A 43,409-nucleotide genomic window follows, 5' to 3' on the forward strand; every position below is an offset into this window, starting at 1 on the left:
ATTTGTACTACCTCAAAAACTGGTCCATCTGGCTCGACCTCTGGATCATCCTCCGTACCGTCTGGATCGTACTCCGTAGAGATAATGCTTATTGAATCTCAAATAGTGTAAAGCCAAATACACCAATTTTACCGGCGTATTTGGCTCTTAGTGTTTCTCTGTAACGGCTATTTAGTCGACAATACTGCCCGGCCATTTAGATTTTGAGGCGATCTTGCATTATTGGTGTAAAACCCTTTAAGCTGTTCCAGCTGTGCTGCTGATATCGTAATAGCCTCTGATAAAAGGTACCACTGGACCCCCTCACTACATGGCGGGGTCGTCAAAGAACCAGCTAAAGTATAAAAATCTGGCCTGTTATGATGCATAGGAGGAAGTAATGATGCAGGGTTGATTTGTATGCCAGTATTTGGATTTTGTCCTTCTTGATGAGGAGTATTATCCAAAATGGTTTGGAATGTTGTATTCTCTTCCCCTATATTAACAGCAACGGCTAACACTATAATTCTGCCATCATTTCCAATATGAACGTAGTGCAATTCAGCTGGAAATCTTGTATTACCAACGACATGCTCACTTGGCTCATGAAAATGAAGTTGAATCAAGGGGAAAGATTCTTCCCCGATTTTTAGCTCTCCTGTATAACCCGATGAAGTATTTACTTGCACAGCATGACCGGTATTATTAAATATTGGCGCAATATCAACGTCATACCAGACTTCTAATTCATTTAATTTTTTTGAATTATCTATTTGTGCTGCAGCGAGATCAACCGGAGATTGATGCGTACCTATGCTACATTCTGCAAAGGGGTAATTTAGAGGTACTACTGTTTGAGATGGATCCTGAATCGCGCCCCACGTTGACTGCTCTTCATGAGTCCAATGCGGCGCAGCAAAGGTAATACTGTTAAACATGAAAGTAAGTGCAATACTTATAAAAATTATTTTAATCATTCTCATTGACACATATCTCCTTGTTATTAAGTAATTTTAGTTGGGCTTAGCAGGTATGTTTTCTGCAGTAATCAACCATTGACGGTTTCTTATCCGTATCAGAATCTTGAGTTGATTGAGAACTTTCTTTTTTTGCTGATGAATCAGATGTTGATGAACTAGATTGTGACGACTGTGTTTGCTGGTTTGAATCAGTTGAAGATTTTGATTTATCTGCCCCCGACTCAGCAAAACATGAAACACTTAAACTCAATATAACAGTCAAAAAAATTTTTTTAAGCATGATTTCCCTCATCTCTAAAGAATTTTAATTACATTTTTGCTACATGGGCTATGCACAATACCATGGAAAATGTTAAGAAAATGTCAAGAAGAACAACTACAATTAGTAATGTTATTGTTAGCAAACGAAGGGCTTCACCCCAAGAGGCAAGAAATTAAGTCCGCTAGAGACTAAACAATCTTCTCAAGATATTCAATCGTTAAACCGGCAATTTTTGGCTCACCGATACCTACATGCAATGGATAAGCCTCAATTCTGCCGGTGCGTAGATAACCCCGTCGTTCATAAAATGCGATTAATTCCTGGCGCTGAGAGACCACAAATATGACAAATTTGTGCATTCCCATGTTTTTTATCGCAAATTCCTCCGCCTTTCGGAGTACAAGTTTACCAACTCCTTTTCCTTGCAGACTAGGGTGAACTGAGAAAAAACCAATATACGCATGGTCTTCTTCTTGGGCAACGTAGATACACGAAGCCAGCATGTGTGGTTGATTAACAACAAGAAAACACCCATTGGGGTTTGACATCACGGCTTCTATTTCTTGTCGATTAGTTCTATTGCCTTGAATAATATGAATTTCTGTGGTCCAACCTATTTCTCCGCGATAAGTCAGATTAACCAGATCTGATATGGCTTGAGATTGTTCATAGCTTGCTTTCTCAAGGCATAAAGAAGCAAAATCCATTATATTTTAGGACGAAGAATTTTTCGCTCTTCGTTTCTTACCCGATACTCAATGCAGGACTCTTGGTCAAGGCAACTAACGCAATATAAATAAATACACACTGCGCTGATACCCAGGCAATGAGTTTTATCCTCCGGGTCTTACCGAATCTCATTGCCACCATGCCAAGACCGATGTAGAGCAGTAAACCGCCTACTTTAGCACTAAGCCAAGAGTGTTCCAGCGGATTTTGCTGAATAATTATCGCAAGTACAATGGCGCTACTCAGCAAAATGGTATCCACGACATGGGGCAGGATTTTTACCCAACGCTGGCGCAGATTTTTTGAATTCTGCATGAGCCAGATGCCACGCAGAAAAAATAATGAATAGCTGACGATAACGCTACCAACATGAATCATTTTTAGCACTGCATAACTCATGTTCATCCTCCAGGTATCAACCAGCCATGACTACCCGCTACGGCGCCAGCGATAGTAATTAAGCTTAATAGCAATAACGTCAGATGCTTACGTTGGATTCTGGCAAATGTTTCTGCAGAAATATTCTTTTGTATAGATGCACTGACTTGTTGACGCCGGCCTCGGGGCTCCATTACAAACAGCATGATGCTAAACAGCAACCAAATTAATATCATGGCATGCATCCACCAGTATTGCCATTGTGTAAAACGCTGCCAGGCATCCAGCAGGTACACCATGTAAAAGCCTGTGACGCCAACAAACAATGTGGAAAAACGCGCCTGTGCCGCAAATCGCCTACGGAATTGTGCAAAAAAATCCATCGCTTCAGCCGCTGGTTTCATGCGTGCCAAGATAGGTAATAGCACGGTGGTTACCATTGCGACACCACCAATCCACAGTATTACACCCAGTACATGTAATATCCTGGCAAATACAAATTCATCCATACGATTTCTATTTATTACTAAGTAGATTCAAAAATTCTTGAGTTAAGGTGCTGTTTTTTCGGAGACTGACCTGATACAGCGTACTCATAAATTATTTATAAGGCACAGCCGCTAATCAGCTATCGATCCTATCAGATGCAGAAGCCCATTCTTCGGCCTCTTCATAACTTTTGAAGACTGATACGTTTGCATTGACAAAAAGATTGAAAACCCAGGTTCCCCAGGCTTGCCACTCATCGTCCGTGACAACAGCGACTCGGTCAAATTCACTGCCATGCTGGCGCATGAATTTTATTTCTTCCCATGCAACATCAACTGTGTAGTCGAGCATGTCACGCCAATCAAATAAAAGATTCGCCTTGCCATCAAAGTGTGACTGATAAAGTACTTGCTGTTCAAATTCCTTATAGTCACTTAACGTAAATTCACCAATTACCGCAACAATGATTAAATTGTTTTTCTTTTGAATAGTAATCATGGCTCCACCTCAAATGATAACAAGCCTCATCATAGGCAATTAAATGAGATGGTGCAAATTTTGCTTCCGTGTGAACGGCTATGTAGTTATTTTTGCGCAACAGCAGGTGCCAGCTTGAAACTCAAAATACCGCTTACAGACCCTCCCGCAATAATCAAGCCCATACCCAACCATGCAACAGGTGATAAGGCTTCATTCCACAACAAAATACCCCAGAGGCTTGCAAACAGGACAGTACTATAACCTAACGAAGTCACAACCAGCGTAATTCCTCTATGATAAGCCCGCGTCATGGCCAACTGGGCCAATGTCGCTGTCATACCAATACTCAGCAATAGCATTAAACCATGCCAAGTAATCGGGCTGAATGTTGTAAATAGTAACCACACGCCGGTAATCAGCGTGCTGATCAAGGTAAAATAGAACACCACATGCCATTCTGACTCACCCAGATTACCCAATTGCTTGACGTTGATGTAGGCGATACCTGCAAAGAAACCAGAACCTATACCTAATAAACTAGCCACCCAGTGATCATCAGGTAAAGTGGGGCGCAACAGAAGAATAACGCCAACAAAACCAAGCACAATAGCCCAGATTAACGGCCAGTGAATGTGTTCTTTCAGAATCAGCGTTGAAAATAACGCCACAAACAACGGCCAGGTATAGTTCAATGAAATGGCTGTTGCCAAAGGCAACTGTGTAAGGCAGTAAAAAAACATCAATAGGCTAACCAGACCGGTAATTCCACGCCAGCAGTGAATTTTCCAGTGTGGCGTGCGCACTGAAAGACGATGATAGCGGATAATCAGATAGGTCATCCATACGCCAAATAATGAGCGATAAAACACCAACTCAGTGCTGGAAAAATAGACTGCACCCAGCTTGACCAGCACACCCATACTGGCAAACATAAATGCAGCCACTAACATCCACATCGAACGCATTAATCATTCATCCTAAAATATAGAATTATTAAATCAAGGATGATTAAACATAGGATCCAATTTCGCGTTGCAAAAACTGATGAAAATGCTCCATACCCGCTTCCATTGGCATTTGATAAGGCCCTGTCTCGCTCAAATTCTGTTCATATAATGCACGACGACCTGCAGTCATCAATTTACAAATTTCATTATCTTCCAATGCAGTTTCTTTATAAGCCGCTTGTTCTGCTTCTATAAAATTAGGTTCAAATAATGCAATTCCTTCCGGATAGTAAAATTCCACCACATTCGTACAACTTTCTACTCCAGTAGGTAATATCGTGCTGATCACTAGGGTGTGAGGGTACCATTCCAGCATAATATTAGGGTAATAGAGCAGCCATATTGCGCCATGAGGAGGCATTTCTCCTTCAGTTTGCTGCAAAACCTGTTCATGCCATTTGGCATACACCGGACTACCTGGTCGCTGTAAGCGCGCATTATCAATGGCAACAGTTTGCACACTGTACCAGTCGCCAAATTCCCAATTGAGTTTCTTTGTATCTACGAAATGACTCAAACCAGGGTGAAAAGTATCGACATGATAGTCTTCCAGATACACTTCAATGAACGTTTTCCAGTTACAGTGATATTCATCAATTTGGATACGATCCAGCATATAATCGGAAAAATCAAAATCCTTAAGTACACCTAGTTTAGCCATATCCTGAGCAACCTTGCGCTTGCCGCTGAACAATAATCCATTCCAATTTTGTAGGGGTGTTTTGCTTAAATGAAGACAAGGGTTTTGATCAAAATGGGGAGCGCCCAGCAATTTACCGTCAAGCGCATAAGTCCAGCGGTGTATAGGGCATACAATATTCTTAATGTTACTTCTCCCTTTCAATAACAGCGCCTGTCGATGCCGGCAAATGTTTGAAAGTAATTCAATACCATGTTCATTACGTACCAATACCTTGGCATTCTTCATCCATTCGGGTACATAGTAATCTCCAACATTGGGTACCATGATTTCATGCCCTACGTAGCCAGGCCCTTGATCAAACAGGATGCGTTTTTCAATCTCTAGGATCTTTGGATCCAGGTACCAATCAACAGGAAGTTGTACTGACTTCTCCGTCAGTTGTGAGATCTCAGCCATGTTAGACATATTGATATCTTATATTCTCCCAAATAAAAAAATGAGCGGCGAAAATACATGAAAAAACTAAAATTTAAAACCTATTTAAGCAAGTCAAGAACGAAAAATTCATTGCTTGGCTATAATACCAATGTTAATAGTAAAATATCAGTCTTCACTTTTACTCAGTTATCCGTACAAAATGTAAATTGTACAAGATTGAATTATTTAATTAATCAGAAAGAGAGCATCTTAATGAAATCTAGGCAACAGTTAAGAAAAAATTCATGGGCACAGTTAATACCTGCATGGGCACAGTTAATACCTGCAATATTTATCGTTGGTCTTGCTGCCTGCGACAGTGGTACTGAAAAAACTGCTGGGACAGCATCGACATCTGCAACAACATCAACGGCAACAAAAGCCCTGCTTACCGGCCCCGCAACCGGTGTTTTAATCGATTCCCCTGTATCCGGTATTTCTTATGCCGCATCGTCCGGCAAATCCGGTGTGACCAATGATCAAGGTATTTTTAATTTCAATCATGGTGACAAAATCGAATTCAAACTGGGTAGTTTGACCCTTGGGAATATACCAGGTTCACAAATTGTCACTCCAATTGAATTGGCCAACGGCAACGACAACAAATTACAAAATCTGTTAGTCCTGTTGCAATCCCTGGACTCTGACGGCGATGCTTCCAATGGCATATCCATTTCTAATGAAACATCCGCTGCAGTCAAATCATCCATCAATCTGGACAGCAATCCTGATACATTTGCGGATTCCGCCAACTTAAAAAGCATTATGGAAGCGGGTGGTCTTGAGAGCAATGTCAAAACAGCAGAAGAAGCTCGCAATCACTTCCTTTCCCAAGGTGTTGCCCTTCTCAGTGCCCAAATTTGGGTAAGTTACAACAACCAAACCGCGAGTGTTTTGCGGGTTGCCGGGGATAATAGCAGAGAGTACTTGCATGGTGATGCCAGACCGGATGATTCATGTGATGAAAATCGGGTTTGTGGTGGAAAAACCATCTTCCAATCTGGTGTTGAATATGGCGTTGCTGATGCTGTTGATTTTGATAACCGTGGATTCAAACTGGTCGGAAAACCATCGATTGATACCAATCTGAAAGGTGGGCTATCCAATCCTGGCCCAACCCGGCGCGTTCGCACTGATGGATTCGAGCTGATTAATTCCGATATTGTAACAGTCCAAAGAGCACGTGAAAAAAGCAGCGTATTTGGCGAACTCTTCCATATCGCCAAACCGATTCAGTTAAGCGATGAAAATGAGGTTGCAGAAAAAGAAGTCAAAGAAACCCGCTATTCAAAAATCGACAATGACGCTTCCGGTATCGTGGGTACCTGGGCCTATGACGCTGATGCCATCAAAACACAAACCCTGGTATTCTTTCCGAACGGAAAATTCATGATGATTGACCCCACAGGCGCTACACAACGAGCAGATCAAGAAAAATGCGGAAAACCCGGTGTTGAATTTGCTTCGTACACTTATGACAAAGGTTCCAGCAAATTGAATTTATCGAGCTTCACCTATAATACGAACGGATGCGCTGGCTTCTCGGATCTGGATAATAATACTGCGACGGGATTCAATATCAGTTCTGATGGAAATACTGCCAAACTTGACAAGCAAGGCGAAGAATCTGTAACTCTTTATCGGGTTTCTCGATAACCAGGACTGATAATCATCATTTAATAACCCTACATTCACCAGAAGCGATCCTGTTTCTGGTGAATATTCAATTACATAAATAATTATTCGAATTAAATTAGCCGCATTTAACTGTCTATGCCCATTATCCGTGTCGCACTGAATGTTCCTGTCGACACGTTATTTGACTATCAAGCTGAGAATGCTAGCGAAAATGATATCGGCTTACGCGCCTGCGTACCGTTCGGAAAAAAGCTGATGACAGGCATTATCATGGCTGTAGATTCTGAAACCAAAGTCTCTCCTGAGAAGCTTAAGTCAGTTCATGATATTTTCAGAGAAATAAAACCCTTATCAACTCCTTTGCTGGATTTATTCCACTTCTGCAGCCAGTATTATCATTATCCATTCGGCATGGTGATCGTAAACAGCTTGCCAGTTAAGCTGCGCAGCAACAAACCAGTTAAACTGAAAAAATCCCCGGACAGTCATCTATTCAGTCTGACTGCAGCAGGAAAACAAATTAATTTGTCTAGTATTCCAGTCCGTAGCCGTGTATCCCGCCGCTTACTCACCGAATTCCATCACGCCACCGCACTCACCTCCTCTCAGGTAAAACAAATTTCACCGCGCGCTGACAAATTGCTACAGGAATGGATGCAACTGGGATGGGTATTGGCAATTCCCAACCCTGCTACTGTGGTGACAAAGAACGTAAAAAAGCCCACGCTAACTCCGGAACAGGCAATTGCTGTTAATGCCATCACAACTGACATTAAGCCATTTAACACTTGGTTACTACACGGCGTTACCGGTAGTGGCAAGACTGAGGTTTATCTCAGAATTATTGAACCCGTGCTGGCTCAAGGCAGGCAAATCCTCGTACTGATACCAGAAATCAGCTTAACCCCTCAGCTGGAAGCAATCTTTCGTGCACGATTTCCGGCTGTCCCTCTGGTCAGTTTGCACAGCGGACTCAATGATACGGAACGGCTATCAGGTTGGCTGCAGGCACAGCAAGGCGAGGCTAAAATCATACTGGGTACACGTCTTGCTGTTTTTACTCCCTTATCCGATCTCGGCTTGATCATTGTCGATGAAGAACAAGATAGCTCTTTCAAGCAACAGGATGGATTACGCTACTCCGCCCGGGATCTGGCCATCTTTCGCGCCAGGCAGATGAATATTTCCGTAGTATTAGGTTCTGCCACCCCTTCCTTGGAAAGCTATTACAATGTGCTCAGTGGCCGCTACCGCAGTGTGCGTCTGCAATCCCGCGCCATCCGGAATGCCGCATTACCTGTAATTCAGTATATCGACACCCGTTTGCATAAAACCCAGGAGGGCCTATCTGAACCGCTGATCGAGGCACTGAGCAAGTGCCTGGCAAAAAAACATCAGAGTCTTGTTTTTATCAACCGGCGCGGCTATGCACCAGTACTTCTGTGTAAATCTTGTGCCTGGACAGCGCCTTGCCAGCGTTGCTCCAGCCGACTGGTCGTTCATTTACGCGATAAAAAATTGTGCTGTCACCATTGTGGTCATGAGGAACATTTCCCACGTGCTTGTCCACAATGCGGAAACCAGGATATTACACCCTTTGGACAAGGCACCCAACGTGTGGAAGAAGCTTTGATAGCACATTTTCCGACTGCGCGGATTTTGCGGATTGATCGTGATAGTATTCGTCGCAAACATGCATGGCAAAATATTTTGCAGAAAATACATGCGCAGGAAGTGGATATACTGGTGGGCACGCAATTACTTGCCAAGGGGCATGATTTCCCTTATTTATCACTGATAGGCATCTTAAACTCTGATACTTCGCTATACAGCACTGATTTTCGTGCCAGTGAGCGCCTGTTTGCACAGCTGATGCAAGTGGCTGGTCGTGCAGGACGCGCCAATATCGCAGGACATGTACTCATTCAAACTGAATTTCCTGATCACCCACTGTATGTTGCCTTACAGAAGCACGATTATGATGCACTGGCGCAAATCTTATTAGCCGAAAGAAAAATAGCCGGATTCCCGCCGTATGTCTATCAAGCATTGCTGCGTGCTGAAGCTCATCATATTAAAACTGTATTGGATTTTCTCAGGCAAGCCGCAAATCTTGCCGAGCCATCCAAGTCAATTGAAATATTTGATCCGGTACCTGCACAAATACTGCGTTTAAAAGGTTTGGAGCGCGCACACCTACTGGTACAGTCAAGATCACGCAAACACTTACAGGAATTTCTTAACAAATGGTATATACAAATTAACACCTTATCTACCCATAAAGTACGGTGGGTACTGGATGTGGACCCCTTTGAGTTTTGACCCAAATCAGCATTATTCTCTGCAATTAACTCTAAAAATTATGGCAATTATCAATATGGAGTCATGAAATAGCCATTTGCACACTTATTAGCTGAAGTACTGGTGAGTTATTTGGCGCTGGGCAGTTGCTATATTGATCTCCAGGGCGAAAAACCAATAAGCGCTAATGATCAGTGTCGATTTCACCTGTGTACTCATGTTTTGTCATGCGCAGCTTACAACGAATAAAATGATGTGGATTGAATACGATCAAGCTGACCCAGATTATCGGAACTTCATCCGGCATGCGCTGACATGCCTACCCATTCACTTTCCCAATTGCTGAATTGCTCTACCGGCATTGGCATGCTGACTAAATAACCTTGCGCCACATCGCATCTTAGTGTTGCCAGACTATCCCATACAGCCTGGTTATCCACTCCTTCTGCCACCACTTCCAAATCTAAATTATGCCCAAGCTCAATGGCCGAACGCACAATCACAGCGGAATCATTGCTTACCACCATAGGCATGACAAACGATTGATCAATCTTGATTGAATCGACCGGTAGCCTTTGCAAATAGCTTAGACTCGAATACCCCGTACCAAAGTCATCAATAAATAATCGGGTACCGATTTTTTTTAACTTAGTCAAGGTTTCCAATGCACCCATCGGATCTTCCATTAAGGTACTCTCAGTCAATTCAAACTGAATGAATTCCGGCCGAATACCCCACGTGGAAAATAAACCTTGGATGCGATCAACAAGCAAGGGGTGATACAAATCATGTGCAGATAAATTTACTGACAAGGGTCGCTCTAATCCCGCTTCATTCCAGACATAGCTTTGGCTAAAAGCCGCATCAAGCATCCAATTCGTCAAGGGAGTAATTAAGCCCGCATGCTCAGCGAGCTTGATGAATTCCATGGTCGGAAGCATACCATGTACAGGATGCTGCCAGCGCACTAAGGCTTCGGCCCCACACACGCGTCGAGATGCAATATCGACCTTCGGCTGACAATACAGCAATAACTCATTTTGCTCGATAGCCTGGCGCAAGTCCCCCATCAAAGACAAACGTCGGGTACATTCTTGTTCCTGTCCCCCCGTATAGAAAGCATAGCCGCCTCGGGCAGGACTGGCATAATGAGTGGCGACATTGGCGCGCCGCAGTAAGATATCAGCCTCCGTAGCATGGCCGGGATAGAGAGCAATACCGATGCTAGCACGTGAATCGACCATCAGACCTGCTACTTCCACAGGGTCATGCAAAGCTCTGACCATCTGTTGCGCAACTTGAATGGCATAGTCAGCTCCCCCGCGGGGCAATAGCAGGGCAAACTCGTTTTCCCCCACTCGCGCCAATATATCGCTTTCCTTGAGGATTTTCGTCAAGCGCTGAGCCAATTGTTGCAACAACTGATCGCCCGCACGATAGCCCAAGATCTGATTGATTTCACGAAAACGACCAATGTTCAGGTGTAAAAGGGCGAGAGCTCGATGCTGTTGCTTGGCGGTATGAATGGCTTCTTGCAAACGCTCGAGCAAGAAGGTGCGATTGGGTAATTCAGTTAAGGGATCATAGTAAGCCAGGCGTGCAATGGTGGCTTCGGCTTCCTGATGCTTGATACGCATACGCAGGTTGGCAATGCCATAAGCCAGATCATCGGCTAATTCGCTGAGCAACTTGACTTCTTCTTCATCGAAGGCATCGGACTCAATTGCGCCCATAACCAAGGCGCCAAGCACTTCTCCATCCACTCGGAGCGGAAAGGCGCTAACTGCAGCAAAGCCTGACTTAAGCGCATTTTCGCGTAAAGGGGCGTAGGCAGGAGTAGCATACACTGGATCGGTGAGGATGTGCCTGCCAACGCAGGGCTGGCCGGTACGGATCGCGGTCGCAGCCGCCGTGCGACCCATTTCTGTATCGGCCCAAGTATAATGAAGAGCTTCTATGAAATCTTTATCTGCACCGATACTTACCATCAAGTGGATGCTTTTGTCCTCATCGTGTTCCGCATATGCGACGGCAGCCGTGCGGTAGTCACCTTTTTCCACGATGACTTGGCACATGTCGTACAACAGTTCTTGCTCTTGCGATGCATGTAATAAAGTATGATTACCGGCACTCAAGGTTCTAAGAGCACGAGTAACACGCTCGAATTTCGTTAGTAATTCCTCATTTGTTGCCGCCGCATTCGAACGATCTTTATTTGACTCACTAGCGGGGTAGCCCATGCATCCTTACCTCAAGGTTGTAATGATGGTTGTAATGATCTTCTTATTACATGCAGTAGGTGATCTCATTTCCTGCACATAGAAAAATAAATATCCTTTTGCTAACTTAAGTTAAATATACGTAAAGCGAAATTCTTAGTCAAACTCACTGTTGAATGATTAAAAAATAATTTATTTTTTATTTTAAGTTACATTCGCTGTCTTTCAGGTGAAAATTCCAATAGAAATTTCAGCCTAGAAATGCAAAGAGAGCCAGTAAGCATGAGAAGAAATAGTTATTCAAATTTTCCATTTCATCTCATAAAAGCTTTACTTTATTATTCCGAAAAAAATTCACGAGCTTTATCCATCCATGATTTAGCCCGCGGGCTGTGACGAGGGCCGTCTTTCAGGCTAATCGCTTCGAGTTCCTCTAAAAGCTCTTTTTGACGTGCTGTCAGTTTAACCGGAGTTTCTACAATCACATGACAAAGCAAATCACCTTTGTCGTGACTACGCACTCCCTTGATTCCTTTACCTCGTAAACGAAATACTTTGCCTGTTTGCGTTTCTGCTGGTACTTTAATTTTGGCATGTCCCTCTAGCGTAGGTACTTCAATTTCTCCACCCAGGGCGGCAACAGTAAAACTGATGGGTATCTCACAATGCAAATGATCACCTTCACGGCGAAAAACCGGGTGCGCTGACAAATGAATTACTACATATAAGTCACCCGGCGGTCCACCATTTAAGCCAGCTTCACCTTCCCCGGAAATCCGAATACGATCACCATCATCCACGCCCACTGGAATTTTCACAGTCAGCGTTTTTTGTTGTTTTACACGCCCTACGCCATGGCAAGTTGGACACGGATGCGTGATGATTTTGCCGCTTCCTTGGCATTTTGGGCATGTCTGTTGAATAGAGAAAAATCCCTGTTGCATTCTTACCTGGCCGTGACCATTACAGGTAGAGCAAGTTTTAGGTGAAGTACCAGGCTTGGCACCATCACCATGACAAGTTTCGCATTGTTCCATAGTAGGAATGCGAATTTTCGTTTCTGCCCCATGGGCCGCCTGTTCTAAGGAGATTTCCAGGTTATAGCGTAAATCAGAGCCGCGATGCATACTTGAGCGCCCACTGCGGGTACCAAAAATATCTCCGAAAATATCACTAAATGCATCACTGAAACCCTGCGCTCCTCCCCCACCTGCAGCACTGGCATTAACACCGGCATGACCAAATTGATCGTAAGCAGCACGTTTGTTCGCATCCGTCAATACTTCATAAGCCTCTTTGGCCTCTTTAAACATTTCTTCTGACTTAACATCACCGGCATTACGATCAGGGTGATATTTCATTGCCAGCCTGCGATAGGCTTTCTTAATTGTATTCTCGTCGGCATCACGGCTGACACCGAGCACTTCATAATAATCGCGCTTACTCATCTTGATCTTCTGCTACCGGAATAAAATTTATGATGCCCTGAAACATCATCTATGACTTCTCAAATTAAACACTAAAACGCAGAGTGCGCAGAAAGGATTCAAAACCCTTCTTGCGCCTCTGCGCCTAGATCGACTTTAACAATAATTATTTCTTATTTTTGACTTCTTCAAATTCAGCATCAACAACTTCACCTTCCACCGGTTTTTCACTCTGACCTGACGAAGATCCAGCGCCAGATTGCGTTTGCTGGCCCGATTGATCTTTTTGTTGATACATTTTCTCAGCCAGTTTATGTGCGGCTTCGGTCAAGGCTTGCGTTTTTGCATCGATATCTTCTTTTTTGTCAGTTTTAAGCACTTCCTCTGCATCTTTCAATGCAGCTTCGATTTTGGATTTTTCCTCACTATCCAGTTGATCCCCATGTTCTTTCAGAGATTTCTTAACTGAGTGAATCATGGCATCACATTGATTACGGCTGGAAACCAATTCTACCGCCTTATGGTCTTCGTCGGCGTGCGCTTCCGCATCTTTTACCATGCGCTCAATTTCTGCATCCGATAAACCAGAGCTTGCCTGAATTTTGATTTTGTTTTCCTTGCCAGTAGCTTTGTCTTTCGCCGATACATGCAAAATACCATTGGCGTCGATATCGAATGTCACTTCAATTTGCGGCATGCCGCGCGGTGCTGGCGGAATATCGCTCAAATTAAACTGTCCCAGGCTTTTATTTCCCGATGCCATTTCACGTTCGCCCTGCAATACGTGAATCGTCACCGCCGTCTGGCTGTCTTCTGCGGTAGAAAATACCTGCTGCGCCTTGGTTGGAATCGTGGTGTTTTTCTGTATCAATTTGGTCATCACACCGCCCAATGTTTCGATGCCCAAGGACAAGGGGGTTACATCCAGCAGTAAAACATCCTTCACGTCACCTTGCAGTACACCACCCTGAATCGCAGCGCCCACTGCAACTGCTTCGTCCGGATTTACATCCTTGCGGGGTTCCTTGCCGAATATCTCTTTAACTTTTTCCTGTACTTTAGGCATCCGGGTCTGCCCACCGACCAGAATCACATCGTCAATGTCAGAGGCCGTTAAGCCGGCATCTTTCAGTGCAATACGGCAAGGCCCGACAGTACGCTCAATGAGCTCCTCAACCAAACTCTCCAGCTTGGCACGGGTTATCTTGACAGCCAGGTGTTTAGGACCAGATGCATCCGCAGTGATATACGGTAAATTAACTTCCGTCTGCTGACTGGATGACAATTCAATCTTGGTTTTCTCGGCTGCATCTTTAAGACGTTGCAGTGCAAGCATGTCTTTTTTCAGATCAATGCCTGTCTCTCTCTTGAATTCATCAACCAGATATTCAATCACACGTGAATCAAAATCCTCACCGCCAAGGAAAGTGTCACCATTGGTCGCTAATACTTCAAACTGGTGCTCACCCTCAATCTCGGCAATTTCAATAATGGAAATATCAAAAGTACCACCGCCCAAGTCGTACACGGCTATTTTCCGGTCACCTTCTTTTTTATCCAAGCCGAAAGCCAAAGCTGCAGCTGTTGGTTCATTGATAATGCGCTTGACTTCCAGACCGGCAATACGCCCCGCATCTTTAGTAGCCTGGCGTTGTGAATCATTAAAATAGGCGGGCACGGTGATGACAGCTTCAGTCACCGGTTCACCCAGATAATCTTCGGCTGTTTTCTTCATTTTCATCAGTACTTGCGCCGAAACTTCCGGCGGTGCAATTTTCTTACCCCGCACTTCCACCCAGGCGTCATTGTTGTCTGCTCTGATAATGCTATAGGGCACCATCTTGATGTCTCTTTGCACCATATCTTCATCAAAGCGGCGTCCAATTAAGCGCTTTACTGCAAACAAGGTATTTTTGGGATTGGTGATTGCCTGACGCTTCGCCGAAGCGCCCACTAAAATTTCACCCTCTTCAGTATAGGCCACGATGGAAGGAGTAGTTCGCGCACCCTCAGCATTTTCAATGACCTTGGGGTTGCCGCTTTCCATAACGGCTACGCACGAGTTCGTGGTACCCAGATCGATACCGATAATTTTTGCCATATGAGATCCTTTTAAAGATTAATTCTGTCTGTCAATTGATCTGAAAGTGGAGATGCTTAGATAAAAATTCAAGTATCTTGTACTTTTGAAACCGATACAAGCGCTGGGCGAATCACACGTTCATGAAGCTTGTAGCCTTTCTGCATTACTTGAACCACTGTATTGGGGGCAAGCTCGGAATCGACAGTACACATTGCCTGATGTTGATGTGGATCAAATTTTTCTCCTTGGGGATCAATCACTGTAATACCGAATTTGTCAAACGCACCTATTAATTGCTTTTGTGTTAATTCCATGCCGTTTTTAAAATTCTCCACATTGGCATTGTCAACCGCCAATGCCGCTTCCAAGCTGTCCATCACTGTTAGTAATTCAGCAGAGAAATTCTCAATAGCATATTTATGCGCATTAGCAATGTCAGTCTGAGCGCGCTTTCGAATATTCTCGGCCTCAGCCTTTGCCCGCATCCAGGCATCATAATGCTCGGCTGCTTTAAGCTCAGCTTCTTTCAATAATTGCTCAAGACTAGGTAACGAATCTTTTTTTTCTTCAGTTTGAACGGTGGCATCACCCGTTACCTCAGGTGTCTTGGCTTCATCGTCCAACGTTGTAGTTTCTGCCTGATTCGACTCTAGATTGTTTGGATTTTCTGAACTCTGCATCGTACCTCCTCATAACTATTGAAGTAATATTGAGGTTACCTATCTGAATTTCAAGCTCTCTATTAAAATTTATTTATTATCAGCTCAGATAGGATTAATTATTAAGTAAAATCAAAACATTATTTACGAATTATCGGATTTTATTCTCAATTCTTCGAGATAAAGCGCTTGCCTTGCCGATATAACTGCGAGGGGTCATCGCCAGCAGGCGATTTTTCTCTGCTTCGGGAATATTCAAACCAGCAATGAATTGATGAAGCGCCTCTCTGGTAATACCCTCTTTACCGCGCGTCAATGCCTTCAGTTGTTCATAAGGGTTAGCAACCCCATAGCGCCGCATAACCGTTTGAATAGGTTCAGCTAAAACTTCCCACGCATTATCCAGGTCATCGAGTAACTGAGCAGGATTAGCATCCAGTTTATTTAACCCTTTGATGCAAGAATCATAGGCGAGCAAAGTATGCCCTAATGCAACCCCCATACTACGCAATACGGTGGAATCGGTTAAATCACGTTGCCAGCGCGATACCGGCAGTTTCTCACTCAAATGACGCAATAATGCGTTAGCAATACCCAGATTGCCCTCCGAATTTTCAAAATCGATCGGGTTGACTTTGTGTGGCATCGTAGAAGAACCCACCTCATTTGCCTTGGTTTTTTGCTTGAAATAGCCCAGTGAAATGTACCCCCAGATATCACGATTCAGATCGAGCAAAATGGTATTGATCCTCGCATAGGCATCAAACAATTCCGCAATCGTATCATGCGGCTCTATCTGCGTCGTATAAGGATTAAATTGCAGGCCTAATTTTTCAACAAACTGCTGTGCAAATTTTTCCCAGTCCAAATCTGGATAAGCGGATAAGTGCGCGTTGTAATTACCCACAGCACCATTGATTTTGCCGAGTATAGCGACTGCTACCAGCTGCTTTCTGCCCCGCTGCAGGCGATAAACCACATTGGCAATTTCTTTACCTACTGTCGTAGGTGTGGCTGGCTGGCCATGCGTGCGTGCAAGCATTGGGACATCCGCCAAATGATGTGCCAATTCGATCAATCGTATAATAATCTTGTCGAGTGTGGGCAACATTACATGCTTCAAACTGGATTTGAGCATTAGGCCGTGCGACAAATTATTGATGTCTTCAGAAGTGCAGGCAAAATGGATGAATTCGGACGCTTTAGCAATTTCGTCATTATCCGCCAGCACTTGTTTTAACCAGTATTCAACGGCCTTTACATCATGATTAGTAGTAGATTCAATGGCTTTAACAGCTTCACCGTCTGTAACCGAGAAATTTGCCACTAAGTGATCTAGTTGTGTATGGGTTTCGGCAGAAAATGGTGCAATCTCAACAATACCTGGTTCATTACTCAGTGCCTTAAGCCACGCCACTTCGACTTGAACACGGTAACGAATTAGGGCAAATTCGCTGAAATAAAGCCGCAATGGTTCAACTTTAGCGTGATAGCGTCCATCCAGCGGAGATAATGCAGTTATAGCAGAAAAATTCATGATGTTCATAGTTACTTGGGGTTCGCATTTTAGCATGCTGACTAAAGACAGCATCGAGCTTTTGCTGAGGTGAATTTCGTTTTAATTTGATGTCGTGTTAATCTTACCGTGCATTACTCAATTATTCTGTTTGAACCTGTTACTTCGTGAATTCCGCGAATAGATTTGTTATGAACCACAATAAAAAGATAAAAGTATTATTTGTCTGCATGGGTAATATTTGCCGATCGCCAACAGCCGATGCAGTATTCAGGCATTTTGTCAAAGAAGCCGGATTTGATCATATGATTGAAGTTGATTCTGCTGGAACGCATGCGTATCACATTGGTAATCCGCCAGATCACCGCGCGCAGCATATTGCGCTGCAACGCGGCTATAAAATGCATGATTTACGTGCACGTGCCGTCAAATCTAGAGATTTTGAGGAATTTGACTACATTCTTGCAATGGACAAGGAAAATTTCACTTTATTGCAACAGCGTAGTCCTCAGCAGCATATCAGCAAGATTCAGTTATTCATGCAATATGGCAAGAATGCCGATCAAGATGTCGAGGTGCCTGATCCCTACTTTGGTGGACAGCAAGGCTTTGAACTGGTGCTGGATATGGTCGAGGAAGCTAGCCAAGGTCTGCTGGCGCATCTTCGTAATAACAAAGTAAAGGATAATCTTTAATGAAAACAAGAGCTGCTGTTGCCTGGAAAGCTGGTCAGCCGTTAACAATCGAGCAGGTAGATCTGGAAGGTCCGAAATCCGGAGAAGTATTGGTTGAAATCAAAGCCACTGGTATCTGCCATACCGATTATTACACGCTGTCAGGTGCCGATCCGGAGGGCTTGTTCCCGGCCATTCTCGGCCATGAAGGTGCCGGTGTAGTAGTAGATATAGGTCCTAATGTAAAGTCTTTACGTAAAGGTGACCATGTCATCCCACTCTACACGCCGGAGTGCCGGGAATGTAAGTTCTGCCTGTCAAAAAAAACTAACCTGTGCCAAGCCATCCGCAGTACGCAAGGACGGGGGATGATGCCTGATAATACGTCGCGCTTTTCGCTGGATGGGAAGTCCCTGTTCCATTACATGGGTACATCGACCTTTGCAAATTACACTGTTGTACCTGAAATCGCATTAGCCAAAATTCGTGAAGATGCCCCTTTTGATAAAATTTGCTACATCGGCTGCGGTGTGACGACAGGCATCGGCGCAGTGATCTATACCGCCAAGGTTGAGGCAGGTAGTAACGTCGCAGTTTTTGGTCTGGGTGGAATCGGTTTAAATGTAATACAAGGCGCCCGGATGGTCGGTGCCGATAAAATTATCGGTATCGATATCAATTCCCAACGTGAAGACATGGCGCGCAAATTTGGCATGACGCACTTCATCAATCCAAATGATGTGCCCAATATCGTTGATGCTGTGATACAACTGACGGACGGTGGCGCTGATTACAGTTTCGAGTGTATCGGCAATACCAAAGTCATGCGACAGGCACTCGAGTGCACACACAAAGGCTGGGGGCGCAGCATTATTATTGGCGTGGCTGAAGCCGGTGCTGAAATCAGCACCCGTCCTTTCCAATTGGTGACCGGCCGAAAATGGGAAGGCTCCGCTTTCGGTGGTGCGCGCGGCCGTACCGATGTGCCTAAAATTGTCGACTGGTATATGGAAGGGAAAATTGACATTGATTCTCTAATTACCCATACCTTAACGCTGGATAACATCAATGAAGGTTTTCACTTGATGAAAACCGGTGAGTCGATTCGTTCTGTCGTCGTTTACTGATCAAATGTTAGAAACTCGTAGCCAGCATATTTGCTTTGACGGAATTCAAGGCCTTTACCAGCATCAGTCCGCAATTATCGGCTTACCGATGAGATTTTCAGTCTATCAACCGCCACAGGCGCACAACAGGCCGGTGCCTGTTGTGTTTTTTCTGGCCGGACTCACCTGCACTGAAGAAACTTTCATGATTAAAGCTGGCGCGCAGCGCTATGCCGCTGAATACGGATTGATGCTGGTATCCATGGACACCAGCCCGCGTCAGACCGGCATTCCAGGAGAAACTGATCATTGGGATTTCGGCGCTGGTGCCGGATTTTATCTGAATGCCAGTGCTGAGCCTTGGTCGAAATACTACCGGATGGAAAGTTATATTACCCGGGAATTGCGCCAAATCATCACTAAATATTTCCCGGCAGACCAGGATCGGATAGGCATTTTCGGACATTCGATGGGAGGACACGGCGCACTGACGCTGGCGCTGCGTTATCCCAGATTCTACCGGTCCGTATCGGCTTTTGCGCCGATTTCCGCACCCATGCATTGTTCCTGGGGGCAAAAAGCATTTCGTCATTATCTTGGAGAAAACCAGGAAAACTGGCGGCAATATGATGCAACCGCGCTCATTGCGGCAGGCCACCGTGTTCCAGAGCTATTGATTGATCAGGGATTAAATGATCCGTTCCTGACTGAACAATTACATCCGGATCAATTGGAAAAAATATGCCAAGAAACGGGCCAGAAACTTACATTACGTTACCATCAGGGTTATGATCATAGCTATTATTTCATCAGTACATTTATTGATGATCATTTAAAACACCATCGTGATGCCCTGCTCTGATCATTCATCAGAATTTGCCGGACTGCAATATTGCAGATAATTGAGTCAGTGCCTTACCTCGATGGCTGATCAGATTCTTCTGTTCTGCAGAAAGCTCTGCCGCGGTTATACCCAACTCGGGCACAAAGAAATATGGATCATAGCCAAACCCCCCCGTCCCCTGAGGATGCTCGGTAATCTCACCATGCCATGAGCCATCGATAATGATCGGCTGCGGATCATCCACATGGCGCACTAAAACAATCACACAATAGTAGTAAGCGCGGCGGTCTGATTGATTTCTGAGCGCTTCAATCAATTTAAGGTTATTGCGCGCGTCAGATTTTGGTTCTCCGGCGTACCGCGCAGAAGAGATGCCGGGTGCGCCATTTAGCGCACTGACACAAATTCCGGAATCATCTGCAAGCGCCGGTAATTCTGAACAGCGGCTGGCATGACGCGCTTTGGTCAACGCATTTTCGACAAAAGTTCGATGCGGCTCGTCCACTTCACCCACGTCAAAATCAGACTGCGGTACGACTTCGATAGCTAATGGTGCCAGCAAGGCGCTTATTTCACATAACTTGCCCTGATTATTACTTGCGATCACTAGCCTCTTCAGCTTATTCATGACTCGCTGCTTCCAATGCAAGAGCCTTCCTCTGGAGCGTAATTAGCTCCTGGACACCGTGCTGCGCTATATCCAGCATGAGATCCAGTTCCTTTCGGTTGAATGCAGTTTTTTCAGCAGTGCCTTGCACTTCGACGATACCTAGATTTCCAGTCATTACTACATTCATATCTGTATCGCACGAAGAGTCCTCCATATAATCCAGATCCAATACTGGAACTCCCTGATGAACCCCTACTGAGATTGCTGCTACATGATCAATGATGGGTGTAGTTTCAATCAGTTGCCGATAAATCAATTTCTCGATAGCATCGTGGAGCGCGACAAAAGCTCCTGTAATGCTGGCGGTGCGAGTTCCCCCATCGGCCTGAATCACGTCACAGTCAATTTGAATGGTACGTTCTCCCAATTTCTTTAAATCCACCACAGCACGTAAAGCACGTCCAATCAGGCGCTGAATTTCCATTGTACGTCCTGATTGTTTGCCTTTAGCTGCTTCACGCTGTATGCGTGAATGTGTTGAACAAGGCAACATGCCATATTCGGCTGTCAACCATCCTTGTCCCTGGCCTCTCAAAAACAGAGGAACTTGCTCATTGACACTGGCTGTACAGATCACTTTGGTGTCGCCGCATTCTATCAACACAGAACCATCGGCATGCTTGGTGTAATGGCGAGTGATTCTGACCGGACGGATCTGAATAGGCGTACGGTGATAACTTCGTATCATGTTCAATAACTCATAAAACTTAATTAGCAAAACGAAAAACCGGCTTGGCCGGAGCGCCCGCTGACATTGTCAGCACTTCATAACCATCCTCCGTGACCAGAACGGTATGTTCCCACTGCGCAGACAAGCTACCATCCTTGGTAGTAATGGTCCAGCCATCCGGAAGATGGCGAATGGCTGCTTTGCCAGCATTAATCATGGGCTCTATGGTAAATATCATGCCTGCCTTAAGTTCGAGGCCAGCCCCTGCACGACCGTAATGAAGCACTTGAGGATCTTCATGAAATTTTGCTCCAATCCCATGACCGCAGAACTCTCTTACTACGCTATATCCCACTCCCTCAGCCAATTTTTGAATGGCATGTCCGATGTCACCTAAATGCTTCCCTGGTTTTATATTATCAATTCCTCGCCACATGGCTTCAAAAGTGACTTCACATAGGCGTCTTGCTTGAATGGAAGGTTCGCCTACATAAAACATTCGACTGGTGTCACCATGATACCCTTGAGAAATCACAGTAACATCAATATTGATAATATCGCCATTTTTTAATTTCCTCTCCCCGGGAATGCCGTGGCAGATCTGATTATTGACTGAAGTACAAATCGATTTAGGAAAAGGAGAATGCCCTGCAGGTGCGTAATTAAGAGGCGCTGGTATCGTCTTTTGCACATCCACCATATAATTATGGCAGAGCACATCTAATTCTTCCGTAGTAACACCTGCCACAACAAAGGGCGTAATGTAATCCAGCACTTCAGAAGCCAGTCGACCGGCAACACGCATTTTTTCAATTTCTTGTGGTGTTTTTATATGAACTGTCATTATAGCCTTGCTTGATTATCAGTAATCATCATTTGCATACAACAACTTGCAAATAAAATCATTCATCTCAGATGATGGGATTGAATACGTAACGTATTTTAAGATGCCTTGGAATTTAAAGGAACTCCCTTTGATCGCCTCATCTATAAACTATACATTATAAGCGCTCACATTTGCTTTGAACCAATCGGGTACCATCAAATGACTCAACCAATTTTTGCATTTTTTCTTTAAGTATTTGAGTGGGATAGGGAATAACAATTTTTTTCAAGGTAACGCTACGATCTTCAATCATCGCATTTACAATCCCTTTTTTTTCTAATTCTTCCAATTGTTCCAACGCATCTTTTTTATCGTATAACATACCTAAAGAGATGGCATTTTTCCATTTATCGTTTTCTCTCACAAGAAAACTGACAATACCCAAATTTCGCAGTTTATTGATCACCCGGTTAGCAGCTTCTTTATTTGGTAATGGTGGAATATATAGCCAATACATCATTGCATTGCCAGCTTCCTCCACGCGATAGGATTGGGCAGAGACTATTTCTGGAATTACTGCTTCACTATACTGTATCTGTTCCTCATAAAAATTCCCCCACTCCAGACAATTCTCATCGACCGGCAATAAAACAATTTTTTCTGAATTAAATGATTTCGGTGCCGCTGTATTTTTCTGATTAGAATGCAATTGCACGCCCACTCCATAAGCAACATTAACAATCAGTAGCAAGACAAAGATAATTTTCATTGAAAAATAAAATTCTAAGTTTCGATATTAACTTAATTTTGTTGTTAACGTTCTTAGCCCTTGCTAAAATACGCCGCTAATTGTCAAATACCCCTACAATTTTTGATGCCTTTAAAAAACGGAATACGAAATATGAAAATGATTAAGAATACGATAGTGCTAGTAGCATTAGCACTATCTGCGCCAATTTCAGCTGAAACAGCTCCTGACGCTAATCCGGCTCCTGCTACCGCTGAAGAAATAGCTTCTGGAATTTGCGCTGGTTGTCACAATGCGGATGGCAATAGTGTCATTCCGATGAATCCTATTTTGGCTGGACAGCACGCTGAGTATATCATCAAGCAGTTGATTGATTTTAAAGCAAATGAAAGCGAGCCAGCCAAGCGTAACAGTCCTGTCATGTCTTCAATGGTAGCTGCTCTTTCAGCGGAAGACATGAAAAAACTGGGTGCTTATTATGCCAAGCAAAAAACCAACCCAAGCCAAGTAGCTGCTAGTGATGAAAAATTAATTGAGACTGGGAAAATACTTTACCATGGCGGCAATATCGAAAACGGTGTTCCCGCGTGTGCAAGCTGTCACGGCCCCACGGGGTCCGGTATTCCACCTCGCTATCCTGCACTTGCCGGTCAACATGCTGATTATACACTGGCACAATTAAATCTGTTTAACACAGGTGATCGCACTAACGATAATGGTATCATGGAAAAAGTTCTTGCCCGTATGAGCGGACAGGAAAAACGTGCAGTTTCAGCTTATATTGCCACCATGCGTTAGGCCAAGTTTCGGCAGCAAAATTTGTACAAGCAAAAAGGCGGCATTTGCCGCCTTTTTTATTACACTCATCTATTATCACCAGTTCTTGAATATTTTTTCCGCCACAGACAATGTCTTATTCAATTCATTATCCCCATGCATTGATGATACAAAACCAGCCTCAAATGCGGATGGCGCAAAGTAAATACCTTCATCCAGCATAGCATGAAAGAATCGATTAAAGCCTACCTTGTCACACTGCATCACTTCGGCAAAGCTGGTGGGAATCTCCCTTCTAAAATACAACCCAAACATACTACCGATTGATTGTGCACAGAAATCAATCCCCTGCTTTTCTGCTGCAGCGGTAAGGCCATCGACCAGTTGCTGCGTTCTACTACCTAATTTTTCATAAAAACCTGGTGCTTGTATTTGCTTCAATGTGGTAAGTCCTGCCGCCACCGCCACCGGATTACCCGAGAGCGTGCCTGCCTGATAAACCGGACCCAGCGGTGCCAGACACTGCATGATATCACGGCGTCCACCAAATGCAGCCATCGGCATACCACCACCAATCACTTTACCCAACGTCGTCAGATCAGGCTTGATTTGATAAAGTCCTTGCGCACATTCAAGACCGACGCGAAATCCTGTCATGACTTCATCAAATATCAGCATGCTGCCATGCTGTGTACACAACGCCCGCAACTTGGCAAGGAAATCTCCTTTAGGAGCCACCAGATTCATGTTGCCGGCAACTGGCTCAACAATCACCGCAGCAATTTCCTGTCCCCATTTATCAAATGCATCTTCAATGCCAGATATGTCATTGTAATCCATCACAATCGTATGTCCGGCTGTTTCTGTCGGCACACCGGCAGAACTGGGATTGCCAAAAGTTAATGCACCCGAGCCCGCTTTAACCAGCAACGAATCATCGTGACCATGATAACAGCCTTCAAATTTAATGATCTTGCTCCTACCGGTAAAACCACGCGCCAACCGGATTACACTCATACCCGCTTCGGTGCCGGAGCTGACCAATCTGACTTGCTCTATGGACGGAATCAACTGGCAGATCAATTTTGCAATCTCCAGTTCTGCTTCGGTCGGCGCACCAAAAGTCAGACCATTTTGTGCCGCCGTCTGGACAGCTTGCACCACATTCGGATGAGCATGGCCAAGAATTAACGGACCCCATGAACCTACATAATCGATGTATGATTTACCATCAGCATCCCAGAAATACGCACCTTCTCCACGTTGAAAGAAAACGGGTTCACCGCCTACCGATTTAAAAGCCCGAACAGGTGAATTTACGCCGCCCGGAATATATTGCTGAGACTGCTCAAATAATTGATGATTACGTGAAGTCATTGGCTACTCTTGTGAATATTAGTTAGTTTTAAATACGCTCTACTACTTCTGCAAATAATTGTGCGTACTGTGCCGCTGTTGCCGTTATATTCTCTGTATAGAACACATCATGACAAACAGCTACCGCTGCACATCCACTCTGGATAACAGTTTTGGCATTGGTTAATTGAATACCTCCAATGCCGACCATGGGAATAGATATTTTCTTTTTAGCTTGGCTCATTAAATTTACCGGAACGGAAACTGCGTTAGGTTTAGTCAGTGAAGTAAAAAAAGCACCAAAAGCAATATAATCAGCGCTTTCTTTTTCTGCTCGGAGTGCCAGATCCAAGCTGTTATAACAAGATGCACCAATAATTTTGGTTCGTCCTAATTGTTTTCTTGCATCAAGAACCGATATGTCGTTCTGACCCACATGAACCCCATCAGCATCAATTTCAGCAGCTAAATTGACGTGATCATTGATGATCAAAGGAATTTTGCATCTTCTACAAAGCCGCAATAATAATCTGGCTTGTTCTAGCAACAGCATGTCGTTTGCCAATTTATTGCGGTATTGTATAAGCTGTGCCCCACCTTTTAACAACTGCCGTACTTTATCGAGCAAGGCATTTGTATCCTCAAGATCTGGAGTAATTGCATACAGTCCACTAATTCTCGGGTTTTTCAATGACTATTCCTTCATCTTCTTCGATATCGTCTTCGTCTTTAACCCAGAATAATCTGTTAGGAATATATTGCCCCATGCCAGGACGAAATCCCGCCTGCAAAGCGTGCCATGTATAATCTTGCGCTTCAATAACACTTTCATCTATCGATAATCCATTAGCAAGCGAAGCCGCAATAGCCGAAGCCAATGTACAACCTGAACCATGATACGTATGATCAAGCCTTTCCCATTCATCGGTACGTACGATACCGCTGGAAGCAAATAACGTATTCCTTACCTGCGCAGTATTCTCATGCGTGCCTGTGATTAACACATATTCGCACCCCATTCTCAGCAATCTCTGGGCACAAGTATTCAAATCTAATCTGGATTCATTATCATTTTCTTGCTGAGCGAGATGTCTGGCTTCCAAACTATTAGGTGTCAGTATAGTAACTTGTGGCAATAGTAATTCACGCATTGCATCAATCATTTCTTCATTGGCCAGCTCATCACCTCGACCAGACGTCAGCACAGGATCCATGACTAAAGGAATGTGCGGATAGTCAGAAACGACTTCTGCTATTGCAGCGATGATTTCCACACTGCCTAATAAGCCGATCTTAAACGCATGAATAGGCATATCTTCCAAAATTGCTCTCGCCTGATCGACAACCCATTCAGAATCCAGCGGCATCACATCTTCCACACCGGTGGTATCTTGAATGGTGATGGCGGTTACAATGGATAAAGGGTGGCATCCCATACTTGCGATGGTAAGCATATCAGCCTGAATACCAGCCCCACCACTGGGGTCATTGGCTGCGAAAGAAAGTACGATTGGGGGTGGCTGTAACATGCATTAATACCGTAAAATATTATTTTAACCTAAAAGGAAATTACTATCTATTATGCCTATTGAAGAGAATCGTAATTACAATCGTTATATGTGCTTAATTTGTGGTTATATCTATGATGAAGCGCTGGGATCTCCCGATGAAGGCATTGCACCGGGTACACGTTGGGAAGATGTACCCATCAACTGGACTTGCCCTGAATGTGGTGCTCGTAAAGAAGACTTTGAAATGGTAAAAATATAAATGCGTATTCTCCATACCATGCTTCGAGTAGGCAATCTCGAAAAATCTCTTGAGTTTTATACGCAAGTACTGGGAATGAAACTGTTACGGCGTAAAGACTATCCAGATGGTAGATTCACCTTGGCCTTTGTGGGCTATCAGGATGAAGCAAATGGTACAGTCCTTGAACTGACACATAACTGGGATACTTCATCCTATAACCTCGGGGAGGGATATGGCCACGTTGCTATTGAAGTGGATGATGCTCATCAGGCCTGTGAAAATATTAAGAAACTCGGTGGGAAAGTGACGCGCGAAGCAGGCCCCATGAAACATGGCACAACAGTTATCGCATTTGTAGAAGACCCTGATGGATATAAAATAGAATTTATTCAGAAGAAAACAACTTAACCTTATCAAATTTACCGATCGCGATGTTTAACAGCAAGCTTTCCGCCAGTTATCCATGTAGTAAAAAAATGGTAGGTATCTTATTGATATCCGGCAAAGAAAAACGCCATTCTTTAATGGATCTCGTTGCAATCATTTCACTGGAGAAAGTTAAGTGACTCGCAACACACAAATCTGTATGATCAGAACAAATTCTGACTAATTGCTCTAACAATTTCTGATTGCGATATGGCGCTTCAATAAAAATTTGCGTTTGATTCTGACTCGCCGATATTCTTTCTAGCTCCACTATTTTAGTGCTACGTGCTTCATTCTCAATAGGCAGATAACCATGAAAGGCAAAGCACTGACCATTCAAACCCGATGCCATTAATGCCAGTAAAATGGATGAAGGACCAATCAGAGGTACCACTGTAATGTTTTTTTTGTGCGCCAATCGAATTAGCTCAGCTCCGGGATCCGCTACTGCCGGACAGCCCGCTTCTGATAGCAACCCGACATCGCGTCCAGCCAATACCGGCTCCAATAATGAAAGCAAATCCTTAGTAGCTGTGTGTTCATTCAAAGTCTGCATTTCCAGTTCTTGCAATGCATACTTCGAATTAATCTGCTTTAAGAATTGCCTTGCTGTTTTGGGATGCTCAACGATAAAGCAGGAAATCTCAGCGATACACTGTTGAACTGCTGATGGTAATACCCAGGCAATATGCTGTGAACTGATCGGTGCTGGGATCAGATAGATTTTTCCAGTCATTAACGTGCTAAAAATTTGAAGGCTCAACCATAAAAGGAAAGCTAAAACCTAGACATTCTAGTGCAACGTTCTGGGTACACTTAGAATAAACTCCGGTATAGCAACATCAAAATGAATACCATCTTCTGCCACCATTTGATAACTGCCTTTCATCGATCCTACGGGAGTTGATATTACTGTTCCACTGGTATATTCAAAACTATCGCCCGGCTTAAGCAACGGCTGTTCACCCACTACTCCCAAACCACGCACCTCTTGAATAGTCCCGTCACCATTATTGATAATCCAATGCCTGCTAATTAATTGCGTTGCGACAGTGCCCGTATTTTCAATGGTTATTGTGTAGGCAAACACATGCCGGTCACCATATTCATCGGATTGATCAGGCAAATACACTGTACGAATGCTGATATCAATTTCATATTTTTTATCTTCAGTCATTTTTTATTTAGCATCCTTTTGAGTACTGTACCAAGAAAAAAGTGAAAAAACGTATCTCTTAAATTAATTTATTCATAAATCCTTATCTCTTTTACGCGCAATTTATCTTTTGCGGTTAAAATAATAACTTTATTTAAAGAGAGGCTTTCATGTACCGCATTGCGCCCAGCATTCTTTCTGCCAATTTTGCCAAACTTGGTGACGAAATAACCGCCGTCATCGATTCAGGAGCAGATATTATTCATTTTGATGTAATGGATAATCATTATGTTCCCAATCTCACGATCGGTCCTTTGGTATGCGAAGCCATTCGCCCCGTCACTGATGCAGTCATTGATGTGCATTTGATGGTTGAACCCGTTGATCGTATTATTCCAGATTTTGCCAAAGCAGGGGCTAATATCATTTCATTTCACCCTGAAGCGTCCAATCACATCGATCGCACCATCGGGTTGATTAAAGAGCAAGGCTGCAAGGCTGGCTTGGTATTTAATCCAGCTACACCGCTGTGTCATCTGGATCACGTGCTCGACAAACTGGACTTGATTTTAATCATGTCAGTTAATCCTGGTTTTGGCGGACAAAAATTTATTCCTGAAGCACTGAATAAACTGCGTGCAGTCAGACAACGTATTGATGCCAGTGGTAAAGACATCATGCTGGAAATCGATGGCGGTGTCAAAGTTGATAACATTGCTGAAATCGCTCGTGCCGGCGCCGATACTTTTGTTGCAGGATCAGCCATTTATCAAGCTGGCAAAGATACTGATCCGCATCGTTATAACAGCATATTGGCAGCATTCCGCGCCGAATTAGCAAGAGTATAATTATTCATCGAAACTCGTAAGCTTATTGCTTCCTTATATTTAAATGAACCATAGTCTTTTTAGCAACGCAGATACTTCTGTAAAAAAAATTGAATACCCGTTATCGATCAAAGTCATCATGATCGATCTGGACGGTACCCTGCTCAATACTGCTGAGGATCTCGCACTCGCCGCAAATCTGATGTTGAAAGATCTGGATATGCCGCAACAATCCGTTTCAACAATTCGCTCCTATATTGGCAAAGGCATACAGAAACTGGTGAAACGCACACTAACCGGCCGGCTTGATGACGAACCCGATGCTGCCTTATTTGCCAAGGCATTACCTATTTACGAGAAGCATTACGCGCATAATTTGAGTGTAAATACACGCCCCTATCCAGGTGTTTTGGAAGGTATCAAAGTGATGCAACAGGCAGGCTTCAAGCTAGCCTGTATCACTAACAAAGCTGAGGCTTTTACGATACCGTTGCTGCGTTCAACCGGATTATACGATCAATTTGAAATTGTATTATCTGGTGATAGTTTACCTAAGAAAAAGCCCGATCCAATGCCATTAACGTATATTTGCAAGCATTTTGGTGTACAGTCGCATGAAGCGCTGCTAATCGGCGATTCGCTGAATGATGCCATTGCTGCAAGAGCTGCCGGTTGCCATGTATTCTGCGTTCCTTACGGTTATAACGAGGGACGCAACGTGTACGAACTTGATTGCGATGCCATTGTAGAATCCCTGCTGGATGCCTCAAAGCTGATTAAAAGACTGCCTTAGAAATCAAAATGACCGAGGCTGAATTCAATAAGCTCGCACAGCAAGGATACAATCGTATTCCAGTTGTGCTGGAAACCTTTGCCGATCTGGATACTCCTTTATCCATTTATCTGAAACTGGCTAATCAACCCTATTCTTATTTACTGGAATCGGTACAGGGCGGTGAACGTTTCGGTCGATTTTCGTTTATCGGTCTGCCCGCAACTACCCGTATCGAAGTCCGCGACAATCACGTTACCAGCGTGACTCATGGTCAATCCGAAACTATTACCGTTGATGATACCCTGGCTTTTATCGAATCCTATCTGGCGCAATTTAAGGCAGCACCCTGCCCGGCAGGCATCTCACGGTTTTGTGGCGGACTCGCAGGTTATTTTTCTTACGATACTGTACGTTATATCGAGCACAAACTAAAAGGTCATGCAAAGCCGGACACTTTAAACACACCCGATATCATGCTATTGCTATCAGAAGAATTGGCAGTGGTAGACAATCTTTCCGGTAAGCTATATCTGATCGTTTATGTGAATCCGAGTAAAAAAGATGCCTATCAATCCGGGTGTAATCGCCTCAAGGCTTTACTGGCAAAGCTGCGTCAATCCATCGCCATTCCAACCGAGCAGGCCGTTTCATCCAGCGCCGCGGTTTCCGAATTTCCTGAAGCAGACTTTAAAGCAGCTGTCGAGCGGGCAAAGCGGTATATCTATGACGGCGATATCATGCAAGTCGTTTTATCCCAGCGCACGAGCAAGCCTTTTAATGCATGTCCATTGGCACTCTACCGCGCACTGCGCAGTCTCAATCCGTCACCTTATATGTTTTTCTACTATTTTGATGATTTTCATGTGGTGGGTGCTTCTCCAGAAATATTGGTACGCCTTGAAGGCGATACGGTCACTGTCCGCCCGATTGCAGGTACGCGCCCGCGCGGCAAAAATTCCCAAGAAGATGCTGCACTGGCAGCAGATCTGCTGGCCGACCCGAAGGAACTGGCGGAACATGTAATGCTTATGGACCTGGGCCGCAATGATATTGGTCGTGTTGCACAGACCGGAACCGTGAAAGTGACAGAGAAAATGCAAATAGAAAATTACTCGCATGTCATGCATATCGTATCCAATGTAGAAGGTAAATTAAAACCCGGCTTGAATGCTATCAATGTCTTACGCGCCACATTTCCAGCCGGTACAGTCAGTGGCGCACCTAAAGTACGCGCCATGGAGATCATTGATGAACTGGAGAAATCCAAGCGCGGTGTTTATGCTGGTGCAGTCGGTTATCTGGGGTTCAATGGCGATATGGATCTGGCTATTGCAATCCGTACCGGAGTAATCAAGGATGGCCGCCTGCATGTGCAGGCAGGCGCAGGGATTGTTGCCGATTCGATTCCACAAAATGAATGGATTGAAACACAGAACAAAGCCAAGGCATTGCTGCGCGCCGCAGAAATTGCCGAAAATGGGCTGGATAGCAAAATCTGATCCACTCAGCAAGAAATCTGCTGATATATACATTCTCTTGCAACCAAACGATCCGTCATCGAATCACGAACCGGCTTGGTTATTTTTTAGCTTGCGATCAGGGTAGATTCAATTTCCGCAAAACTCTGGGCTACATTGGTCGGGGTAATGATCATTCCAAGCTGTTTCTCAATTTGAGTCCAGGAAAAAATACCGCATATCCGAGGTAGTCCGATAGTATTATCGTCGATCACCAACGCATGCAATCGACCGCTTTCACGCAAACTGACCATAATATTACCGACTCTGGCGCGCTCCACTTCTTCCAGTGGGATGGCTTCCAGTTTCTCAAGCGGCGTCATGATATCCATCACCAGAATCTCACTATGCTTGACACCTCTTTCCTGGATGAATCGCAGGGGCTTCTCGCCCAGAATATCGGTTGCTGTGATAATTCCAGCCAGTGAATCGTCATCATTCATCACCAGTAATGTGCGAACGCCGCGCTGCATCATGTAGGTATTGGCAATTTCCATCGTGATACTCGGCGTGATGACGGCTGCGTGAATTTTGCGCAGGTCGGTCATGACTTCAAGCGCGGGTGAATCAAGCGTTACTGGATTAGGTGATACGGGTTGAGAAATCCGTACAGTACCACTCAAATACTGTACATCAAGAGATTTATATCCATTCATCATATTGTGCACTCCCTCGAGAGAGTTAATGGGAACCACCTGACTTCAAAATAGGTGGCGTACTCTGAAATAAAACTCTACGCCGAATAGGAGGCAGAATCAATAGCCATGATATTAGCAGGGAAATGATCAGTTTCGGTTATAAACCCATTGGACCAGCGTGTCCATGGCCATACGGGATTGCCCGGCTTGATCATGATTAATAAAAAAGATCACGATGATACGCCGCCCCCTTTTATCCAGCAGATAACCCGCCAGTGCGCGCACATTGCTCAAAGCGCCCGTTTTCATGTGCGCCAGTCCTTTCACCGGTGTGTCGGTAAAGCGATTCTTTAAAGTCCCATCCACGGCAGCAATCGGCAGAGATGAAATAAACTCCGGCATCACCGGGCTGTTAAACGCGGCCAGTAGCAGCTGCCCCATGTGCCGAGCACTGATACGTTCGGTGCGTGACAATCCGGAGCCATTTTCCACCACCAGTTCTGGAAAATTCAATTGCTTGGCCGCCAGCCATTGCCGGATGGCCGCATCGGATTTAGCCAGTGTAGCTGGAGAATTATTGATCACGGCATCTCCCATACCCAAGGTTAAATAGAGCTGGCGTGCTGCAATATTATTGCTGAATTTATTGATGCCACGGATAATATCCGCCAGCGGCGGAGATTGATAAGTCTTTAATGGTAGTAAGTTCTGTGGTGCCTGTCCCGCCACTACATCGCCATGAAACAACCCGCCCTGCTGCGCCCATAGGTGCTTGAATAAATCACGGGTATAGATTGCGCTGTCTTGCAGGCTCAGCATATAGGATTGTTTTCCGCATTGACTAGAAAAACTCCCATTCAGAACAACTGTAAAATCATTTTTATTTTCTTCATTAGCAATCGCATCAATCGTCAGCAAATTTAGCCAATTGCCGCATGTGCCGTGTGTGAGCTTCAAGTTATTCTGGACTCGCAAAGACGCCGGCAACGGATCAATGACTGCGCGCACCGAATTTTTTTCAGGGTGTGGAAACAAATGGATTGTGGAAGTCCGGTAATTGACCAATAAAGCTTCCGGAAGAATGTTGTAGGTACGGTAGGGCTGTCCATCAAATTCACCCGGATCACCGTTGGGAATATCATAATGCGTGTGATCCAGAACCAGATTGCCTTTAATCTCATGCAATCCAGTTTGACGTAAGCGATGGATCAATAACCAGAAATTTTCCAGATCGAGCTTGGGGTCGCCATAGCCTTTAATGATAAGATCGCCATACAACACACCCTCAATCATTCTGCCATTCGCATACAATAGGGTGGGCCAGGTATAAGCAGGTCCTAATAACTCCAGCCCGGCGTATGTCGTCAGTAACTTCATCACTGAAGCAGGATTCATGGACAAATCCGCGTTAACCGCTATGATTGGTTTATTAATACCGATTTCCTGGACATAGGCACCCACCGCCGTTTCCGGAATCGTCGCCTGCTGTAGTTTTTGTTTAACGACGAGCGGTAGTCCGTGTGCAAATGCCGGAGCCAATAATCCACTTTGCAGCATCAACAAGCCGAGATACCAATAAATCCGAAGCATTTAACTCACAATCTTATAAACTTATTTTTTCATATTGCACATTGCAAACCCGTCATCCCACCCCATGCGGTATTGATCATCCTTGTCGTAACGATTGAGATCTTTAAAGGCCCAGCTCGTTCTTTTGGCCGTTTCACAACCATCGATATAGCCTTGCTGCGTGCTCACCGGATAACCGGTCAGATTGTATTTAGGTTTTGCACTTTCAGGTAACGGACCTGCCGGGCGTTCGGGTTTTCTTGCCGGAAGCTGGTACTTTGGCTGAACTGCGCAAGCGGAAACAATTAACACGACAAAAATGATTAAAAACGATAAACAATAACGCATAAGTAAATGCCTTTGATAATTGCCAGAAATTACACTACAGAACCGATTTCAACAGCTTACCCATTTCAGCCGGATTGCGGGTGACCTTTATGCCGCAGGATTCCATCACTTCCAGCTTTTCTTGCGCTGTGCCCCTGCCGCCGGAAATAATCGCGCCGGCATGCCCCATCCGCTTACCCGGCGGCGCTGTCACACCGGCGATAAATCCCACCACCGGTTTCCGCATATGATCTTTCACCCAGCGCGCGCAATCCTCTTCGTCCGTTCCGCCGATCTCTCCCACCATTAGCACCGCATCGGTTTCATCGTCATCATTGAACAATTGCATGACATCGAGGTGTTTCAGTCCATTCACCGGGTCGCCGCCGATCCCGATGCAGGTGGACTGCCCTAACCCAAGTGCCATCAATTGCGCGACCGCTTCATAGGTTAATGTACCGGAGCGTGAAACTACCCCAATGCGGCCTTTTTTATGGATGTACCCTGGCATGATGCCAATTTTGATTTCATCCGGCGTAATGATTCCGGGACAGTTAGGGCCGATCAAGCGAGTCTTCTTGCCCTGCATTTTGTAGCGGGTGCGTAGCATATCCCGTACTGGGATACCTTCGGTAATACAAATCACCAAATCCAGTTCGGCTTCCACAGCTTCATCAATGGCTGCTGCAGCAAAAGGCGGCGGCACATAAATGACTGAAACATTCGCACCGGTTTGCTGTTTGGCTTCCTTGACCGTAGCATAAACCGGAATGCCTTCAAAATTCTCACCCGGCTTGCGCGGATTCACACCGGCGACAAAACAAGCCTTGCCATTCGCGTAATCACGGCACATCCGGGTATGAAATTGTCCGGTTTTACCGGTAATGCCCTGGGTCATGACTCGGCTGTTGCGATTAATCAAGATAGACATAATAAGCGAACTCCTTTATGACTGAGGTGAGGATGATTTAGCTTTAGTCGCATTAACCGCTTTCTGCGCCGCATCGGCCATATTATCCGCCGAGATGATCGGCAAGCCGGAGTCAGCCAGAATTTTTTTTCCAATCTCTACATGAGTGCCTTCCAGGCGCACAATCAATGGCACAGCGAGATGCACATCGCGAGCTGCCATGACAATGCCCTGTGCAATCACATCGCATTTCATGATGCCGCCGAAGATATTGACCAGAATGGCTTGCAGCTTGGGATTGCTCAGCATCAACTTAAACGCCTCGGTTACTTTCTCCGCCGTTGCACCGCCGCCGACATCGAGAAAATTAGCGGGATTTCCGCCATACAATTTGATGATATCCATCGTAGCCATCGCCAGCCCGGCCCCATTCACCAGGCATCCGATATTGCCATCCAGCGAAATATACGATAGCTCATGCTTAGACGCTTCAATTTCGAGTGGATCTTCCTCATCCAGATCGCGCAAAGCGACAATCTCAGGGTGACGGAACAACGCATTGTCGTCAAAATTCATTTTGGCATCGAGGGCCATTACCTGCTGCTCGGCGGTTAATGTCAAAGGATTAATCTCCAGCAGCGACGCATCGGACTCATCAAAGGCCTCATATAAACTTTGCAATAAAGTTACCGCCTGCGGCAAGTTTTGGGCAGGAATACCGATTTTTTGTGTAGCTTCTACAGCCTGCTGCTGACTGAGGCCCGCGATCGGATCAACATACACTTTATGAATTTTCTCAGGCGTTTCAGCCGCCACTTTTTCAATTTCCATGCCGCCTTCCGAGCTCGTGATCAGACACACGCGCTGGCGGCTGCGGTCTACCACCATGCCGACATAGAATTCCTTCTCGATAGGCACCCCCTGCTCGATAAAAAGTCGGTGTACTATCTGTCCTTCCGGGCCGGTTTGATGAGTAACCAAGCGCATATTCAGAATTTCGCTTGCGCGCTGCCGTACCTCATCCAACGACTTAGCCACTTTCACTCCACCACCTTTACCCCGCCCGCCTGCATAAATCTGCGCCTTGACAACCCATACCTTGCCGCCCAATTGCTGCGCAGCACTGACCGCTTCGTCAACACTGAAACAAGCAATACCTTTCGGAGTGACAACGCCATATTTTTGCAAAATCTCTTTTGCCTGATATTCGTGAATTTTCATAGGCACATCCCCATTCTCAGTTTTAAATAATTCAAATTCACACTTAATCTGAAGCAGAAGCTTGGCTGCCTCATCAGAGGCTTGATCGACGCTATTTAATCCATACGGTTTTGATATTCACAAACTCACGGATGCCGTGATAGGACAACTCTCTGCCATATCCTGAATCTTTAACACCGCCAAATGGCAAACGTGGATCGCTTTTGACGATGCCATTGACAAAAACACTACCGGCATGAATTTGCCGCGCCAACGCTTCACCCCGAACCGTATCGCGCGTCCATATACTGCCTCCCAGACCAAAAGGCGTAAGGTTAGCCAATCTGATCGCTTCTTCGGTATTTTTTACGCGCACTATCGCAGCAACAGGACCAAACAATTCTTCATCAAAGGCTGGCATACCGGGACGAACATGATCCAGAATCGTCGGTGCATAATAATAAGCACCTTGCGTTCCCATAAAGGAACCGCCGATTACGAGTTTTGCGCCCGAAATCAAACTTCGCTCAACTTGCGCGTGTAATTGTATGCGCAAATCTTCACGTGCCAGTGGCGCAATACCGGTAGCGTCATTTTTCGGATCACCGCTGTGCAGTTGATCGACCAGAGTTTTAAAGTGCTCTACAAAGGAATCAGCAATAGAGTCCAAGAGAATGAAACGTTTGGCGGCAATGCAGCTTTGCCCCATATTTTGAAAACGAGCCAATAAGGCTTGCCTGGCTGTCAATTCGATATCTGCATCGTCAAACACAATAAAAGGATCCGATCCACCAAGCTCGAGTACGCATTTTTTTAAATGCTGACCAGCAATGGCGGCTACCCGGCGCCCTGCAGTACTGCTGCCAGTCAGGGTAACAGCGGCAATCCGCTTGTCAGCAACCACCGCTTCAGCCTGCTCAGCAGTGATCATCAAGGTACGAAAAGTATGGGCTGGAAATCCGGCTTGCTGAAATGCATCTTCCAGTGCAAGGGCGCAACGCGGAACATTCGATGCATGTTTTAACACAACAGTATTCCCTGCCATCATCGCTGGCGCAGCCGCGCGAATTAATTGCCAGAATGGAAAATTCCACGGCATAATGCATAACACTGTGCCTAAAGGCTGATAAACAACCAGGCTGCGGCTGGCATCGGATGCGATCATCTCATCACTGAGATAGGATTGCGCATGGTCTGCATAATGATCACAGCCGATGGCACATTTCTCTACTTCCGCCCCGGCTTCTTTTAATAATTTTCCCATCTCATCCGTGATCAGATTGGCATAATCCTCACTGTTCTGACGGAATACCTGCGCAAGGTTTCGCATCATTCGTGATCTCTGCTCAAAACTAAGCGCAGCCCAGCCGGTTTGCGCAGACTCAACCTGACTCAACACCGTATTGATTTCGTCAGTTTGCCATGTAGCAAAGGATTGCAGGGTTTGACCGGTCGCTGGATTGATTGACAACATCGACATGGGAAGGATCCTCAGAAATTTAATATAATTTTAACAGTGCAAATTTCAGCAGAATATACCAACTATACCAACGCTATCTCAAAGGGTTATTTCTTTTGCTTACCTGAATGAACTTCTGTTTCTTCAATGATCTGCGCATCTTCGATGACCACCGCTCGATCAGATTCAGTTTGCCGTTTAAAATCATTTAAATCATCCGGTTGATGCATCGTACTTTCAAAATTCCTGCGCAACCACCAGAATCGTATGCCAATCACCACGACAGCCACTAGAAGTAAAGTAAGAAAGGCCGCAAAAAAGAAAACGCCTATAAGCACCAGGACAACCACAACCGGAATGAGCATCGCGTAGGTAAGCCAGCGGTGCATGGTAGAAATCGGCACGCGCTGATATTCTCCTGATTCTTTCTGGTGATATTCAGAAACCTTGTCGATAATAATTTTCCTCTCTTCATCGTTCATTGCATCAACTCCTCTATTTCGGCTACCATTTTGGGCGCTGCCGCCGTTAAAAGTTCATGACCCGTCTGGGTGACAATGACATCATCTTCAATTCGAATTCCGATATTCCATAAATATTCTGGAACATTATCTGCCGGACGGATATAACAGCCCGGTTCGACGGTCAGGGCCATACCAGGTTGCAATAAGCGCCACTCGCCTTTTTGCTTATACTCACCGACATCATGCACATCCATTCCCAGCCAATGCCCGGTTCGATGCATATAAAAACGTTTGTAATCCCCTGACTCCAGCACTGCATCCACGCTGCCCTGGCATAATCCCAGATCGATAAAACCTTGCGCCAGCACACGCAATGCAGCCTGATGCGGATCATTCCAGGTGTTTGTTGGTTTCACTTGGGTAATGGCTGCAGCCTGCGCAGCCAATACCAATTGGTAAACATCCCTCTGCACAGCAGTAAATTTGCCATTCACCGGAAACGTCCGGGTAATGTCTGAAGCATAGCCGTCCAGCTCGCATCCGGCATCAATCAATAGCAAATCATCTGCTTTCAGCTCGGCATCGTTCTCAACATAATGTAACACACAGGCGTTGGCACCGCCCGCTACAATGGATGTATAGGCAGGTGCTTGGGCACCATGCCGGTAGAAGGTATAAAGCAATTCAGCCTCGATCTCGTACTCTCGCATTCCCGGACGAGTCGTCTGCATCGCACGCTGGTGCGCTTGCACTGAAATGTCTGCCGCACGCTGCATAATTTGCAGCTCGTCAGTACTTTTGATCAGGCGCATTTCATCCAGCAATACGCGGCAATCCTGAATTTTTCCCGGTACAGTGACACCCGTGCGAGTTTGTTCACGCACTCGATTCAACCAGCCGACAATGCGCTGATCCCAGGCAGGATCCAATCCCAGTGCGACATGAATAGCAGGCTGATCAGCTAATAGTTGGGGAAGTAATTCATCCAGTTTGGAAATGGGATAAGCCGCATCAAAGCCAAACATTTCTCTGGCCGCTTCTGGACCATAACGGTAACCATCCCAAATTTCACGCTCCTGGTTTTTTTCACGGCAAAATAAAATATGCTTTGCCGGCGTTTTGTCTGTCTCTGCAATAATTACCAATACTGCTTCGGGTTCACGAAACCCCGTCAAGTAATAAAAATAACTGTCAAATCGATAAGGATAATGCGCATCACGGTTACGCAACCGCTCCGGCGCTGTCGGGATAATAGCGATCCCGGATTGCATTCTGGTTGCCAGAAGTTGTCTGCGCACGATAAAAGGTTGAATTTGTGTCATAAATGCATGCCTTGAGTTTCTAAACTGATCCAATTATTGATCATTCTGATTGGCATTTGAGTTGCTGATCCAGTAATTCAAGCCGCTCCGGCGTTCCCACATCGACCCATTGCCCGGAGAAAAATTCGCCACTAACTTTTTTTTCTTGCATTCCCTGCCGCAGCAGTGGTGCCAGTTTCACTGGCAGACCTGGTTTCACCGTATCAAAAAGCTGTGACCGATAAATACCGATTCCGCTAAAAGTCAGCTTATGGTTGCCTGTCAGTGTCACCTGATCTCCATGCAGGGCAAAATCGCCTTCGCTATGATGCGGTGGATTACTGACCAGCACAAGATGTGCAAGTCCCTGGTTGGTACTCGATTGCATCGCATCCATTTCTGGTAGCAGCAGTGCATAATCCATCGCACAATAAATATCCGCATTGATGACCAGAAATGGCAAATCACTAGATTGATTCGTCAGCAACGGCAAAGCATTGGCGATTCCGCCAGCCGTTTCCAGAACAATTTTTTCAGGTGAATACCGAATGTTAACACCATATCGCTCGCCATTGCCCAAAGCATTTTCGATCATTTCTCCAAGATACGCATGGTTAATGACGATATCGGAAAAACCCGCGCGCGCCAGGCTTCTCAATTGATATTCGATGAGTGCGTGTCCGCCCGCCTTCAACAAAGGCTTGGGCACAGCATCCGTAAGCGGCCGCATGCGTTCTCCGCGCCCTGCCGCGAGAATCATGGCCTTATAAGGAACGCTAGAAAGTATAGCCAATTTTCGGGCCTGGCTCGATGGGATCTAACTCATCCAGCAAATTCAGTAATGGATACAATTCCCGGTAGCGTTCGCAAGCCTTGCGCAAATAGGCCATCACCAAAGGCATATCGTTCAGATAAGCCGCTTTACCGTCACGGTAGTTCAGGCGGGCAAAAATGCCCAGCACTTTGAGGTGGCGTTGTACGCCCATCCATTCAAAATCCCGGTAAAATGCGGCAAAATCAGCTGATACTGGCAGCCCCGCCCTGCGGGCTTTCTCCCAATAGCGAATCGTCCAGTCCAGAATGCGCTCTTCATCCCAATGGATATAAGCATCTTTGAATAACGACACCAAGTCATAAGTAATTGGACCATACACGGCGTCCTGAAAATCAAGAATGCCGGGATTGGGAGACGCCACCATCAGATTTCGCGAATGATAGTCGCGATGCACCAGCACTTTCGGTTGCGCGAGATTATTTTGTAGAATCTGGGTAAAAACAGTCCGAAAAACTCCTTGCTGCTTCTCTGACAAACTTATCTGCAAATGTTTTGCGATATACCAGTCAGGAAACAAGTTGAGTTCTCTTAGCAACAACGCTTCATCATAATCCGGCAAATCTTTTACCTGCTGCGACAATTGTATTTTGACGAGCGCATCAATCGCATCATTATAGAAATGACCGGCTCTACCCGGCTGGTTATTGAGCGCCTGCAAGAAAGTCGTATTGCCCAGATCAGACAGTAACAAGAAACCATCATTCAGGTTCTTTGCCAATATTTCCGGCACATGCACACCGGTTGCAGCAAGAATCTCCGCCACTTGCAGAAATGGCGCGCAGTCTTCATGTTGCGGCGGTGCATCCATCACCACCAGCGACTGATCATCAAAGGAAACGCGGAAATATTGCCGGAAACTGGCATCCGCTGATGCCGGCTGCACAGTAAATGGCCGTGCCGGGAATTGCTCTTTAATCCAATTGCCAAGTAATTGTATGCGTTCCATGCATGTATTCAGAAATTAACCGCTAAAAAAGCTATTAAAAAGTATTCACCTATTCATCGATTGAGGGTAGCATGACACAGTCCTCAGCCTTAAAACTGGAACGCTGCGTCATAACAGTGGATAATTCGATGCAATAGAGAAGATCATTGTGAAATTTTACCATGTAGCCGCCATAGCCGGCTGATCAAGCAGTGAGTTCAATCAACCAGGAGAACAACGATGCTTAACAAAAATATTATCGATGAAATCAACACTAAAGTCAGCGAGATACTGCAACACAGTCCAGCCAAAGACATCGAGAAAAATATGAAGGTCTTGTTATCAGGCGCTTTTAACCGGCTCGATTTAGTCACTCGTGACGAATTTGATGTGCAGCAGGAAGTATTGCAGCGCACGCGTGAGAAATTGCTGCTTCTCGAAGCCAGAGTTTCTGAACTGGAAGCACGGTTGAGTCAAATCATGCGGCAATCCACTGTGCAAAGCGAAGAGTCCGGCAAAGAGGGTGACCTCAATCAATGTTAATGCTACAGTTGGCCTCTTTGAATTAATACCTGCCCCGTACCCTGCGATTACAGGACTACCTACAGGACTACCTTACGCAAATGTCACTCGCTGTCCTGTATAGTCGTGCACTCTCAGGAATGCAAGCACCATTGGTGACAGTGGAAACGCATATCGCCAACGGCTTACCAAGCTTTACTATCGTTGGACTTCCTGACACTGAAGTCAGAGAAAGCAAGGATCGCGTCAGAGCAGCCCTGCAAAACGCACAATTCAAAATTCCTGCGCAGCGTATCACCATCAATCTGGCCCCTGCTGATCTGCCCAAGGAGAGTGGGCGTTTTGATTTGCCCATTGCACTGGGTATTCTGGCGGCGACCGGACAAATCCCCAAAGACAAGCTAGATCAATATGAATGGGCAGGTGAACTGGCTTTAACGGGTGAACTGCGTCCGATACACGGCGCGCTGGCGATGACTTACAGCGCGTCCCAGTCTGGCCGCAGCTTCGTGTTACCGCAACAAAATGCCGCTGAAGCCGCGCTGGTAAAAAAATCCACGATTTATGCAGCCAAATCACTGCTGCAAATATGCGCCCACCTGAGCGGCAGAGAACCTTTACCCGTCTACCAGCATACCGTCGGTAATGACATTCGAGTGAATGATGCAACTGATCTTGATGAAGTCAAAGGTCAGGCACATGCAAAACGTGCTTTGGAAATTGCCGCCGCCGGCAGTCACAGCCTTCTAATGATCGGCCCGCCCGGTACCGGAAAATCCATGCTGGCAGCACGCTTTCCCTCTATCTTGCCGCCGATGACCGAAGCGGAAGCGCTGGAATCCGCAGCCATTCAATCACTCAGTTACGGCAGCTTCAATATCGAAAACTGGAAACGCCGCCCTTTCCGCTCGCCTCACCATACCGCCTCTGGCGTAGCCCTGGTGGGCGGTGGTAGCCACCCTCGCCCGGGTGAAATTTCACTGGCGATGCATGGCGTGTTATTTCTGGACGAATTGGCAGAGTTCGACCGCAAGGTCCTCGAAGTGCTGCGCGAACCGCTGGAATCGGGAAAAATCACCATCTCAAGGGCAGCACGACAGGCTGAATTCCCGGCGCAATTTCAACTGATTGCTGCCATGAATCCCTGCCCCTGTGGCTATCTCGGACATCCCAACGGCAAATGCCATTGCACCCCCGATCAGGTTGCCCGCTACAGGGCGAAAATCTCCGGCCCATTACTGGATCGCATCGACATGCAAATCGAAGTTCCGGCGGTGCCGCAGCAGGAACTGATGCAACAGCGCTTGACCGACGAAAAAAGCAGCGTAATCCGCCAGCGGGTTGAGCAATCTCATCAACTGCAACTTAACCGGCAGAATAAAACCAACGGCCGCCTGAGCGTCAAGGAAATCGATCAATTCTGCGCCTTAGACACTACCAGTGAAAACCTGCTCAAACAAGCCATCAACCACTTGAACCTGTCCGCGCGTGCCTATCACCGCATTCTCAAAGTAGCACGAACGATTGCGGATTTATCAAGAGTTAAGAAAATCAGCAATCAACATATTGCAGAAGCCATTCAATACCGTAGACTGGATAAAAATTAAGATACTGAGACCATTGTGATTCTACCGAGTTAATTCTGCAAGAAGTTAAATTACCTCCGGCAAAGCCGGAGGCTTATTGGGTGAGCGCCTCAAAGGCGCCCTAAACCATGAGCCGCCCAAGGCGGCTAAACGTCCAATTTCATTTGGTCGTAGCGTTCATCCTCATGTTCTTGGTTGCGGATATACGCCCTGACTATCCCCTCATCAAGCCCGACCGTCGAAACAAAATACCCTCGAGCCCAGAAAACCTCGCCAGTGAAA

The 43,409-nt window shown here is 45.4% G+C and carries 46 protein-coding genes; 13 read left to right on the forward strand and 33 right to left on the reverse strand.

All coding sequences use genetic code 11. The annotated features are described in order from the left end of the window. Positions 1-167 precede the first annotated feature (167 nt). From BM021_RS09045 to BM021_RS09080, 8 genes are all read right to left on the reverse strand, one after another. Positions 168-962, reverse strand: a complete 795-nt coding sequence (locus tag BM021_RS09045; RefSeq protein ID WP_090720716.1) for a carbonic anhydrase family protein — start codon at positions 960-962, stop codon at positions 168-170. A 40-nt stretch (positions 963-1,002) separates the two neighbouring features. Continuing rightward, a complete protein-coding gene (locus BM021_RS09050) occupies positions 1,003-1,239 on the reverse strand; it encodes a hypothetical protein (protein ID WP_090720717.1) in 237 nt (78 codons plus the stop codon). A 170-nt stretch (positions 1,240-1,409) separates the two neighbouring features. After that, positions 1,410-1,928 (reverse strand): GNAT family N-acetyltransferase, encoded by a 519-nt coding sequence (locus BM021_RS09055; protein WP_090720718.1) that lies wholly within the window; start codon positions 1,926-1,928, stop codon positions 1,410-1,412. A gap of 37 nt (positions 1,929-1,965) precedes the next feature. Beyond that, complete coding sequence (locus BM021_RS09060) at positions 1,966-2,349, reverse strand: SirB2 family protein (protein WP_090720719.1); 384 nt, start codon at positions 2,347-2,349, stop codon at positions 1,966-1,968. Between the two features lie 2 nt (positions 2,350-2,351). Then, positions 2,352-2,837, reverse strand: coding sequence for a hypothetical protein (locus BM021_RS09065; RefSeq protein ID WP_090720720.1), 486 nt, complete (start codon positions 2,835-2,837; stop codon positions 2,352-2,354). Positions 2,838-2,952: 115 nt separating this feature from the next. Next, a complete protein-coding gene (locus tag BM021_RS09070) occupies positions 2,953-3,315 on the reverse strand; it encodes a SpoIIAA family protein (protein WP_090720721.1) in 363 nt (120 codons plus the stop codon). An 86-nt stretch (positions 3,316-3,401) separates the two neighbouring features. Beyond that, a complete protein-coding gene (locus BM021_RS09075) occupies positions 3,402-4,262 on the reverse strand; it encodes a DMT family transporter (RefSeq protein ID WP_256207854.1) in 861 nt (286 codons plus the stop codon). Between the two features lie 43 nt (positions 4,263-4,305). Then, on the reverse strand, positions 4,306-5,412 hold the full coding sequence (locus BM021_RS09080) for an aromatic ring-hydroxylating oxygenase subunit alpha (protein WP_090720722.1): 1,107 nt from the start codon (positions 5,410-5,412) through the stop codon (positions 4,306-4,308). Positions 5,413-5,637: 225 nt separating this feature from the next. Here BM021_RS09080 and BM021_RS09085 point away from each other — a divergent pair, with 225 nt between their 5' ends. Both BM021_RS09085 and BM021_RS09090 read left to right on the forward strand, forming a co-directional pair. Further along, on the forward strand, positions 5,638-7,080 hold the full coding sequence (locus BM021_RS09085) for an adhesin (RefSeq protein ID WP_090720759.1): 1,443 nt from the start codon (positions 5,638-5,640) through the stop codon (positions 7,078-7,080). A 117-nt stretch (positions 7,081-7,197) separates the two neighbouring features. Next, positions 7,198-9,384: a primosomal protein N' gene (locus BM021_RS09090; protein ID WP_090720723.1), complete on the forward strand. Its 2,187-nt coding sequence runs from the start codon at positions 7,198-7,200 to the stop codon at positions 9,382-9,384. Between the two features lie 275 nt (positions 9,385-9,659). Here BM021_RS09090 and BM021_RS09095 read toward each other — a convergent pair whose 3' ends face one another. The 5 genes from BM021_RS09095 to purB form a co-directional block, all read right to left on the reverse strand. Then, positions 9,660-11,603 (reverse strand): putative bifunctional diguanylate cyclase/phosphodiesterase, encoded by a 1,944-nt coding sequence (locus BM021_RS09095; protein WP_090720724.1) that lies wholly within the window; start codon positions 11,601-11,603, stop codon positions 9,660-9,662. 317 nt (positions 11,604-11,920) lie between these two features. Beyond that, on the reverse strand, positions 11,921-13,030 hold the full coding sequence (gene dnaJ / locus BM021_RS09100; RefSeq protein WP_090720725.1) for a molecular chaperone DnaJ: 1,110 nt from the start codon (positions 13,028-13,030) through the stop codon (positions 11,921-11,923). A 145-nt stretch (positions 13,031-13,175) separates the two neighbouring features. After that, positions 13,176-15,110: a molecular chaperone DnaK gene (gene dnaK, locus BM021_RS09105; RefSeq protein ID WP_090720726.1), complete on the reverse strand. Its 1,935-nt coding sequence runs from the start codon at positions 15,108-15,110 to the stop codon at positions 13,176-13,178. Positions 15,111-15,178: 68 nt separating this feature from the next. Continuing rightward, positions 15,179-15,772: a nucleotide exchange factor GrpE gene (gene grpE, locus BM021_RS09110; protein ID WP_090720727.1), complete on the reverse strand. Its 594-nt coding sequence runs from the start codon at positions 15,770-15,772 to the stop codon at positions 15,179-15,181. A gap of 130 nt (positions 15,773-15,902) precedes the next feature. Next, positions 15,903-17,288, reverse strand: a complete 1,386-nt coding sequence (gene purB / locus BM021_RS09115) for an adenylosuccinate lyase (protein WP_090720760.1) — start codon at positions 17,286-17,288, stop codon at positions 15,903-15,905. A 170-nt stretch (positions 17,289-17,458) separates the two neighbouring features. On the opposite strand from purB, the gene BM021_RS09120 reads away from it, so the two are divergent. The 3 genes from BM021_RS09120 to fghA are packed head-to-tail and all read left to right on the forward strand — an operon-like array spanning position 17,459 to position 19,909. Next, entirely contained in the window at positions 17,459-17,962 is a 504-nt protein-coding gene (locus BM021_RS09120; protein WP_090720728.1) for a low molecular weight protein-tyrosine-phosphatase, read from the forward strand. Further along, positions 17,962-19,068, forward strand: coding sequence for an S-(hydroxymethyl)glutathione dehydrogenase/class III alcohol dehydrogenase (locus BM021_RS09125; RefSeq protein WP_090720729.1), 1,107 nt, complete (start codon positions 17,962-17,964; stop codon positions 19,066-19,068). Before BM021_RS09120 ends, BM021_RS09125 begins: the two co-directional genes overlap by 1 nt. A 4-nt stretch (positions 19,069-19,072) precedes the next feature. Next, positions 19,073-19,909 (forward strand): S-formylglutathione hydrolase, encoded by an 837-nt coding sequence (gene fghA, locus BM021_RS09130; protein ID WP_090720730.1) that lies wholly within the window; start codon positions 19,073-19,075, stop codon positions 19,907-19,909. A 7-nt stretch (positions 19,910-19,916) separates the two neighbouring features. Here fghA and rdgB read toward each other — a convergent pair whose 3' ends face one another. The 4 genes from rdgB to BM021_RS09150 all read right to left on the reverse strand — a co-directional run bounded on the left by rdgB (position 19,917) and on the right by BM021_RS09150 (position 22,826). Further along, the gene (rdgB, locus tag BM021_RS09135; RefSeq protein WP_090720731.1) at positions 19,917-20,519 is read right to left on the reverse strand and encodes an RdgB/HAM1 family non-canonical purine NTP pyrophosphatase; all 603 of its coding nucleotides are present in this window, start codon (positions 20,517-20,519) and stop codon (positions 19,917-19,919) included. Continuing rightward, positions 20,512-21,249 (reverse strand): ribonuclease PH, encoded by a 738-nt coding sequence (gene rph, locus BM021_RS09140; RefSeq protein ID WP_090720732.1) that lies wholly within the window; start codon positions 21,247-21,249, stop codon positions 20,512-20,514. The genes rdgB and rph overlap by 8 nt, the downstream gene beginning before the upstream one ends. A gap of 19 nt (positions 21,250-21,268) precedes the next feature. Further along, positions 21,269-22,075 carry a type I methionyl aminopeptidase gene (gene map / locus BM021_RS09145; RefSeq protein WP_090720733.1) on the reverse strand — a complete coding sequence of 269 codons (807 nt, stop codon included), beginning with the start codon at positions 22,073-22,075 and terminating at the stop codon, positions 21,269-21,271. A 157-nt stretch (positions 22,076-22,232) separates the two neighbouring features. Then, positions 22,233-22,826 (reverse strand): SPOR domain-containing protein, encoded by a 594-nt coding sequence (locus BM021_RS09150; protein ID WP_090720734.1) that lies wholly within the window; start codon positions 22,824-22,826, stop codon positions 22,233-22,235. Between the two features lie 132 nt (positions 22,827-22,958). Here BM021_RS09150 and BM021_RS09155 point away from each other — a divergent pair, with 132 nt between their 5' ends. Beyond that, positions 22,959-23,603 (forward strand): c-type cytochrome, encoded by a 645-nt coding sequence (locus tag BM021_RS09155; protein ID WP_090720735.1) that lies wholly within the window; start codon positions 22,959-22,961, stop codon positions 23,601-23,603. Between the two features lie 75 nt (positions 23,604-23,678). Here BM021_RS09155 and hemL read toward each other — a convergent pair whose 3' ends face one another. The 3 genes from hemL to thiD are packed head-to-tail and all read right to left on the reverse strand — an operon-like array spanning position 23,679 to position 26,467. Beyond that, positions 23,679-24,959, reverse strand: coding sequence for a glutamate-1-semialdehyde 2,1-aminomutase (gene hemL, locus BM021_RS09160; protein ID WP_090720736.1), 1,281 nt, complete (start codon positions 24,957-24,959; stop codon positions 23,679-23,681). Between the two features lie 28 nt (positions 24,960-24,987). Further along, on the reverse strand, positions 24,988-25,629 hold the full coding sequence (gene thiE / locus BM021_RS09165; RefSeq protein ID WP_090720737.1) for a thiamine phosphate synthase: 642 nt from the start codon (positions 25,627-25,629) through the stop codon (positions 24,988-24,990). Then, positions 25,610-26,467 (reverse strand): bifunctional hydroxymethylpyrimidine kinase/phosphomethylpyrimidine kinase, encoded by an 858-nt coding sequence (gene thiD / locus BM021_RS09170; protein WP_090720738.1) that lies wholly within the window; start codon positions 26,465-26,467, stop codon positions 25,610-25,612. Before thiD ends, thiE begins: the two co-directional genes overlap by 20 nt. A 52-nt stretch (positions 26,468-26,519) precedes the next feature. Here thiD and BM021_RS09175 point away from each other — a divergent pair, with 52 nt between their 5' ends. Both BM021_RS09175 and gloA read left to right on the forward strand, forming a co-directional pair. Further along, positions 26,520-26,708, forward strand: coding sequence for a rubredoxin (locus BM021_RS09175; protein WP_090720739.1), 189 nt, complete (start codon positions 26,520-26,522; stop codon positions 26,706-26,708). Beyond that, complete coding sequence (gloA, locus tag BM021_RS09180) at positions 26,709-27,098, forward strand: lactoylglutathione lyase (RefSeq protein ID WP_090720740.1); 390 nt, start codon at positions 26,709-26,711, stop codon at positions 27,096-27,098. 49 nt (positions 27,099-27,147) lie between these two features. Here the strand turns inward: gloA and BM021_RS09185 are convergent, their stop codons facing one another. Further along, a complete protein-coding gene (locus BM021_RS09185) occupies positions 27,148-27,852 on the reverse strand; it encodes an SAM-dependent methyltransferase (protein WP_090720741.1) in 705 nt (234 codons plus the stop codon). A 57-nt stretch (positions 27,853-27,909) separates the two neighbouring features. Further along, the gene (apaG, locus tag BM021_RS09190) at positions 27,910-28,293 is read right to left on the reverse strand and encodes a Co2+/Mg2+ efflux protein ApaG (RefSeq protein WP_090720742.1); all 384 of its coding nucleotides are present in this window, start codon (positions 28,291-28,293) and stop codon (positions 27,910-27,912) included. Positions 28,294-28,442: 149 nt separating this feature from the next. Here apaG and rpe point away from each other — a divergent pair, with 149 nt between their 5' ends. Genes rpe through trpE form a run of 3 tightly spaced genes read left to right on the forward strand, consistent with a single transcriptional unit; the run spans position 28,443 to position 31,373 of the window. After that, complete coding sequence (gene rpe / locus BM021_RS09195; protein ID WP_090720743.1) at positions 28,443-29,120, forward strand: ribulose-phosphate 3-epimerase; 678 nt, start codon at positions 28,443-28,445, stop codon at positions 29,118-29,120. A 43-nt stretch (positions 29,121-29,163) separates the two neighbouring features. Beyond that, entirely contained in the window at positions 29,164-29,892 is a 729-nt protein-coding gene (locus BM021_RS09200; protein ID WP_090720744.1) for a phosphoglycolate phosphatase, read from the forward strand. An 8-nt stretch (positions 29,893-29,900) separates the two neighbouring features. After that, positions 29,901-31,373 carry an anthranilate synthase component I gene (gene trpE, locus BM021_RS09205; protein ID WP_090720745.1) on the forward strand — a complete coding sequence of 491 codons (1,473 nt, stop codon included), beginning with the start codon at positions 29,901-29,903 and terminating at the stop codon, positions 31,371-31,373. 86 nt (positions 31,374-31,459) lie between these two features. Here trpE and BM021_RS09210 read toward each other — a convergent pair whose 3' ends face one another. The 10 genes from BM021_RS09210 to BM021_RS09255 form a co-directional block, all read right to left on the reverse strand. Further along, a complete protein-coding gene (locus tag BM021_RS09210) occupies positions 31,460-32,050 on the reverse strand; it encodes a CBS domain-containing protein (protein WP_090720746.1) in 591 nt (196 codons plus the stop codon). Positions 32,051-32,176: 126 nt separating this feature from the next. Then, a complete protein-coding gene (gene dacB / locus BM021_RS09215; protein ID WP_090720747.1) occupies positions 32,177-33,619 on the reverse strand; it encodes a D-alanyl-D-alanine carboxypeptidase/D-alanyl-D-alanine endopeptidase in 1,443 nt (480 codons plus the stop codon). Positions 33,620-33,640: 21 nt separating this feature from the next. After that, positions 33,641-33,946 carry a hypothetical protein gene (locus tag BM021_RS09220; RefSeq protein ID WP_090720748.1) on the reverse strand — a complete coding sequence of 102 codons (306 nt, stop codon included), beginning with the start codon at positions 33,944-33,946 and terminating at the stop codon, positions 33,641-33,643. 34 nt (positions 33,947-33,980) lie between these two features. Continuing rightward, positions 33,981-34,856, reverse strand: a complete 876-nt coding sequence (sucD, locus tag BM021_RS09225; protein ID WP_090720749.1) for a succinate--CoA ligase subunit alpha — start codon at positions 34,854-34,856, stop codon at positions 33,981-33,983. Positions 34,857-34,871: 15 nt separating this feature from the next. Beyond that, positions 34,872-36,056, reverse strand: coding sequence for an ADP-forming succinate--CoA ligase subunit beta (sucC, locus tag BM021_RS09230; protein ID WP_090720750.1), 1,185 nt, complete (start codon positions 36,054-36,056; stop codon positions 34,872-34,874). 91 nt (positions 36,057-36,147) lie between these two features. Further along, complete coding sequence (locus BM021_RS09235) at positions 36,148-37,515, reverse strand: NAD-dependent succinate-semialdehyde dehydrogenase (protein WP_090720751.1); 1,368 nt, start codon at positions 37,513-37,515, stop codon at positions 36,148-36,150. An 86-nt stretch (positions 37,516-37,601) separates the two neighbouring features. After that, positions 37,602-37,976: a hypothetical protein gene (locus BM021_RS09240; RefSeq protein WP_090720752.1), complete on the reverse strand. Its 375-nt coding sequence runs from the start codon at positions 37,974-37,976 to the stop codon at positions 37,602-37,604. Beyond that, on the reverse strand, positions 37,973-39,280 hold the full coding sequence (gene pepP / locus BM021_RS09245) for a Xaa-Pro aminopeptidase (protein ID WP_090720753.1): 1,308 nt from the start codon (positions 39,278-39,280) through the stop codon (positions 37,973-37,975). The genes BM021_RS09240 and pepP overlap by 4 nt, the downstream gene beginning before the upstream one ends. 40 nt (positions 39,281-39,320) lie before the next feature. After that, entirely contained in the window at positions 39,321-40,019 is a 699-nt protein-coding gene (murU, locus tag BM021_RS09250; RefSeq protein ID WP_090720754.1) for an N-acetylmuramate alpha-1-phosphate uridylyltransferase MurU, read from the reverse strand. A gap of 16 nt (positions 40,020-40,035) precedes the next feature. Next, the gene (locus BM021_RS09255; protein WP_090720755.1) at positions 40,036-41,040 is read right to left on the reverse strand and encodes an aminoglycoside phosphotransferase family protein; all 1,005 of its coding nucleotides are present in this window, start codon (positions 41,038-41,040) and stop codon (positions 40,036-40,038) included. Positions 41,041-41,259: 219 nt separating this feature from the next. On the opposite strand from BM021_RS09255, the gene BM021_RS09260 reads away from it, so the two are divergent. Then, on the forward strand, positions 41,260-41,562 hold the full coding sequence (locus BM021_RS09260) for an accessory factor UbiK family protein (RefSeq protein WP_090720756.1): 303 nt from the start codon (positions 41,260-41,262) through the stop codon (positions 41,560-41,562). A gap of 80 nt (positions 41,563-41,642) precedes the next feature. Then, the gene (locus tag BM021_RS09265) at positions 41,643-43,148 is read left to right on the forward strand and encodes a YifB family Mg chelatase-like AAA ATPase (RefSeq protein WP_090720757.1); all 1,506 of its coding nucleotides are present in this window, start codon (positions 41,643-41,645) and stop codon (positions 43,146-43,148) included. A 125-nt stretch (positions 43,149-43,273) separates the two neighbouring features. Here the strand turns inward: BM021_RS09265 and BM021_RS09270 are convergent. Then, positions 43,274-43,409 (reverse strand): transposase (locus BM021_RS09270; RefSeq protein WP_177186349.1); only part of this gene is annotated, 136 nt, incomplete at its 5' end.

Origin of the sequence: Nitrosomonas sp. Nm166, from assembly GCF_900112825.1 — a bacterium.
Taxonomy (GTDB): Bacteria; Pseudomonadota; Gammaproteobacteria; order Burkholderiales; family Nitrosomonadaceae; genus Nitrosomonas.

Excerpts from the sequence above, each read along its gene's own strand:
- BM021_RS09045 (WP_090720716.1), bottom strand. The coding sequence starts at position 962 with ATGAGAATGATTAAAATAATTTTTATAAGTATTGCACTTACTTTCATG.
- BM021_RS09050 (WP_090720717.1), bottom strand. The coding sequence starts at position 1,239 with ATGCTTAAAAAAATTTTTTTGACTGTTATATTGAGTTTAAGTGTTTCA.
- BM021_RS09055 (WP_090720718.1), bottom strand. The coding sequence starts at position 1,928 with ATGGATTTTGCTTCTTTATGCCTTGAGAAAGCAAGCTATGAACAATCT.
- BM021_RS09060 (WP_090720719.1), bottom strand. The coding sequence starts at position 2,349 with ATGAGTTATGCAGTGCTAAAAATGATTCATGTTGGTAGCGTTATCGTC.
- BM021_RS09065 (WP_090720720.1), bottom strand. The coding sequence starts at position 2,837 with ATGGATGAATTTGTATTTGCCAGGATATTACATGTACTGGGTGTAATA.
- BM021_RS09070 (WP_090720721.1), bottom strand. The coding sequence starts at position 3,315 with ATGATTACTATTCAAAAGAAAAACAATTTAATCATTGTTGCGGTAATT.
- BM021_RS09075 (WP_256207854.1), bottom strand. The coding sequence starts at position 4,262 with ATGCGTTCGATGTGGATGTTAGTGGCTGCATTTATGTTTGCCAGTATG.
- BM021_RS09080 (WP_090720722.1), bottom strand. The coding sequence starts at position 5,412 with ATGTCTAACATGGCTGAGATCTCACAACTGACGGAGAAGTCAGTACAA.
- BM021_RS09085 (WP_090720759.1), top strand. The coding sequence starts at position 5,638 with ATGAAATCTAGGCAACAGTTAAGAAAAAATTCATGGGCACAGTTAATA.
- BM021_RS09090 (WP_090720723.1), top strand. The coding sequence starts at position 7,198 with ATGCCCATTATCCGTGTCGCACTGAATGTTCCTGTCGACACGTTATTT.
- BM021_RS09095 (WP_090720724.1), bottom strand. The coding sequence starts at position 11,603 with ATGGGCTACCCCGCTAGTGAGTCAAATAAAGATCGTTCGAATGCGGCG.
- dnaJ (WP_090720725.1), bottom strand. The coding sequence starts at position 13,030 with ATGAGTAAGCGCGATTATTATGAAGTGCTCGGTGTCAGCCGTGATGCC.
- dnaK (WP_090720726.1), bottom strand. The coding sequence starts at position 15,110 with ATGGCAAAAATTATCGGTATCGATCTGGGTACCACGAACTCGTGCGTA.
- grpE (WP_090720727.1), bottom strand. The coding sequence starts at position 15,772 with ATGCAGAGTTCAGAAAATCCAAACAATCTAGAGTCGAATCAGGCAGAA.
- purB (WP_090720760.1), bottom strand. The coding sequence starts at position 17,288 with ATGAATTTTTCTGCTATAACTGCATTATCTCCGCTGGATGGACGCTAT.
- BM021_RS09120 (WP_090720728.1), top strand. The coding sequence starts at position 17,459 with ATGAACCACAATAAAAAGATAAAAGTATTATTTGTCTGCATGGGTAAT.
- BM021_RS09125 (WP_090720729.1), top strand. The coding sequence starts at position 17,962 with ATGAAAACAAGAGCTGCTGTTGCCTGGAAAGCTGGTCAGCCGTTAACA.
- fghA (WP_090720730.1), top strand. The coding sequence starts at position 19,073 with ATGTTAGAAACTCGTAGCCAGCATATTTGCTTTGACGGAATTCAAGGC.
- rdgB (WP_090720731.1), bottom strand. The coding sequence starts at position 20,519 with ATGAATAAGCTGAAGAGGCTAGTGATCGCAAGTAATAATCAGGGCAAG.
- rph (WP_090720732.1), bottom strand. The coding sequence starts at position 21,249 with ATGATACGAAGTTATCACCGTACGCCTATTCAGATCCGTCCGGTCAGA.
- map (WP_090720733.1), bottom strand. The coding sequence starts at position 22,075 with ATGACAGTTCATATAAAAACACCACAAGAAATTGAAAAAATGCGTGTT.
- BM021_RS09150 (WP_090720734.1), bottom strand. The coding sequence starts at position 22,826 with ATGAAAATTATCTTTGTCTTGCTACTGATTGTTAATGTTGCTTATGGA.
- BM021_RS09155 (WP_090720735.1), top strand. The coding sequence starts at position 22,959 with ATGAAAATGATTAAGAATACGATAGTGCTAGTAGCATTAGCACTATCT.
- hemL (WP_090720736.1), bottom strand. The coding sequence starts at position 24,959 with ATGACTTCACGTAATCATCAATTATTTGAGCAGTCTCAGCAATATATT.
- thiD (WP_090720738.1), bottom strand. The coding sequence starts at position 26,467 with ATGTTACAGCCACCCCCAATCGTACTTTCTTTCGCAGCCAATGACCCC.
- BM021_RS09175 (WP_090720739.1), top strand. The coding sequence starts at position 26,520 with ATGCCTATTGAAGAGAATCGTAATTACAATCGTTATATGTGCTTAATT.
- gloA (WP_090720740.1), top strand. The coding sequence starts at position 26,709 with ATGCGTATTCTCCATACCATGCTTCGAGTAGGCAATCTCGAAAAATCT.
- BM021_RS09185 (WP_090720741.1), bottom strand. The coding sequence starts at position 27,852 with ATGACTGGAAAAATCTATCTGATCCCAGCACCGATCAGTTCACAGCAT.
- apaG (WP_090720742.1), bottom strand. The coding sequence starts at position 28,293 with ATGACTGAAGATAAAAAATATGAAATTGATATCAGCATTCGTACAGTG.
- rpe (WP_090720743.1), top strand. The coding sequence starts at position 28,443 with ATGTACCGCATTGCGCCCAGCATTCTTTCTGCCAATTTTGCCAAACTT.
- BM021_RS09200 (WP_090720744.1), top strand. The coding sequence starts at position 29,164 with ATGAACCATAGTCTTTTTAGCAACGCAGATACTTCTGTAAAAAAAATT.
- trpE (WP_090720745.1), top strand. The coding sequence starts at position 29,901 with ATGACCGAGGCTGAATTCAATAAGCTCGCACAGCAAGGATACAATCGT.
- BM021_RS09210 (WP_090720746.1), bottom strand. The coding sequence starts at position 32,050 with ATGATGAATGGATATAAATCTCTTGATGTACAGTATTTGAGTGGTACT.
- dacB (WP_090720747.1), bottom strand. The coding sequence starts at position 33,619 with ATGCTTCGGATTTATTGGTATCTCGGCTTGTTGATGCTGCAAAGTGGA.
- BM021_RS09220 (WP_090720748.1), bottom strand. The coding sequence starts at position 33,946 with ATGCGTTATTGTTTATCGTTTTTAATCATTTTTGTCGTGTTAATTGTT.
- sucD (WP_090720749.1), bottom strand. The coding sequence starts at position 34,856 with ATGTCTATCTTGATTAATCGCAACAGCCGAGTCATGACCCAGGGCATT.
- sucC (WP_090720750.1), bottom strand. The coding sequence starts at position 36,056 with ATGAAAATTCACGAATATCAGGCAAAAGAGATTTTGCAAAAATATGGC.
- BM021_RS09235 (WP_090720751.1), bottom strand. The coding sequence starts at position 37,515 with ATGTCGATGTTGTCAATCAATCCAGCGACCGGTCAAACCCTGCAATCC.
- BM021_RS09240 (WP_090720752.1), bottom strand. The coding sequence starts at position 37,976 with ATGAACGATGAAGAGAGGAAAATTATTATCGACAAGGTTTCTGAATAT.
- pepP (WP_090720753.1), bottom strand. The coding sequence starts at position 39,280 with ATGACACAAATTCAACCTTTTATCGTGCGCAGACAACTTCTGGCAACC.
- murU (WP_090720754.1), bottom strand. The coding sequence starts at position 40,019 with ATGATTCTCGCGGCAGGGCGCGGAGAACGCATGCGGCCGCTTACGGAT.
- BM021_RS09255 (WP_090720755.1), bottom strand. The coding sequence starts at position 41,040 with ATGGAACGCATACAATTACTTGGCAATTGGATTAAAGAGCAATTCCCG.
- BM021_RS09260 (WP_090720756.1), top strand. The coding sequence starts at position 41,260 with ATGCTTAACAAAAATATTATCGATGAAATCAACACTAAAGTCAGCGAG.
- BM021_RS09265 (WP_090720757.1), top strand. The coding sequence starts at position 41,643 with ATGTCACTCGCTGTCCTGTATAGTCGTGCACTCTCAGGAATGCAAGCA.